Raw genomic sequence first — 53859 nt, 5'->3', positions numbered from 1 at the left:
TGCTTCTTCCTTGAAGCGTTCGAAATCGAAGGATTCGTTTGTCTTCATTGTGTCTTTAAGTTAAACTAATTTACTTATTTTTTCCCTTAATCAAATTAAGAGATGACACAGTTTGGTTTACAGTCTCAAGACTATTAGTCGCTGGCTTTCCATTATTCTCCATTTCAGCATTTGACGCAGAGTGTCCACCTTAAGTCACATGCTTTGGATGCATACTTATAATGTACGTCTCAATTTTTTTTGATCAAAAAGATACCAAAAAAATGTACAAATCTGAGATGGATTTCAATCTAAAAAATTATTCTAGTTTTGCGATTTGATGGGCATCGTTGCCTTTTTCAACAAAGTAACCAGGCGCTATTTTATTCACGAATGTAAAAACGCTGTTGGAACAGCCAACGTGGTCAAAATCGACCAGCCTCTTAAATAGTTCCTGATATACTGTAAAATTGGACTTTACCGTCGTTTTTAAATGAACAAGATCGTCACGTAACGCAATCATTTCTGTTATTTTGTAATATTCAATTTGATTAGTTTTGTAAAAGTCTATATCCTTCAATTGGATCATAAGCTCTCTTAATTTTGTACCAATAGGTAACCATTCTAATCTAGCTTTCCCCTTTTTACCATCAATTTCCAGTTCTGTATCATCGGGAATTTGCTGATTTAGAAAGCCCTCAATAGTTTTACTCAAAAGGGTTACTCCTTCAGATGTTTCCTGAAAGTAGTCGACAAAGGCGTCAAACTTTTGCTGAGCCGATGGAAAGCCGTCCATATTTAGAACTTGATCACGAAAAGGTAAAGATTTATCTAGGTGGTCATTAGCGGACTTATAGTAGATGCAGATCGGATTCGGTTCAGGGAAATTGATGAACATTCTCTTGTTCGCCGAAGCCTTAAAACTAGTGTTTACAAAGCGCCCACCTCCCATGGAAGTCGCCATTATTCCACCTGCCTTTTCAACCTCCCTAGCTGCAATTTGCAGAATATCCTGTATTTGTTGCGGAGTAATATTTTTTTTCGTTAGGTCCCATTCTTTAATATTAGCGACCTGAAGACCCAACGTATCAAAGTCAGTAAGAGGGCGAACGACTATTATCTTAAATTTACTCATAATACAAATTTTACGATTGGTATTTTGGATAGATATTATTTCGCTAGTTAAGACTTACTTCTAGTTTTTAACAGAATTGATTCACTTTCTTATCTATCGGTATTCTGGCAATTAGAAATCTATCTCATCTTGAGAAAACATAGGCTGTTATAATAGCTCTATCTGAGCGAGTGTATAGGTCTCAGTCACCAAATCTTATATAAATGTATCCAGGAAAGTTCCCGACATTTACAGGACATTTTAGATTGAACCCTAATGGCAAACAGCTGGAAGCAAGAACTGATTGAAGCATTGCAAGGAAATGATCTTGTGCAAGCTCAAAAAACAACGGCATCAAACATCCCAAAGAAATTATACAAACATTTTTCAATATCCGACAATACCTTTGACACATTGGAAAAAGGGGCGGTTTGGCTTTCTGATCCATCTTCTTTCAACGACCCTTACGACTCAGCCACTTCGTTGATATCCGAAACCATGAAATCCGGATGGGAAGAAGAAATGGACATCACATCGAAACAGCTTAGTGCGATCAATACAGCTAAGGAAATTTTCGAAATGGCCAAACATCAAGACGACCTAAAACAGATCCGGAGAGCTTTAAGGGTTTGCTGTTTTAGTGAGCTTAATAATTCGATTTTGATGTGGTCACACTATGCAGATGAACACAAAGGGATCTGTGTCGAATACGATCTCACAAGCCTTGTGAGTACAACGCTGCCTCCAAAATGGTTCTTGTACCCAATGATTTATTCAGAAACGCTATTCGATGTAAACCCGTACATAAACGAAACAAACATACACCCGCTGTCTTTGATGCTATGTTCACTCTACAAATCCGATGAATGGAGCTATGAAAAAGAATGGAGATTAATCACTGCACCAGTTATTATGCCGAAAGCCGGGCATATGCAAATCCCACAGCCAACCGCTATATATCTGGGCAGCAGAATTAAGACAGAACACAGACAAACCTTAAAAGAATTTGCATTCCGGAAAGAAATTAAGCTGTTTAAGACAGATTTTGATCCTTTGAAATTTAGAATGCACTTTTCAGAAATTACCGCTAGCGGCATCTAAGCAATATTAATGTTAACGCAGAAATTCTTCTGGAACAGGTATTTTCTCCAAAAGCTCGCTCATTTCTTCCGCCCTACGCAAAAATGTATCTGGCATCACGAATGGATTACCTGCGACATACGCTTTGTTAGGATTCTTAGATCCTCTTTTTGCACGTTTGATAACAGGCTCTTCTTCATGAACATAAAAAGAAATCTTACCAACTTCAAAAAAAGTTGGTTTGGTTATTGGACTAAGATAATATGCTTTCCCAACCTCAAATTGTGAGGGGTTGTTTTTTTTCTCTTTTGCCTTTTCTATTGTTGTATTAGCCATATGATTACCTGTCAACTTGGAACTCAATATAATCATCTTTTCAAATTTAACAAAAAACCGTCATAATTAGTGCCCTTTTGAAAAGGTTCCCATCTTCCTTCCCAAGCTGGCCAATTTCCATAGAAGTTACCCTTTTCATCTTTGTCGGCAATGAGAGCGTATATATTATGCTTTTCTGATAGAAATTCGTAATTGTTATTGATCCCAATTTGATATCTTCTAGTTCTTACACGTAACTCCCCTGGTTCTGCAGATCCTGTTGCAAAGATATTGCTGTCAGGATATTTTTGTAAAAACTCTAAGGTTTTCTGCGCAACCGTAGCCAAAATCTTATCTGAATCACCATTTTTTAATTCAATTTTGTCATCAATCTTGTTAGTTTTCTCGTCCCATACACCAAACGCAAGATTATAGGATCTCGGTCTACGAAGTGGCTGGAGAGCCATTAGCATATTATAAGTTTTATCACCCTCGCTATAAAACTGAAACGCATTGTAATCTTTATACTGTGTATCGTAACTCTCAAAATTCATAAAATGATATTGGCGGTTTCTACAAATCTATGGAAAGAGCTACAAAATCCTAGTATACTTCATTGGAAGACCTGTTATAGTAGCGAGAACAGCAGTGACAAGGATTGGCACTATGGGTGGGTTACTGGTGATGTGTCGTTTGAGTTCATAGGGACGTCCTGACAATGCCAATGGATAAGCCAATGCTGACAGCTCTCGCAGCTGCACGGCAATCTGGTGCTATCAGCAAAAGACCTTCTTTATCAATATGCAGGCCGGGAACTAATCAGCGAAGGCTTTACATTCGAGGACGACTACTGTTTGGACTGACCCTCCTAGCTCCAAATGATGAGACATCTAAGGAAATTGAATATTAATATACAAAGCTGAAATTTTTACCGTCTTCTGATACATTCTTTACACCCAGAATTTCTTGAAATTTTTCCGAATGATTTTCGTTTCTCATCGTCAAAAGGGCGCAAAGTGAATGCTTGATCATATGAGTGGCAAGGAGAATCATTTCCATTTTCTCCACGGGAGACTTCTGAACGATATAAGGTATCAGGCTAAAATGGTCATACTTAGAATAAAAGCTATACAAGTTTTCGTACCACTGGATGTTAGGTTTACCTTCAAGTGTCTTAAGGATGTTTTTTATCTTCATAGATTCTATGGCGTCCAGATTATCAGGATTAAAAAATTTTGCAACATCCCTAAAAGGGGTAAACCAAAGAAAGGGAGAAAAACCGTCACGATTTATGTGTAGGTTTTTTCTCCCTGGATAATTCGGTATACTCAATTCTAAGCTCACTCTGATGCTGATCAAGAGGATCTGCTGTCCGAAATGCTATATGACGATCATATACAGTATTGAACTTTACTTACGAAAATAAATACAACGTTCTGCTTGCAATTTGCCTGCATCTTTCATCATATATTCAGGTTTAAATTAAAGTTAGAATCAAAAGTCCGCCTTGCATCTTCAGATGAATTAAATGGTTATACTACTTAATTTTCATAGTCAAAACTGTACCTTCTTTAATCTCGTCAGTTCCTCTTGAAATAAGGGTATCTCCTTCCGCTAATTCTCCGAACACTTCCATCTGGTCGTTTACATTGATCCCAGTACGTACATCAGTCCACTGAGTCTTACCGTCTTTCACCTGGATCACAAACCGTCTTTCCAGATTGGTGACCACTGCCGATGTGGGAACGAAAAAAGTGGGTGCAGGTCTGCTAAATTTAATATTCGCGTTGGCAAACATCCCCGATTTTAGCTGATTCCCTTTGTTTGGATATAGGAATTCCCAGGTTTCGGTTCGATTTGCCAAATTCAATGCGCCTGATTTCCGTGATAACTTTGCCTCAAACAGCCTACCGGGATACGCATCGACGGAAAAACTCACCGATGCATTTTCAGGACTAGCTGCTGAGTAAGCTTCGGGAATGGGTAGCCGTAAACGAAGTGAGCTGTTATTTTCAATGAGCAGCATCGGCTTGGCATTTGCGGGTCCAACCAGCGTTCCAGGATCAACATTACGCTGTGTAACAGTGCCGGAATAAGGTGCGCGTATGGTCAAATAATCATTCAATTGCCCTGCGGCGTTTAACCTGGATTGGACGGATACATAAGCGGCACTGTCTGCCAGCATTTGTGTTTTAAATCGCTCGATTTCACCCTGCGAAACCGTGCCTTCTACCTTAGCAGCCTGGACAATCCTTTTGTAAGCATCCTGGCTTCCTAGGAATTTCGATCTGGCCGATTCCAGGTCGGCATTGACCTGTGCGTAGTTGGTGATCATTTCCGGCGCATCAAGCGTGACCAGGACCTGCCCTTTTTGTACACGATCGCCTATGTCCACCTTAATGCTTTTAACATACCCGGTTACCTTGGCTGTGACTTCTACCCGTTCCAGTGGGATCAACTCTCCCGGGAAGGAAACCTGTTTGTCGAAACTTTCCTTTTTAAGGATAAAAGCAGCCGTAGAGTCTTGCTTGGGTTTTGTTTCCTGCTGCTTTTCGGGTTTATTCTTACAGGCTGAAAACAGTGAGACTGCAAGACTGAAAATCATTAGTACGGGGATCTTTCTCATATATTGACAGCGTTTGCCGTTAGTTTTTAAAGGTTTGGATTCTGGGATCCCGTTGGCGATTCAGGATCCAGGGATGGGTTTTTATATGGATCCCTTCCGTTTATCAGGGCATAAATCAGGGGTAAGAAAATCAAAGTACTGATTGTCGAGAAGATCAGTCCGCCAATCACTGCTATGCCAAGAGGCGCACTTTGTTCGCCGCCTTCGCCAAGTCCAAGCGACATGGGGACCATTCCCGCAATCATGGCCAGGCTTGTCATAAGGATCGGCCGGAGCCGGTTGCCGGCAGCTAGTATGGAGAAGTTTGACCCAAAGTCTGTCCTCCGGTTAAACTCGGCGTTGGTGATATACAAAATGGCATTGGCTACTGCTACACCCACGGCCATAATGGTACCCATGTAAGATTGTATGTTCAATGTCTGACCGGTTATTAATAGCAACAGGGCACTGCCCGCAACAACTGCGGGCACGATGGACAGAATGGTAAGTGATATTTTGAAAGATTGAAAATTGACAGTCAGCATCAGGAAAATGACTACGATGGCAATTAATAGCCCCGATTGCAGTTCGCTCATTGTCTGGCTCAATAGCTCGGCCTGTCCCCTTAATGTGATCTTTACTCCAGCGGGCAGCTCACCGAGCGCGGCAATTGCATGATTAACTTCTTTAAAAGTCGATCCCAGATCCTGGTCGAAAATGTTGGCTGTGATGGTAATGAACCGCTGTTGATTGATACGGTCATATTCTCCGGGGGAAGTGGTTTTCTGGATCATAGCCACATCGCGCAGGTAGACCGGTGAGCCCACGTTGCCTGAAACCGGCACCATTTCCAGCTTGTCGCGGCTGTTCATGGTATACTGCGGATACTCAACCTGGACCTGATAAGCGGTACCTGAGCTTTTGTCCAGCCAGTAATTAGGTTGTGTAAAACGGCTGGAAGAAGTCGCGGCCACAGTTGATTTACTGATCTGGTCAACGCTCAGCCCTAGCTGCCCAGCCTTTACCCGGTCGATATTGATCTTCATACCAGGATAATTCAATGGCGTGGCAATTTGCACATCCCTTAAAAAAGTAACCTTTTTTAAATTCGCTTCCAGTTCAGAAGCGATCTTGCTTGACTGGGCGAGATTCTTACCTAATACAGCAATTTCGACCGGATTATTTGACCCCAGGTTGATCACCTGTTCGGCCAGGTTTCCAGGTTCAAAGGTGATTGATGCTCCCCTTATATGCTCCGAAACTGATTTTCTAAGTTCTTCCTTGAAGGCTTCGATGGCAATCCCGGATCCTTCCTTGAGATTGATTTTGATGACCGCCTCATGCGGGCCACTCGTCCACAGATGGATCAGGTTCACCGGGTAGCTCGAAGGCTGCGTTCCTACAAAGGCTGAGCTGATCTCTACCTGGTTGTCGGTGATTTTGTTGGCCAGGGAAAGCAATTCTTGCGTTGCTTCCTCGGTCCTTTCCAGCCGGGTGCCCGTGGGCAGCTTCAATCGTACCTGGGCTTGGCCCATATCGGATTTGGGAAATACTTCTGTTCCTATTGTAAAAAAACAGAATATAACCAGCAGCACGGAAACCACAACGAATGCGGGTGCAACAAAAGCCTTGTAGGTGATCCAGCCACTAATTTTCGATGAATACGATTCTTTGAACCTTTCAAAGCGTCTGGGCTTGTCATCCCTTACGTTATCCCGTTCTTTCATCAGCCAGTTGGCAAAAACAGGGACTAATGTCTGTGACAAGAGAAAGGATGCTATCATGGCAAGACCCACAGCAAGCGACAATGGCAAGAACATCGAGCCTGGAACGCCCGTCATAAAAAAGGCTGGTACAAAAACAGCCAGAATGCATAGCAGGATCAGTAGCTTGGGCAGTGCGATTTCCCGGCATGCGTCCAGGATCGCCTGCCTTTTGGATTTGCCCATCTCCTGATGGTGGTGAATGTTTTCTATTGTTACCGTCGTTTCATCGACCAGGATACCAATGGCCAAGGCCAGCCCCCCAAGGGTCATGGTATTAATTGTTTGTCCAAACAAGTTCAGGCAAATTACTGCCGACAGCAGCGAGAGCGGGATGGTGATCACAACGATAAAAGCGCCCCTGGCATCACCCAGGAAAAGCAGTACCATTAGCCCGGTGAGCAATGCGCCTAACACACCTTCTGTAATAAGCGTTTTGATCGAGTTGATTACATAACCCGATTGGTCAAACTCGTAACTTACCTGGATATCCTCAGGTACTGCTGCACGCATATCGGGCAGTGCGGCTTTTACCCTCTGTACCACATCCCACGTGGACGCATCGGCCCGTTTGGTTACCGGGATATAGACCGATCGCTTGCCATTGATCAAGGCATATCCGGTTGTCACATCAGCACCCAGCTCTACATTGGCAATGTCGCGGATGTAAACCGAAGGGCCGCTTCCGATTTTGAGTGGCAAGCTTTCAAGTTCTTTAATATTTTCGACCACAGCATTCTGGGAGGTGATCAGCGTTTCGTTGCCCACCCGGATGTTTCCTGCCGGGGTAATACTGTTGGCCTTTGCCAGGGCCTGTACAATCTCATCTGGCGAAAAATTATAGTTCCTTAGTTTATCAGGGTTGATCTTGATAATTACTGTTTTCTGGTTGCCACCAAATGGCGGCGGCGCTGATACGCCCGGCAAAGTTGAAAACATGGGACGCACTTTAAATAAAGCCAGATCCTGTATTTCGCCCAGCGACCGGGTTTCTGACCGGAACACCAGCTGTCCAACCGGAACGCTGCCCGCATCGAATCGGGTAATGAAAGGCGGGACGGTGCCCGGTGGCATGAAAGCTCTTGAACGGTTGACGTAACCAACCACTTCCCCCATTGCCTGGCTCATGTCCGTGCCTTCATTAAACTGGATCTTAATCAGCGATGCTCCCTGCACAGACCTGGACTCCACAAACTTGACACCGGTCACATATAGGAAATGGTATTCATAATAGGAAGTAACGAACCCTTCCACCTGCTCTGGCGAAAGGCCACCATAAGGCTGGGCGACATAGATCGTCGGCACACCCATTTTCGGGAAAATATCAATTTTCATCGACCGGATCGTTAGCCAGGAAAAGAACACGATGCCGATGAAAGCAACGATAATTGCGATCGGGTTTTGAAGGGCCAGTTTTATTAGTCGTATCATACTTTGCCTTATTTAACCTGATTAATAAATAGGTTCAGATCACCCTGAACCGCTGCTTTAAAGAGAAGTGCTTTCCAAACACCCATAAAAGCCAGTTTGTAGTCCGTCTCGGCTTTTACCAAAGCATACTGTGCCTGAAAGAGGTCAGACAAATTCGCCAGACCAGACTTATAGCGGGATTGCACAGCTTGATAAGAAAACTGTGCGGATTCTAGATATAGGGGGCTTTCCCTGGCTACGGCCAGTGCGCTGGACAACGTAGTATCTGCTAGTTCCTGCTGCTTTTTTAATTGCAGGGCAATACCTTCCATTTTCTGTTGGCCTGAATTAATGACGAAATCCTGTTGCTGCAACTGTGGCCTGAGGCGAGCAAAAGCAAGAAGCGGTACACTGAGCTGAAAACCGACACCATAATTGAACCGCTGAAAACCCAGGCCATCCGTTGACTTTACGGTGCCGTCATAGGAAATGCCGGACCCCCTGGCGTAGGTAGTACCCCAGACCCCCAAGGTTGGCATCATCATTTTGGCGAGCACATTTTTCCGGGCCATATTCATTTCATTATTGGCCTGGTAAAGCCTCATAAGCGGATGTTGGAGTGAATCCGGGTCAAAGGTATTTTCAGGTAACTGAGCAAAAATCAATGTATCGGCAAAACGGCTTTTTACATCGCCAACCAGTAATTCGGATAACCCGATGCGCGCCTGTGCTTGTTTGTTATTGTGGTTAAGAAGTTCCACTTTGGCCCTTGACACTTCGGCTTTGAGTAGCGGGGAATCTACCCCAGGGCGGATACCACTTTCAACCAGCGACTGAACATTCAGCAGATTTGATTCCAGTCTTTTCAAGTTGTTGTCATAGACTTTTGCCAGCTCATCCAGCGTCAATACTTCCAGGTAAGCATTGACAACTTTAATCTTATGTTGGAAGATTTCGTTGGCGGCGTCCGCACCCGCATATTTCGCCCCGGCTTTTGCAAGATCAACCTGCGATTGTCGCCGGCCAAATGTAATGGGTTGCCAGTTGAGCAAAAGACTTGTTGCACTGCCGAACACACCCCCATATTGATTACTAGTGGACGGAGGCCCGCTGATAGGAAGAAGTTGGCCAGGATAGGACATCCCGGTGATGTTATTATATGTTGAATAATTGAGCTGATAGGCCGCGTCCAGTGTAGGCATAAACGATGACTTACTTACATCGACCGCCTTTTGCGCAGCCAGGGCATCCAATTTCTTTGATTTTAAAAGCGGGTAGCTGTTTTCAGCCATTTGCAGTAGTTCTGTCAATGCAGCAGGTTGTTGTGCCTGGGCGTTTACTGTCAACAGCATCAGCAAACCTTGCAGCAGAAAAGACTTTGTTTTGTTACAGCTCATTTTTTCATTTCCGGTATCGGTCCAATTCATAGAATTTTGTATTATATCAGCCCTGCGCCAAGTGCGAGGGAAACCACAATCAGCATGAATGCCACTAGCGTTTGGATGAATTTCATAGTGACCTTTTTGAGTAGCTTATTTCCAAGATAGGCCCCTGCAATGGCCGAAAGTGTTGCGGCTACCAGCAATGTGATATTCTGATGCACGCCTGCTTTGGTAAACCTGGTTGCATAAACAGAAAGCCTGGTAAAATCCACAAAAGTCGATACGACGACCGCCGTGGCAACGAATGCTTCTTTGGAGAGTCCTGCGTTTATCAAAAACGCGCTCCTTAGCGCTCCTTGGTTTCCGGACAATCCGCCGAAAAAGCCGCTTAGTGCGCCGCCGAGTGCCAGCTTATCCTTACCGAACCGTAACCGGCTGAAATAGGGCAGCAGGTCCATGACGGCAAATAGGATCAGCAACAAAGAAATGATCAGTTTGACCGGATATACCTCAAAGGCCTTGCCTGCAAGCTCATAAGAAAAAAGTGGTGCTGTATCGGTGATCCGGAGCAGCAGATAAGCGCCTGCAAAAGCAGCGATTACCGCAGGGATGCCAAAGCGCAGCAACACGTGCCTGTCAGCTTTGCCCCCTACGAGGATCAGCTTGAAGACGTTATTGAAAAAGTGAACAATGCCTGTAAGCGCAATGGCCAAATCCACTGGAAAGAAAACCATGAATACTGGCGTCAGGATGGTACCTAACCCAAAACCCGAAAAAAAGGTAAGGATGGAGACCAGAAAAGCTGCAACGGACAGGATAAGTATTTCCATCAACGGGCGGTTAAGTTATGATCCACCGACCATTTGCCACCGCCTTCAATGATCAGGAATATGCTCCCAAGCAGCATGGCCCAGTCTGTCCGGCTACCGTGCATCATTTCCCAGAACCCATCATTAGCCAACACTTCTGATTTCGTCGTTGCGAAGGCTACCAGCATGATGATCAGTAATGGAATCGACGCCAGCCTTGTCAAAAAGCCTATCAGCACCAATAACCCACAAACAATTTCAAAGCTTCCAACAAAGGGCCCTAGCGATTCAGGGGCTGGCAGCCCGATCTTAGCAAACCTGCCGCTGCCAAGTGAGTCAGCAAACAGAAACTTTTGAACCCCTTCGGATAGGAAAACCACACCAACCATTAAACGTATGATCAATATTGTCTTGGAATGACCGGTCTGGATGATTTTTTGAAACATAGGATTTGCTATCATTGAGGATAGCAAATTTCGTACAATCCAAAAAGGGAAGTGTGGTATATTTGAAAATAGAATGGTATATACTAAACATGCAACCGGAAATTAGTCGGTGTTTGCCCCGAATGGCGCTTGAAATACTTGACAAAGTGGGAGTTGTCCTTAAAATCCAGCAATGTCGCCATCTCGGAGACGGTCATGTCCGTGTATACCAGCAGACGTTTGGCCTCGTTAATTATGAAATCAGCCAGTACCTGTGCGGCAGATTGACCGGATGATTTCCGGCAGGCTGCATTCAGATTCTGCGGGCTGGTATGAAGATGCGCGGCATAAAAGGCCACGTTATTTTTAAGCAATTTATCCTGTGTGAGCAGTTGCTGAAATTCCTGAAAAAGACTATCCTTCTTGCTCCTGACTAGGGACTGCGGTTTTCCGGTTTGTAAAATTTTAGCCAGTAATACTTTGAGCAGCCCTTCAATCACGGGTGTATTATTATTTTGTTCCGGCTTATACTCGTCAGTCAGCATTTGAAACAATTGCTGTACGATGCCAGCTTCTGGCAGATGGATGCTTGGCAAACCGCTGATACTGGCAAGCAGCTCTTTCAGTTGTTTATCCAGACTATTGTCAACAAATTCTTTTTTAAGGATCAGGACGAATCCTTCGGGTTCATTTTCCAGTTCCCAATGGTGCACCTGCTCTTTGCGGACAATGTAAACGATTGGGGTGATGACAGGGTATTTTACTGAGTCAATGGCATGAAAGCCCTTTCCCGCTGATAAGAAAATGATCTCAAAATAACTGTTGTGCTTGTGTGGTGTGGTTTTACGTATATCTTTTTTGAACGGAGCAATTTTGATGCTCTTCTGGTGAATTTTGTCTTTGATTTTTAGCTCTGTTGACATATAGAAAAGGAAAAAAAGTCACGACTATAACATAGCATTTTAATTTGTTGTAAGTCTGAAATATTGATATCTAAGGCGCTAGGTTCAGATCCATAATCGAGCCTAAATCAAATGTTTTATAATCCTTACCATCGGAGAAGTCGTATTCCCCCACAAGGTTAATATGTGCCCAGCTGTGGGTAGAAGTTGCAAGAATTTTTTTCAACAGGATTTGCCTGTCATGCTCGGACCCAGCTGCTACTAGTTTTTCAGATAACAACAACAGATTATAAGTGTTCACCGTATTTGCTATCAGCCTTTTACAACCTTCTGCCGTCAATTGCTCTTTACGGGTAGCCCAGATCAATTCCTGGTTATTGCCTACGGTGATAGCTTTTGAAAAATTATTGCTGCTCTCAATTTTTGAAAGTGATCCAGACACGGATTTCCGGATTAACTCATCATCCATATATTGATAGATGTATGCTGTTTTGTAGAGCCTGCCCAAATCTTTGAGGGCTTTATAAAGCGGATGTTGTTTCGAATATGAATTAAGGCGTTTGAACAATGTGGATGCCTTGGAATATCCCAACTTTATGGTACAGACAAGTCTTAAAATTTCATCCCAATGATTTTCCAGGTGAACCAAGTTAATTTTAAGACCGGGAACAATTTTATAATTCATTTCACGGTAAGTCCGGGCTTCGTCAATTGAATAAAGCTGCTGGTGATGAAACCTGGCGAACCTGGGGCGAAATTCAATCCCAAGAAGGCCAGTCACGGCAAATACCGGTTCACTAAAACCATGGGTGTCTGTTGAATGCACATTGGGAATGAGCACTTCATTGTGGGTCAAACCATCCAGGACATAATGTGATTCCGGTTCTGCTGCGCTGAATACCGTGGAATAAAATAACTGCCCGGCTTCGTCCAAAAAGGAATACATGGTAACACCCCTGCCATTTCCGAAGTACTTAAAAGAAGGAGAAGCCACTAGCGAAGCAACGGATACATCGAACTTTTGACCGTCACTGGACGTATGAACAAAGTCTGCATCCTTTCTAAAATGTTCGGTAAGAGGTAAAGAGTTGCTAAATGCAAGTACTTTGTCATTTGCCTGTATTACAGTCTCTGGCGAAAAATATTGGAGTGCCGTTGTTTCTAATGAATTGGTCTTGATACCCTTGGACATGTAAGAGAATTTACGGATTCCAATGTTACATCCGAACCCAAGAATTGCAGCAAAAAACAACTTCTCTTCCGGACGTTTAGGGATGTGGTCAATACCGCTATGGGTAAACGAGGAAATAAAGTCGCTTGTATTTTGTACAGTTGAAAGAACATCTGCTAACGGAATAACATATTCCTGGGGATAAAGCGATTCCAGATCCGTGACTTCTTCCAAACGTTTATCTTTCATCAGGTGCCAGCCACCGGTAGGATCAAAGTATACCTGTTTGTTGTTGCCTTTTTCTATACGCTCGTTTGTTAATTTTATCTGGGCATTTAGCTTTTCATTTATCCTGAATAGGGTCTTCCGGGAATCTGCAAAAGCTGTTAAGCCAGCTTGTTCTATGAGTTTTTGCTTTTCTTTGTTCCAAACCGAAGCCGGTATTTGATACTCATCAAAACTTCGGTAATCATAAGATGAATCGATTGGAAGTACTCCGGATTTAATGCTATCCCTGATTTCCTGAAACAGGAATACTTTATATAAACCTGTACGTAGTTTCCCTTCCGTAGTTAATACCCGCTGCTGCTCTTCCATCCCTAAAAAATTAGTTGGTACAGCTGCGCGTGAAATAATAGAACCATTCTTTTCCTGGTAGTACCGGACCGCTTCAAGAATATTTTTTCCTGACGAAGTCGAACTAGGGATCAATGCTTTTACGATATCACTAACTTTACCATTTAATTTCGATGCATTTTTTTCAAGCATCTGATAGAAATCTTCCCGGTCATTTATTTTTTGGTTGGCTTCTTTTAGTGCTTTAAGGCGCTGCTGGTCTTCCTGTAACAATTTTTGAGATAACCGCTTGTTTTTAAATAGCTGCTGGATCAATGTTACCTTGGCCAACGGCTCTATGGTAGTGTCAGCAATAATTTGTTCAATGGCACCCAAAATATCAATATGCGTACTGCTCCGCTGGGCAACACTGCTAACCAGTTGCGCGGTCTGCATCCTGTTTTCATAAAGCTGCTGCTTAACCAGGTTCTCACAACCATTAACATAATTGGTGACCGCACTATTCAAAGTCAGGATAAGTGCATCTCCTAACATATAATACTGATGGATAATAAAGGAAATCAGAAGAAGATAACGATTTGTGCTACGTGTAGCTATTTGCGTTACCTGGTTATTGATAACGTATTCCGCATAAAATTGAACAGTGGTATCAGATAATTTTAAGCGCTTGACAATCGGTAATAACTGCAAATACATATTCTTTAAGCTTTCAAAGTTGGTTACTCGCTCACGGATCTGCTTTGTTTCCATGGATTGAGAAATCCGTTTAAAGAATGTAATCTCATAGCGTTTTACTTTCAAATGCTTCCTGCTATCCTGTTGATAAGAAGTGTGTTCAACAAGAAGCTGCTCTAAAAGCAAAATATCGGCGGTTGTCAGGTACTTATTTAAAATAGACTCTAAATTTTGCTCGAAACGAGCAAGAGATTTGTCCAAAATCGTTTTCAGGCTTTGGTATGTTGGAATTTCGATATGATGTGATTGGAGAAAGTCTACCATCCCTTCGAAAATCAGGTGCGGCCTGGTCTGTACATGTGCCAGTCTGTGTGTTTCTTCGGCCAACGCTTCAACCGAAGATTTTTCAAAAGCTGCGAAGCCAAAATATCCAAGAATGTCCTCCCGGTGCCTGAGTGAAGTCCGTCCCCCGTAATCGGTCATCTGTACAGCGTTGACATCAACAGAAATTCGTGCCGCTACAAAGTCCACGTCACTTTGGTGAAAACGGTTCGATCCAAAAAACCGACTTACAACCCGGAAGTATCCAACCTGCAAAAGAAAGCCAACTTTATTGGATGGTGTCTGCAAAGCCTTGACATATTCTTCTGCCCACTCAGGAGCTTCTAAGAAAATCATTTTCTGGTCGACACTCAAAACAGGTGGATTGTCAAATCGTTGCCGGGCTTCGGAAGTCAGGTATTCTTTTCTTGGCATGAGACGATTGTGTGTATAATAAAACGTTGCTCAGAATGTACAAACCTGCCATACTCATTGAAACCAAAAGTATGGCTAAATATCAGACGTATTTTATCAATTTAGTAAAATAAACTTGTATACCAATCTAAGTACATTAAATTTGATTAACTAGATGGATTAAAGTAGACAAAAAGTGAAAATTGGATATGCACGGGTATCGACCCAGGACCAGAATTTAGAAATGCAGCTGGATGCCTTGCAAAAGGCTGGCTGTGAGAAAATATTTCAGGAAAAAGCATCCGGAATAAAATCCGACAGGCCGCAGTTGGCTGCCATGCAACTGATCCTTCGTGAAGGGGATGTTATCTATATTTACAAATTGGATCGTTTAGGGCGTTCTTTAAAACACCTACTCGAAATGACCTCCGATCTTGAAAAGCGGGGAATCGGCCTGGTCTCTATTAACGATTCCATCGATACGACTACTGCCCAGGGCAGACTCATCTTTAATATTTTTGCTTCTTTAGCAGAATTTGAAAGAGACTTGATCAGGGAACGGACAAAATCTGGTTTGGAAGCCGCCCGTGCACGTGGCCGAAAAGGTGGACGCACCCGTGGCCTGTCTAAAGAAGCTGAAAAAAAAGCCATGCTTGCCCAAACCTTATATAATGAACGGAAATTAGGGGTGAACGAAATTGCTGCAGATCTTGAAATCTCGAAAATGACACTTTATAAGTATCTACGGCACCGCGGTGTCCAAATTAATAGTAAGACCTGAATTTGTATCGTACATCAAGCAACATAAATGGACTTTAAAATTCGTGAATTGCTGATTCAGTAAGCTTTTCTAAGGTTATCTGCAAATGCATCTGGTAGCAAGCTACGCTCTATTGCCTGAGCCGCTTTCTCAACATCATAATTCAACCGCAAGAATTCGACCTGTATCGCATCCGGACTTGTAACAGTAGCTGACTGGTTTATTGTAAGCATCACATAACATGCCCTTGAATCACCATCCTTGGGTTTGCCAACGGAGCCAGTATTGATCAGGTGATGATAATGGTCATTACCGTCTTTCCCAGAACTAATGATCCGGTGGTAAGGCTTATGTGAATGGCCAAAGCAAAGGATATTGGCACTAAATTCTGTAACCAAATCCAGCATATATTGCTCAGGCAGTTCTTCCAAAAGGTATTCGTTGATACTACGGGGACTGCCATGTACCAGAAGCATATTTAGCTTGTCATCATTGAGCATAAATTCAAGTTTTAAATGTCTGGGAAGTGTCAGAAGGTATTCCCGTTCTTTATTGCCAACAAGCTTATAAGCATACTCACTGCTTTGATCCGTGCTGCACACACCCTCTGATGGCAGAATTTTAGAGACTTTCAGGTCATGGTTTCCCGCAATGGTGGCAATCCTTCTTTTACGAATATGTCCGATTACCTGGTTTGGCCATACGTTATACCCGATTAAATCGCCCAGACAATATACCGCATCAGGCTTTTTCTTTTTCAGGTCTTCCAGAACTGCTTCAAATGCGGGCAAATTGGCATGAATGTCTGAGAAAAGGGCAATCTTCATAAATTGGAAGTTTCAGTTTTATAATATTTATCACGCAGCCAAAAAGCGACATTGACCAGGGCAATCAATGCCGGCACTTCCACCAGTGGGCCGATCACACCGACAAATGCCTGACCGGAATTGATCCCAAATACGCCGATTGCCACGGCAATAGCGAGTTCAAAATTGTTACCTGCTGCTGTAAAAGCTATGGATGCATTTTGTGCATAATCTGCTCCCAGGGATTTAGCCAGAAAAAAGCTGACCAAAAACATAATAGCAAAGTAGATCACCAACGGCACTGCAATCAAAAGCACATCACTCGGAAGCTGAACAATCAGCTCGCCTTTCAAGCTGAACATCAGCATGATCGTAGCTAAAAGCGCAACCAAAGTAACAGGTGATATCATGTGGATAAATTTTTTCTCATACCAGTCTTCCCCTTTCAAAGTAGTCAGCCCAAAACGGCTGATCATTCCGGCAGCAAAAGGAATCCCCAGGTAAATGCCTACACTAGCTGCAATCTCTGCTATGGTAATATCTACGGCCAGTCCTTTCAGTCCAACTAATGGGGGAAGTACTGTAATAAAGAACCAGGCATAAAAGCTATAAAGCAAAACTTGAAACACGCTATTTAATGCAACAAGGCCGGCCGCATATTCACGGCTTCCTTCTGCCAGTTCATTCCAGACCAGGACCATGGCAATGCACCGGGCAAGACCGATCAGGATCAGCCCGATCATATAGTCAGGATGGTTTGGTAGAAACACAACAGCCAAAATAAACATCAGTACCGGCCCGATAATCCAGTTTAGTACCAGGGAAACACTCATCACTTTGGTATTGCGGAACACTTCCCCCATTTTATTGTATTTCACTTTGGCCAGTGGCGGGTACATCATCAGGATCAAGCCGATCGCGAGCGGTATGTTCGTCGTTCCACTGGAAAAAGTATTAATATAGTCAGGTATGGAAGGAACAAAATTCCCTAAACCCACCCCAATGGTCATGGCCAGAAAAATCCATAATGTTAAGAAACGGTCCAAAAAGCCTAGCTTCTTACGACTAGCGACCGACGCTCCAGCCGCAGGAGCACAGTTATTAGCTGACATAATTGTTAGTTAAAGATTTTCGTTAACAAAATTTTCTGAGTACGTTTTGATCATTTCGCGTACCGTACGAAACTGCTCAATTATTTGCTGCTCACTGCCGGTAGCTTTACCTGGATCCGGAAAGTTTTGATGGAATTTCTTTGCATTTGTAGGAAAATACGGACAGCGCTCTTTGGCGTTGTCGCATACAGTGATCACGTAATCAAAATCAATGTCCTTGTACTCATCAATATTGTTTGATGTGTGGACTGAGATATCAATCCCATCTTCTGCCATAATGGAAATGGCTTTTGGGTTGACGCCATGGGTTTCAACCCCTGCACTATATACGATGGCTTTATTACCTGCAAATTTTCTGAGGTAGCCTTCGGCTATCTGGCTCCGGCAACTGTTACCCGTGCAAAGCACTAATACTTTTTTCATTGAAATGTTTAATTGATACCTGTTACTTTACTTCTTCTTTCCAAAAGGTTGACACTACGCCATACCCCTTTCATCTTTCCGATATTTTCGCGGTACCCGATCACGCGGAAACCATTCTTTTCGTGAAGGGTCATGCTGGCGACATTCTCTGAAAAAATACCGGCTTGCAACGTCCAATACCCGCTTTGCTCACTTTCATCAATCAGGTGCTTCAAGAGCAGGTCTCCTATTTTTTGCCCCCTGAAATTGCTACCGATATAAACACTTACTTCGGCAACACCAGCATACACGCACCGGCCTGAAACCGGGGTCAATGCTGCCCAACCAGCAATTTCACCCAAATCCTTAATTGCTACATACCTAAGGCCGGAAACATGCGACGCGTCCCATACTTCCCACTCAGGTGGGCTAGTTTCCAAAGTAGCATCACCGGTAGCAATACCCTGGGCATAAATTTCACGGACTGCTGGCCAGTCCTTAGGCTCTAATGGTCGTACCGTGATCATATATGTCTGATTTGAAAATGACTAACAGCATCCACCACCTAATGTACAGGAGGAAGAATTTTCTGCCCCAACCAGTTCAAGTTCCTTTGTTTCTTCCTGGATTGTCCCAGTTTCCACTGCGGCAGTTTCCACTGCGGCAGCAGAAACGGTTATTGACTCCGCTTTGATAGGACCACAACAAGATGAAACAGCGTCTGGCTTAGCAGTGCCACAGCTACTATTCCTTGTCAGTGCTTTACATTGTGTAAAATCGGGTACCAGATTTACCGTAAAAATGTCTCCTTTTGTCAAAAACTCACTTGGGTACATCTGCCTGGTATCGAATTTAGAATTGCCAAACTCAATTTTGACTATGCCAAGCGGATTGAGTGGCAGTGATTTTTCTACTAAATTAACAATTGACAGTGCTTTGCTTACTTTCATAGAACGTTCGGTGTCCGTCACCGACGGTTCCCAAAGCTGCACGATGATTTCCGTCCAGCTGTTCATCACACCGCCACAGTCCACAGAGACGATCGGGGCTTGTTTGATTTCGGTGATATGGTATGATGCATCAACAAATTGTCCTTCGGCATATTGAAATTGAAGTACCCTATCCGGATTCTCTAAAAGGGTACTTTTGAAGGACTGCCAGTTCATTGGATTCGAATCATTCATTGCTATATTTCGATTATTTGAAGATGAAAAAATTCTGGTAATATTAATTGCAACACGCTGCTGATACCGGTGTTTCAAATAAGTCACCAAAAATAGCTTTTGCTTCTTGCCATACCGTTTCATTGATGCAGTAACAAACCCGTGGCGGGTTGATTTCGCCGTGGATGATGCCAATCTGTTTCAATTCTTTCAAATGTTGTGAAACCGTTGCTTGGGCAAGTGGCAAAACTTCTACCAGGTCACCGCAAACGCATGAGTTCACTTTTAATAAATGCTGGATAATCGCAACCCTTGCCGGATGCGCCAGCGCTTTGGCTAAATCAGCGATACGGTTCTGCCTATCCGTAAAAACTTGTGTTTTTGTAACTCCCATGTGCCAAAGTTAAAATTCATTTTGTTCATTGCAATAATACGATAGATTATATTTTCGCTCTTTGATTCATGATAACCGACAACCAGATTAAAGCCATCCGGATTTTACTTTGGCTGAGAATCGAATGTAGCCTATAATGCCAGAAGAAAAACCCTACGCAAAAGTCGTGACGGTTTTTCTCCCTTTCTTTAGTTTACCCCCTAAAATGGTTTCTTACTTGGTCTGGGACATCTTTGCCCTGTGGTCTAATAAAGGATTCAGAGGCAATTGCACTGATTAGCTTGTCATCGTTACACCATGCCATGATATAAAGACAATCCAGCACACAGCTGCGTAGTAGTATTCCGATTGACGATTCCATAGTCATGAATCTATCTAAGCCCAGATCCGCAATCGCCTGAATGGTTAGGCATTGCCCTCCAACACGATATACAAATGTCTGCACTCCGATTGCATCTAAAACATCTATATCCATATTGGCCGTCTTATAATCCGCTGGTGGTTTGAAATATCTTAAACAGTTCGTTTCATAGAATTTTGTTGTTTCTGCTATTTTTTTGAGATCATCGAGTATAAGATCGAAAGACCTGTTTAGAACAATTTTATGAAGCCATTGAAGCAAAGATCTCCATTCTTCTTCATTTGATACCGCTGCCTTTACAATGGCAAAGTCAAAGTTATCAATTATACATATGTACGGTGGTGCATCAATTTTTACTACAAAGACTGTTTTGTTTTCCAAGGAAAAAATACGACCAGCAACCTTGATATTTATTAATTTTCCAAGATCTTCCTCGATCCGTTTTATAATACTACTATCATCCATCTTACACTTGGGAGAGGGTTAAAACTTAAAAATAGTATTTTGTGAACGAAAAGAGAAGACTTTATTAAAATATCAAAATTCACCCTATTTAACATAATCTTATTTATACAACAATTGTATAATTGTATTTTTTATATCAAAATACCCATAATTTATCTTAAATCTATAAATAAAATAAGCTTTTTATTTACGATAATATTCGTATTTAAATAGCAATTCTATTTATATATTATTGGATTGTGATTACTGAAGAAAGTTTTTTCTGAATAGAGGAATACTTACAGTAGAACGTAAGCTTTTGCAACATCCTAATGCTTTTTTTCTGGAAAATAATTGACCTGTTTTAAGAAACCAAATATCTGTAACCCGAAATGATTTACTTTTCATTGATAGCGTAGACATAGCCGACACCTTTGTGCCCGTCGGCCAATTCGTAACGTGCCAGTATACGCCGATATCCTTCACCTTCAAATTGATCAAGAGATTCCCAGTGTTTTGTCAGCTCGTCTGAGAATAATATTTGAGCTGCAATATCCATCTTTTGTTCGGGATCTGGAACCGGAACAAATCCATCATATCCCATTTTAGATCCCCATCCCTTGCTTTCCAATCTGCCCCCTTTGATGACAGCTGATTTCCATTCTCCTTTTATGTGTTCAACTTTTGAATGATTTGGCTTTCCAGGAGCAAGTGTGCCGTATATAATAAAGACGTTCTGCGGAACATAAGTCTTTATTAAACTTTGCTCGGAGTCAGAAAGTGATAATTCTGTCATTGTCTCAACAGTCACATCGGTTAACTGTTTTTGATTGAGCTGATCAATCATACGGTCAAGTTCACTGTCGTTCATGTTATTTATAATAATTGTTTAGTTGTGCTATTCAAATTCATTAACGTGCGATCTTTAAAGCTACTACCACGCAGATTCTCTTCCACTTTACCTAAATCAGTCAGGAAATCTGGGCAGTCCTTCATGATGTCTTGCACCGTTTCTTCAAATGCTGCCCAATAGGCTTCCAAACGTGGTAAAGTAACCAGCGCCAATTCCGTCAAAGTGATAATCTGCTTACGAGAATCAACTGTGTCAGTTTTTGTTTCCACATAACCTTTTGATTTCATGTTGTTAACAATTTTGATGATGGCCGGATGGGATAGCTGCAACTGATCTGAAATATCGGTAAGAGACAACGCTCCCTGCCTTTTGAGTATTAGAAACACCAGGTGCCAATTCGGCTCTATATCTGCCCCCACTGTTTTGTAAAAATCTTTGGTGCTATACAGCAGGGCATCACTTAATCTTTTTAGCCTACTTGTAAAGCCGGCATTCTTCAGCTCAATCAAAAAATCCATACAAATCACAAAATATAACTGGTTATACAAATATATAACCAGTTATATTAATTCACAAATCTTTGTCAGATGTTGTCATTGAAAATGGAAGAAAATTAATTTCTTACCGCAAGTGACCCTTGGTCTAATAAAAATAAGTTTCTATTTAGGGTTAAATTAAAAGAAGGTCGTGACGGATTTCCCTTTCTTTTAATTTAACCCATCCTTGGGATTTACCTGCTTCTCCAAAGTCTTTTTAACTGCCTTCTTTGAAACAGTTTTGGCTTTTTCCTTCGGCTCCTTCCCGTATATGTTCTCGCTGGTAGCTGCGATCTCTTCCAGATCCTGGCCAGAAATCACGGATTTGTCTTCCAGGGTAATGTCTTCTTTTGCGGCATACTCGTCGCCCAGCTTAATGAGCAGCCAGGCATTCTCCCCCCCTTCCATGCGCTTTTACCAAAGCGAACTGGCCTTGCAATTTTTGCCCGCTCATGACAAACTTGATCTTGCCGGAATGTAACTGGTGCAAAAGACTTCTTTCATTTCCCTTCTTATCTTTTGCAGGTTCTTCTGCCGGCATGTAAATGCCTTCATCTCAGACCATCACTGTGCCCCCTCCGTACTCCCCTTGTGGTATGATTCCTTCGAAAGTCCGATAGTCGTATGGGTGGTCTTCAACCATCATTGCCAAACGTTTTACTTCCGGATCCATGGATGGGCCTTTGGGTACTGCCCAGCTTTTAAGCACGCCTTCCATTTCCAGACGGAAATCATAATGTAGATGGGAAGCAGCATGTTTTTGGATTACAAAGCGCAATATATTTTTGTCAGGCTTGCCCCCAAATGGTTCGGGGGTTTTGCTTTTGGAACGTTTTTCTTTGTATTTAACCAGGCTCATCGTTTTGGGAAGGATAAGTATGTAAAGATCAGATAAGGTGAAGCAAATCACATCAAAGCGCGTGCCAGCTCATAGGTATGAATTTTTACTATAAAGATGATATCAACCAAACCATCACGAGATATGGCAGATGACAAAACCAAACAGGGACCGGCCGACAGCAGCCGTATCAATCTGAATGAAGATTATGAAGTTGCCTATTGGACCGAAGCCTTGGGTATTACCAAGGAAAAATTAAGCGAAGCAGTCAAAGAAGCAGGGAGTTCTGCCAAGGCTGTCAGGGAGTATTTAGGAAAAAAATGATTTACATACAGCTTATTCCCATGTATGAAGCGCAAGGGAGTAAGCTGTATATTAGCTGAGTCATCCTGCTTGTAGTCAACAGTCATGAAAGTCTTTTTCTTTCCCGAAAGCCACAACGCCGCCAATCATCCAAGACTGTTATCGATGCCGACAGGGTAATTTTGCAGTAATAATTTCCCGAATATGTGTCATTTTAGTCTTAAAACAACTCCGGTATGTTATTTCAAGCTGACGACTTTGAGGTAGAATTTGAAGGTATGAAGGTTGCTATCAAAGTCATGAATTTAGCAGGTAGAACCGTTTTTCAGTTGACTTTCCCAGACGGACGAAAGCCATTGATTATCAGCAGATCCAAAGTATTTGACGGTCACAAAGTTTGGATGTCTATTCCGGAAGGAAGGCAATCAGAAGCAATTCCAATTGGCGCGAAAATTGTTGAGCATTTTCAAAACACTAAATCCCAGTAATCATGTGCTATTACAACGGTCAAAAAGTGACCAAAGCTGAATTTATACAATTAATGCAGCTGGAAAAGGCTGTCAAAAACTATGAATTTTTAAATCGAAACGTTACGCATGCCTTCGAATTTGGGAAGATCGCTGTCTTAAAACCACGTTACACGCGCGATAATTTTGATATCGTTCAGATGGAATGGAGTTTCTTGCCAAAATATGTAAAGAACCGAGACCAGACTGAAAAATTCAGGAGAGGTTATAAGAAAAAAGATGGGACCTGGCAAAAAGGATACGACACGCAGAATGCCAAGGGCGAAGAACTTTTGTTCCCTGACAAAATTTACCGGGAGGCGGCTTTGGAACGTAGATGCCTTATCTTGTCCTCTGGCTTTTACGAATGGAGGCATGAGTACGGAGTCAATAAACGTACTGGCGAAAAGAAAAAAACAGCCGATAAATACCCTCATTATATTGGGGTAAAAGACCAACCCTACTTTTATGTAGCAGGAATCTGGCAATCCTGGACCGATCAGGATACTGGTGAAACAGTTGACACCGTGAGCCTGGTGACCACCAAGGCTAATGCGATGATGGCAAAGATTCACAATTCCAAATTGAGAATGCCTACAATACTGCCCGACAATCTAGCATGGGAGTGGATGATGGATGACCTACCGGAAGAGCGAATCACCGAGCTTGCAACTTTCCAGCTTCCCGAAAATTTAATGGAAGCATGTACAGTCCACAAAGACTTCTTGAAAGCCGAAGATCCAACCGTCCCGTTCATATACGAAGAGTTGGTAGCTTTGGACACTCCTACTCCACCGGCACAGGCATCTCTCTTTTAAATTGAACAGTTGCTATTTTAGTGATATAGCTGCTCCCTTTCCGGAGCAGCTATACTTGATCAATATTCACTTGGCAGTAAGATCACGTTATCTGCAACATAGATTTTGATCTCTTCCATCGGAAAATCGGTGTAACTGATTTGTTTGGTGAAGACTATCTGATAGTTACCATTATCACAAGTAAGTGTTGCAGTGGATTGTTCTAAATCTACATTAAGTGTCCAAACTTGAAATTCTTCTCTTTTGACAAGTGGATGGGCTTGTTGAAAAGCAATTTCATCAATAAGCCAATAGGCCCGGCTTTTTCTGCGACATACTTGACACCATCTGTATATAAGAAATTTTGCACTAATGTGTGTCGGTACCACTTTTCGGTACCTGTAAATTCTGCAAGATCCGATTTTGACAATTTTTCAGTTTTCATAATTCTGATGTTTACTTGCCCTCCACCGTGGAGAACGATGCAAACAGGCCTTAAGCAAACTGCCTGGAAAGGCAACACCAACACGGGAGCGAAGCGAATGGAGCGGGCAGCGTGATTGACGTCCAGGCTGCTTTGGGCAACTTGTGTCGTTTCTCACAGGTGGATGGCTATATATCACATCTTTTGAAATGCATTGGTAAACCTTCGGGCATCCCAGAAATTACAGTTAAACGTATCAATCCGTATTTTACAGTAATTTGTATTGGTGTACCACTAAAATGTAATTTGAAAGTCTAGAAAAAAGGCTTCTTTCAGAACCAAATGGGAGGAGAATTTTAAGGCGGCGAGAGTACATAAAAACCACCGTATAATTCAGACAGTAAATTTCATAGACGAAATCTATTACCTGGTAGTAACCACTGTTTGACTGCATCAGCAAGTCGAGAAACTTCTTCTAAAAACGAATTCCAAATCATCGATGTAATTTCTGGAATGAAAATCCTGATCATCAAAGATGAACCCAAACTTGCTGCCGACATTGCCTATCTATCCGCACAGGATTACTTGTGCTAATACGCCAGTAGATGGGCGCAGGCAAAGGAATAAGTCAGCTGTACCGCTATGAATGTATCTTATTGGCTTGATGTTTCCAGGTGGCAATGGCTCGATATTCTTGACATTCTCAAAGAAGAAGGTCAGCAGGATACTCGGTCATTCGGCGTGGGAGTTTTGCAAATAAGAACAATGTGCTGCAGAATGAGCTTAAAGTAGATTTGTCATCAAGGGTCGTAACCGTCAATGGGACATTAGTCTCATTAACCCGCAAGGAGCTGGACCTGCGATTGTTTTTTTATCAGCAATAAAAACCGTGTGATCTGGAAAAGTGCATTGGCGAAGCATTTGTCGGGCGACATTGCCGATATATTCGATAACCACGATTTTTTTTACGCGCACGTAAAAAAACCCAAAAAAAGTTGACCGAGGCTGGGTACGGTAATTATCTTACCGCCAAACGGAGCATGCATAATGCCTCTTTTCACAGAAACATTGCTCAGATGACTACTAGCTGGTAGGTTCGCGTATATTCATTTGTACTGCCTACAATGGGCATTCGATTTATCAATATTCACAATACTTTAATAACACAAGCTTGCGAAAGTAGCTGTAAGACAATATCTTCGTTAAATTCTCAACGTTTATATCTTATCCTCCTTCACTTTATAATTATTGATTGGTTAGTAAATTAAGCCCTTTGACCAGCTTACCTATTATCATTTTTGTTTTCGGTAGGCTGGCAAAGGCACCAAATATTACAAGCCCATTCTTCCCTTACCATGCGTACTTTGAAGTTGTATGGCCCCTTCTAATTCCATACCACCACCGAACCACAATTTACCTATGGCAACCGTTGGTTTACAGCAGTCACAAATCTCTTATTAAATCACCTTATAGATCAATTATATTACCCCAGTGTAGCCCATCATTCTTTGAAAGGAATATATTACCCATCCGGTTATCAAGCAGGGGGAGTTTGGACTAGGTATATATACCTAAGATATTATATAGAAGACTGGATCATTCCAGAGAAATTTGATCGCTAGCCGAATATTCTCTTAATTTGAATGAACACTCCAACTGCGTCATAAATAAATATGATCAACATTATTCTTCAATATAAATCTGATCCGGAATCAGTGTATCAAACCTGGTTTATTAATAATGAAGAACGTTTAAAGGCATTCCGTTCCATCCGGCGAGGTGTACAGCAAATTGTAGTAGACATCAAACAAGGCAAGTTCCCCAACGATTTCCGGGGATCTTCACTTGAATTTGTACTGAACTGTATTACCGAGCAAAAGCAAGTTTTTGAAGGCGCCGCACATCCTTTTTATTGGAAGCCTAAACTTAGGATACCTGATATCTATGAAAATCAAGCCCATAAAAAGGCATTTGGCCAGTTTCTTGAAAACTGCCTGAACGCAAGTAAAGAAGAACAACTGATTAGAGAGATTATCCGGTTAGATGAATTGAAAATAAAGGGATTAGGTCCTTCTGTTGCTAATATTTTATATTTTCTACATCCTACACTGATACCTCCCTTTAATACTGCCATTCTTAACGGGTTTAATTATTTGTATAAAGATAAAAAGAAGCTGGGGTCGTGGTCTGAATACCTAAAAATCCGCGAGGTTATACTAAAAGCAAATAAGGAGTACTGTCATGAATTGTCAACAGACTTAGGAGCATTTTCAGGACTATTATTTGAGATTGGTACCCAGAAAATGATCTTGGGTATGGATGGGTATTTATCCATCGAAGAACGTCAAAGACTCGAAAAACTGATAGAAAAACGGCAATCTCAGCTTCAGGCAGAACGGCAGGATGAGAACTTACATACGGAAATGCAGTACCACCTTCTTAAAATTGGGCAAGCTTTAGGTTACGATGCTTTCCCTGCTACTAATGATCAATCAAGAAGCTTTGATGGCCACAAGTTCTCATTTTTATGTCAGGCTAACTTTCCCCAAATAAAATGTGATGCAGAAACGCGAAATACTATTAAATTAATTGATGTGCTCTGGTTTGCAAAGGGAACAGGCAATGTACTAGCGGCATTTGAAGTTGAAAAAAGTACTTCTATTTACTCGGGTATCCTAAGGTTAACAGATTTATCTTTTAGTATAGCCAATGGTGATGAAACATTTTTCTTAATCGTACCAGACCACCGTGAAAAAGATGTGTGTCTTCAATTATCGCGCCCTTCTGTCAAAAGCAATAATGTTTTGATTAAATACATTTTGTTTTCTGATCTAAGAAAACACTGCGACTCTATTTGTAAATTCGGTGACAATCACCAGATCATGAGCAAGATTGCAAAAAATGCCCCGTCACATACTGTTGAATAAGTATATAACGGGGAGTCACTAAAGAAACAGGTTTTTATCTAGTACCAGATTTTTTGGGCTTGTGTTTTTTCATGTCCATGTCCATCTTACCCATTGTTCCATCCATATAGACCCCTTCTCCTTCTTTAAGCGGCTTATTAGTACCGTCTTTCATCATTACCGTGCCATCTTTCATAATCATCGTCCCGTTTTTCAACGTCATATCTTCGGTCATCGCAGTCATCTCACCGCCTTTCATGACCATCATCTTTCCATCGTGCATCATCACACAATCTTTCATAGATGCATGCATCTTGTCCATTTTTTTTTCTTTATCCTGTGCATATACACTAACGGATAAAAGAATTGCTACCGCAAAGGCAAGTAATTGTTTCATTGTTCTCGGTGGTTAAAATTTATAATGGATATTGCTCAATAAGTATGCCACTGAATTCTGGACATTGAAATTTACAATACAATGGGTTTCACCAAGATCTGTCCATCACGTTCGAAAACACAAAGTGAGGTTTTTTTATCAACCATCATAGCAAGCTTGGGATATTGGCCATTCCCTATCGAAACGGTCTTCTGCCCATTAGGGCTGCGAAATTGAATAGCCCCATCCTTTTGCCAGGCAATTGCAGGCCCCTTGCCGGTTTGCAAAATTACTGGGGTACGACCAGCACCCAGTTTTATTTCCGGCTTCCCGGGCTCGGCTACATAGACTTCCAGTTGGCGCCTCCAGACTGTGGTAACTTTCCCATTTTCATCCGCTGCCAGGTCTCCGCCATCCATAGGACAGCCATCAATCATAAAGTCCCCTGTTCCAAGTTTCTGGGCTGTGCTAAAATGCTTGCCATTATCCTTGGAGCTGATCAGGTACATGTTCCGGGCTCCATCGAGCTTGTTCCGGAACATAACATGCATACTGCCACTTTGATCAAAAGAAACAGTAGGCTTACAGCAGTCACAAATACCTTTTTGCTCTCCCTGATAGATCAATTGATTTTTCTCCCAAGTTAATCCACCATCTCTGGAAAGCGATCCATATAGATTATTGTTTCCTAGCCGTGAATCCAGCCACACGGTATACACATCGTTACCTTTACCTGCACTTAGGCCAGAGAGTGCTTCTTTGGCAGTTGAATCCGTATCAGTAACCTTCACAGGGGCAGACCATTGATTATCTGCATTGGTAAGCCGCATCGAAAACAAATCACCATTGTGGTCACCAACTGTAACAACTGTATATTCTGCTGTTGTAACAATTTGCGGCCCGCGGCCCATACCCAGGCCCATTTTCGAGAAGTTGCCTAGCAGGTCAGGTTTGGAAAAGGATTTTCCCCCATCATTTGAGGATACAAAATATAAGTCCCTGTGATCACCATTTTTGACCCCATATACAATCCGGACCGTTCCACTTTGATCAATAGCGATCTCAGGTTGGCTACCCGTACCTAAATTATATTCAGCATCCGCAGGCCGGGGCAGATCTGCTTGAAAAGCCAGAAAGATGGGAAGGGCAATCAATAGGCCAAGTTTTGCCAAAAATATGTTCATGGTTGATAATTTGAAAATGGAGCCGTTTTTTACAACATTTGTAATATAAATAGTAAGATGCATTACCTTAATTTTTACTAACTTAATATGGTTGTTTACGGTAACAATGCTCATTGCTCATCAATCCAAAAATTATGTAAGTCTGATCCATAATTATATAATTAGATAAGGTATTTTTTTCTAATATTTGCGTTTTAAGTCAATCATGAAAAAGCTTACTGTACTTTTCCTGACCCTTCTTTACCTTGGTACTGCAACCGGTGTTACCTTACACCTGCACTACTGTATGGGGGAAGTGATCAACTGGGAAGTTACAAAGGCAGACCAGGGCCACTGTGAAAATTGTGGGATGGATAAAAACAAATCCACCAAAAACGGGTGTTGTAAAGACGAGTTCAAAAAAGTAAAGACAGACGATTCTCGCAAACTGACAGAAAATACTTTCAGTAATCCACTGCTTTCTGTGGCAGTCTTAAATGAAGGGGTAACATATGATTTCTCAGCAGCCTCTTACCCGAATGTTTTAAAGACGAGCAATCAAAGTAATGCTCCTCCCCGAAGTAAACCAGTCCCGGTTTATATTCTGCACTGTAGTTACCTGATTTAAAATTTCGTATCCCTTCTATGCCAGGCAAATGTACTTGCCCGGCTCTTTGTGCTATACTCCTATCAGCACTGATCAATCTTTCTTTCAATTACTAACATACAAAATCTATGCTACGCATTAGCTATGGCGCATTTCTGCTGCTTGCCATTACTTTATTTTCCGCTTGCCGTAAACATGTCATGGACGATATGCCTATGGAAAAAAATATTGACTATCCTGCTGCTTATGTGGTTAATGGAGAAGATGCAACGGTTTCTGTGATCCGGTTATCGGATCAAACAGTTTCCGAAACTTTGGATCTGATGACTGGTTCAGCAGAAATGGTTATGTGGCCACACCACATCTATCATCTTCAGAGTTTAGGAGAGCACAGGTTAACTGTTGCAGTTCCTGGAATGGATTTAAGTGAAGGGCATGCGGGAGCAATGGCCGGAATGAAAGGGAAAGTTCTTGTCTTGGATGCTGTAAAAGGTACAGTTATAAAAGATTTGGAAGTACCTGTCATGAATCACAACGCCGTTTATTCTCCTGATGGCAAAGAGATATGGACTTCTCAAATGGATATGGCAGGTAAAGTGCTTGTCTATGATGCTGCTACCTACACTTTGAAAAATACAATCGCTGTGGGTATGGAGCCCGCCGAAGTAACATTTTCTGCGGATGGGACGAAGGTCTATGTGGCAAACGGAGGCGATGACAATGTCTCGGTGATCAGTCCGGCAACAAAGGCCATTATTAAAACCATTGATGTTGGTGACAATCCAGTTGCTGCCTGGGTAGGATATGATGGAAAGATGTACGTGGACAATGAAGATGGTAAGTCAGTAAGTGTTATCAATGTTGCCTCTGATAAAGTAGTCCAGACCATCCCACTTGGATTTATGCCTGGCAGCGTTGCGCATAACCTTACTAAAAAAGAATTGTGGGTAACTGATCCGGAAAACGGTAAAGTACACTATTGGACCTGGGATGATGCCATGCAAGACTGGATGCATGGAGGTGTCTTGCAGGCGGCAGCCGGCGCACATGCCATTGGCTTTACAACAGATGGCAATACTGCATATGTAACCAATCAAATGGCGCAAAGTGTATCGGTTATTAACGTCTCTAATCACACTAAAATCAAAGACATTATCGTCGGTAAAAAGCCAAACGGTATTGTGCTTAAACAATGATTGTAAACATTTATTTACCCCTAATATTTACCTGAATCATGAAAACCATTCACGTTAAGAACATATTGCTCTTGATCATATTGATGATCCCTACGGTCCTATTTGCACAAGCCAATTATAAACAGCCCTTCAACATTGCCAAAGATGGCATGATCACTGATGCAGCAGGGACTACCATTGGCTCGGTTACGAAGGAAAATATTGTGAAGGACCACAAAGGCCACAAAATAGCATTCGTCGATGGAGAGGGCAGCCTGATTGATGCCCATACCAATAAGAAAATGGGGCGGATGGGTAAAGATGGTAAGACCTATTACAATGCAAATGGTGAAATATACCTGACTGTGAAAGACAAAGGTGAAACCTGTGAAATTTACGACGCATCTGGTAAGAAGATCGGGGATGTCCATTCCAGTTACAAGGGTATGGCCTGCGGGCTGCATTGTTTTGAAAATGGCCTGGATGCCAACATGCAAAAGAAACCTGTCTCGGCAACTGCCTATGTATGCCCGATGCACCCGGAGATCACCGGAAAAGAAGGGGATAGCTGCTCAAAATGTCATATGAAGCTGGTCAAAAAATAGGTCAAATAATTCACTTTAACAGATTATCCCAATGAAATCAATAAGCAAAGTATTCTTTTTGCTGACATGCATGTTACTGCTGACAGGTTCATCACTATTTGCCCATAACGGGAAAAAGCACGGTAAAGCTAAGATGGACTCGGCCCAGGCGGTTGCGCCTGCTAGCCAGCACCAGCATGGCGGCCATGATAGTACAGCCATGCAAGCGGCTATGAGCCCCGATGGCAATCATCAGCATGGTCTTAGTGAGTTCCCCACACTACACCCCCTGGTCGTACACTTTCCCATTGTCCTATTAATCATTGCAGCCCTTCTTCAATGGGTTGGATTGTTGGTATACAAAAAAGAAATAACCATCGTTGCCTGGGCACTCTTACTATTGGGCTTTATCGGTGCTTACGCATCATCCACCTGGTTTCATGCCCACACATCCCAGCTGGCACCGGCGATTCAAGCCGTTCTTGAAGAGCATGAAAAGTATGCGTCTTACACACAATGGCTGTCAGGGATAGCGCTCCTGGTACAGTCTGTTAATTTGTTTTTCCTGAAAAGAAATGTTTGGGTTAATGCTTCCATGGCTATCGTCATGAGTGCGGCCGCATTCTTTGTTGCCTATACGGGGCATCATGGTGCGGAACTGGTCCATAAGCATGGCGTTGGGGCAAAAGGTTATTTACTGGAACAACATCATCATTAATAAATATTAGGACCTGCTAAGGGTAGGTTACAGAATTAAGTATGGTACATCGTATTATAGAATGGTCATTACAGAACCGGTTCATTGTACTGGTCTTATCGGCAGCACTGCTTATATGGGGCGCGTTTGCCATTAAGAAGAACCCTATTGATGCCATTCCGGATTTATCCGAAAACCAGGTAATTGTTTTTACCGAGTGGATGGGCCGGGGCCCCCAGTTAATTGAAGACCAGATTACTTACCCTTTGGTTACCAATCTTCAGGGGCTTCCCAAAATCAAATATGTACGGGGTACTTCCATGTTTGGGATGAGTTTCATTTACGTTATTTTTAATGATGACGTGGACGTATATTGGGCGCGTGAGCGGGTTCTTGAAAGATTAAGTACTGTATCCCGCTCATTGCCCACCGGCGTCAGCCCACAACTTGGCCCTGACGGAACAGGGGTCGGACATATACTCTGGTATACACTGGATGCACCCGAAATGGACTTGGGGGAACAAAGGGCTTTGCAGGACTGGTATATCAAGTTTGCTTTGCAGAATGTGGAAGGGGTCAGTGAAATCGCCTCTTTTGGTGGTTTTCAAAAACAGTATCAAATTACCGTAGATCCAAATAAGCTGCTTTACTACCGCTTATCGGTACCGGAGGTAATAGGTGCGATCCGCTCGAATAATAATGAATCAGGCGGAAGAAAATTCGAGTTAAGTGACATTGGCTATATTATCAAGACGTCGGGCTATCTTCAATCCATTGAAGAAATTGAGAATATACCGGTCAAAAACCAGGCCAGTATCCCCATCAGAGTTTCAGATATAGCTTCCGTGCAGATGACAGGCGAAACCCGGCTTGGTATTTTTGATCAGGATGGGGAAGGTGAACGGGTTGGCGGTATTGTGGTCATGCGCTATGGTGAAAATGCGGCTGCTGTTATTGAAAAAGTAAAGGCAAAAATGAGCGAAGCTGCCAAGGGGTTTCCCAAGGGCGTTAAATTCGATATCGTCTACGACCGGGGAGAGCTGATCCAGGAGTCCGTTGATTCTATCAAGCACACATTAATTGAAGAAATGATCGTGGTCTCACTGGTAGTGATCATCTTTCTTTTTCACTGGCGCAGTGCACTAAGTATTATCATCCAGATTCCCATTACCCTTGCCGCCAGCTTCATTTTACTGAATGCCTTTAGTATCTCATCCAACATTATGTCCTTAACCGGTATCGCCCTTGCTATCGGCGTAATCGTTGATAACGGCATTATTATGAGTGAAAATGCCTATAAGCATCTTTCTCAGCGGTATGAAGAGTGGCAGGAACAGCAGAAAACGACATAATTATGAAATGGTTTAAGAAAAGAAAAGATAAGCAGCCCGATTGGATTACAGAATCCGAACGCCTGGCCATTATTGAAAAATCAAGCAAACAGGTATCCCGGGGAGTGTTCTTTGCGACAGTCATTATTATTACATCTTTTCTTCCTGTATTTATGCTCACGGGACAGGAAGGTAAGCTGTTTCACCCTTTGGCCTATACGAAAACTTTCATTTTGATCGTGGACGCGTTGCTTGTCATTACGCTGGCCCCGGTGTTGATATCCTTTATCATGAAAGGTAAGTTCCGCCCCGATCACGCCAATCCAGTTAACAGAGTTCTCGAACGTGTTTATGAGCCCGTCATCAGGGGGGTTTTAAAATGGCGCAAGACTACATTGGCCGTCAACATTATTGCGCTTTTGGTCACTATACCATTACTGGCCAGTCTTGGGTCTGAGTTCATGCCACCGCTGGATGAGCAAAGCATCCTTTTCATGCCTGTAACGCTGCCGGACATATCGAATTCAGAAGCAAAACGGATCCTGCAGGTACAGGACAAAATCATTAAATCAGTTCCTGAGGTCGATAAGGTATTGGGAAAAGCCGGAAGGGCAAGTACTGCGACAGACAATTCTCCGATCAGCATGATTGAGACGATCATCAAATTGAAACCAAAGTCCGAGTGGCGGGCCGGGATTACAAAAAAAGATATTATTACCGAGCTTGATGCTAAACTTCAGATACCGGGCGTGATTAACGGTTGGACCCAGCCAATTGTCAACCGGATCAACATGCTTTCGACCGGGATCCGTACTGATGTAGGTGTTAAAGTGTATGGCCAGAATTTGGATACCATCGCCAATGTGTCTGAAAGGGTTAAAAGAACGCTCGAAGGCACCGCAGGTATAAGTGATCTTTATGTAGAACCCGTGACAGGTGGAAAGTATTTGTCTATCAACCCAAGAAGAGAAGATTTAAGCCGTTATGGGCTTAATGTCGATGATGTAAACCAAGCCGTAGAATTTGCATTGGGGGGGGCACCGATAGGAAACACCATTGAGGGCAGAAAGCGGTTTTCAATCAGCGTCAGGCTTGCCCAGAATTACCGAAACAGCGTAGAAACCATCAAGAGGTTACCATTGATGTCTGCATCTATGGGTGAAGTACCCCTATCAGCGGTGGCTGATGTGGTATTTGAAAACGGTCCTCCGATGATAGCCTCCGAAAACGCCATGCTGCGTGGCGCAGTATTGTTCAATGTTCGCGGCCGTGATCTGGGCGGAACCGTCCAGGAAGCCATCGAAAAGATCAGTAAATCAAATGGCGTGCTTCCACCGGGTTATTACCTGGAATGGAGCGGACAGTATGAAAACCTGATACGCGGTAAGCAGACGCTTCTGTGGATTGCTCCGGTCGTGCTGCTAATTATTTTCTTTTCACTGTATTTCGCTTTTCATTCCCTACGCGAAGCGTTTTTAAGCCTGATCACTGTACCCTTTGCTTTGATCGGTGGGGCATATATGATCTATTTCTGGGGCGTTAACCTCTCGGTTGCAGTGGCTGTGGGTTTTATTGCTTTGTTTGGTATTGCCGTTGAAACCGGTATCGTCATGGTCATCTATCTGAATGATGCCATGCAGCAGCTGGTCACTAAAAAGGGGAATTCTGCTGAATCAATTACTGGTGATGACCTGCGCGAGTACGTAATCCATGGGGCAGTAAAACGTCTGCGGCCCAAGTTAATGACCGTGTGCGTTTCGCTGTTTGGATTGGTACCGGTACTTTGGGCCAACGGCGTAGGAACGGATGTGATGCAGCCCATTGTACTACCGATGATCGGAGGCGTGCTTACATCATCTACGCACATCCTGTTGGTAACACCACTGATTTTTTTAATGACAAAGGAGTATGAGCTACGTAAATACGGAAAATTACAAATCCATGATACACAGCATTAAATATGTAAAATGGTTAGTGCTGTTTTTGCTGCCGCTCACAAGTTGGGCACAGAAGCCGGTGTTTACACTGGATACTATTTTACAACGGATTGATAACAACAACCTGATGCTGCAGTCCTATGGACTTAAAGCGGACAGTTACAAACACAGTGGTGATGCAGCCACGGCCTGGATGCCACCTATGGTAGGTTTGGGGACTTTCATGACCCCTTATCCTAATCAAATGATCATGGAATCCCGCGACAAAGGAAACCTGATGCTGCAGATCGAGCAGGATATACCTAATCTGGCAAAGCTCAGTGCGAAAAGAAAATACATCGCTTCCCAGGGCAATGTGGAAAGGGCCAACCGTGATATTACCCTCAATACGTATAAGGCACAGGCAAAACGACTTTATTTTAACTGGCTCATTGCCCGTCAGCGTGTAAGCGTGCTTGAAGAGAATGAGAAAATTATGGTCATGATGAAGAAGATTGAAGAAGTCAGGTATCCCTATAACCAGTCACAACTCGGAGGGGTTTTCCGGGCTGAATCGAAAATCCTGGAAAACCAGAATATGATCCGTATGCAGGAAGGCGCTATCGGGAAGGCGAAAGGATGGCTTAATAGCCTGATGAATGTAGTTGGCAATCAAGATTTCGAAATTGACACTACATATAAACCCTCCTTCCAGCCAGCCATGTACTACGATACCGCTACGCTGGCTGACGTGCGAATGGATGTTTTTAAAATGAATGAAAGTATCCGGTCCATGCAACTCAATATCGAAAGCATGAAACAGCAGAAAAAACCGGATTTTAAGATCCGCTTTGACCATATGTACCCACTCGACGCCATGATGCCTAATGCTTACAGCGTGATGGGGATGCTTAGTATCCCTATTGCACCTTGGTCATCTAAAATGTACAAATCCGATATCAAGGGCATGCAGTTGAACATCCAGGGAATGCAAAAGGAACGTTCTGCGATGCTGGTGGAAACCCAGGGCATGCTTTATGGGATGCAGTCAGAGATCGAGTCCATGCAGACCAGGGTCAGCACCATGCAGGAAAAAATAATCCCGGCCCTTCAAAAAGCGATGGACGCTTACTTTGCCAATTATCAGGAGAATAAAGCCCAGTTGCCTGTTGTAATAGATGCCTGGGAAGCTTTGACGATGATGCAAATGAATGTGCTGGACGAGAAATTGAAACTCTATGAAATGATTGTGGATTATGAAAAAGAACTATATCGTTAGCCAGCTAATAGTGCTGTTACTGGCTACTGTTTTTTTAAGTGCCTGTGACAGTAAAACCCAAAAAGATGGGCATACGGCTCATGGGCAATCAGAGCAGTATACCTGCCCGATGCATCCGCAGGTAATTAGCAGCAAACCAGGCAAGTGCCCGATCTGTGGCATGGACCTGGTAGCAAAGGAGGCAAATAATGAACTGATCGTTGATACCAGCTTCAATGCACTGTTAAAGCCGGTGAATGCCCAGGTGATTGCCGCCATCCCACTGACCAATGCCGAAAGCGGCATGCGGATTTTTTCAGCGCAGGCACAAGGGGTTGTAACTTATGACAGCCGAAGCCAGGTCTCACTATCATCCAGAGTGGGTGGCCGTATTGAAAAGCTGCTGATCAAATATAACTACCAGCCTGTTAGGAAAGGACAGTTGGTGATGGAGGTTTATTCACCAGATTTGGCATCAGCTCAAAGGGAACTTTTAATGCTTAGTAACGATGAAGGCAGCCGGGATTTACTATCGAAAGCAAAACAGCGCCTGCTGCTGCTGGGAATGGCCCCGGGGCAAATTGAAGACATCATCAAGTCAGGAAATATCCTCTATAAGGTACCCGTATATAGTCCTGCCAATGGATACATCCTGGAACAATCTGCTAGCTTGCCTGCGGCAAGCGCGCCTATGCCGACACCTTCCGGCAGTGATGGCGCGGCAATGGATGGGATGGCTGGCAGTTCCGCTGCATCAGCAGCTCCTACTAGGCCATCGGCAGCGGTTTCGCCCGTCCTTTTGCGTGCCGGGCAATATGTTACAGCCGGACAAACCCTGTTTACTATTTATACCTCCCAAGGCCTGATTGCTGAATTCGCGTTATCATCAGCTATATCTTCCCGCATCAAATCAGGACAAAAGTTGCTCTTTTATGCGGGCAATGACAAAGAAACTATCGTCAGTGGCCAGATTGGCCTGATCCAACCGGTCCTTCGAAGCGGCGAGAGTTTCACCTTGGCCAGGGTTTATTTTCCGGGAAAAAACCTAACGCCAGGCCAACTGCTGACAGCAAACATTCCCATTGTTTTTCAAAATGGGCTATGGCTGGATAAAAAGGCGGTCTGGCAGACTGGCAGCAAATCTATTGTATTTAAGCGGCAGGGTAAAGTGCTGGTACCCATGAAAGTTAAAGCCGGGGCGGTTGTAGATGGGATGGTGCAAATACTATCTGATATCCAGGATTGGAAAGTAGCATCCAATGCGTCGTATTTGATAGACAGTGAGAGCTTTATTAAGGATAACAGTCTTGTTGAAAATTAAAATATGAAAAGAATCACATTTTTGAGGCTCGCCACTTTGGCATCTTTTACTCCTGGGATGCTTCTGATTGCTTGTCAAGATGATAAAAAGAAAAAGGCCGCAGAAGCCGGGCAGAAGACTTATACCTGTCCTATGCATCCACAAATAGTTCAGGACAAACCGGGTAGTTGTCCTATATGTGGTATGGACCTGGTCATCTTTGATAAAAGTAGTAAGGATGCCTCTATCACACTAGGTGAAAGTCAAATAGCATTGGCCAATATTACTACCATGGCAATGGGCAGCGGCCTTTTGTCGAATTCCAAAAGGCTCAATGGCCGGCTTGCTGTGAACCCTGACCAAACTGCTGTTGTATCCAGCCGCGTGGCAGGGCGTATTCAGGTGTTATATATCAAAGAAACCGGTGTACCAGTAAGGAAAGGACAGGCGCTTTATAAAATATACTCTGAACAGCTTTCCGCATTGCAGCAGGAATATTTGTTGGCATATGCCCAAATAAAACAGTTCCCTTCTGACACCCGATTTGAAGCCATCGAAAAGGCCGCCCGTCAAAAACTACGTTTATATGATCAAAGTGAAGAAGATATACAAAGCTTAACAGTAAGCCAGAAGCAGGAGCCATACATTACTTACCGGGCACCGATCAGCGGCACAGTATCTGAGCTCTCGGTAACAGAAGGTCAATATGTAAACGAGGGGAGCGCGATACTACGCCTTGAAGACTACTCTTCTTTATGGGTTGAAGCCGATATTTATCCGGCAGAAGCGGCCAGCATCCGAACAGGGCAAAAGGTACAGGTGCAAGTTACAGGCTGGGAAGATAAACCCCAGCCAATGCGCATCGACTTTATTGTTCCGGCAATTCAGAGTGGCAGCCAGCTGATGCAGGTCCGCGGAACGGTTCCAAATCCAGGCAGCCGGTGGCAGCCAGGATTACAAGCTAATTTGATATTACCGGTTACCGGAACGATTAATGCTATGACTTTACCTGTCGATGCAGTGATCCGTGACCCAAAAGGCGCGCATGTATGGATTGAAACGAAGCCTGGTACATTTCTGGCGCGAATGGTCTCTACCGGAATCCAAAATGCTGACCTAGTCGAAATAAAGGAAGGTATTTCCAAGGACGAGAAAGTGGTCGTTACAGGTGCTTATCTTTTATATAGTGAATATGTATTAAAAAAGGGATCTGATCCCATGGCGCTGCATTAACATGAATAACCAGTTTTTAACCATAAATTTTAGTAAGATGAAAAAAGTAACCAAATGGGCTCTGCCGGTGGCAATGATAGTATTTCTTTCAGCCTGCGGCAGCAAAAATGAAGAAGACAACACCAGTTCCCATCAGGATTCAACGGCCCATGAGCACCATGAAGGCATGGATATGGGTGGTAAAGAAACAAGTAAGGTCGTATTAAAAGATGATAAGCTTAATGCAGTTTACCAGCATTATATCCATTTGACCACGGCTTTAATCAATTCAGACACAGCAGAAGCAAAAATTGCCGCCAGTGCCATAGAAGCTGGTCTAGGCCAGGTTCCACAAGGATCCCAGGCCGCTAAAACAGCTTCTGAAATCACAGAGGCCAAAGACATTGAATCCCAGCGAACATTATATTCTGCGCTAAGTGATAAGTTTATACCCTTGGTTAAAAAAGCCGGGTTGAACAGCGGCGAACTGTATGTTGATTTTTGCCCAATGGCAAACAAGGATAAAGGCGGTTATTGGCTATCTGCCCAAAAAGAGATTAAAAATCCATACATGGGGGATAAAATGATTTCCTGCGGAGAGGTAAAGGAGACAATAAATTAACAGTGATATGTATTGGTTCAGGGCATGCCCTGAACCAATTTAACAACATTTAAAAACACTTCTGATGAAACTAGCCACTATACTACTACTATTATTGCTGCCCGCTGGGGAAGTTTTCGCGCAGCACCAACATGGTGCTGTATCAACCGTACCAACACCTGCTAAAAAACCATTTTTAGAAAACTCAAAAGGGGGCAAGGTCGAATACCACCTATATGTAAATGACACATTAGCCAACATCAGTGGGAAAAAAAATGTCTCGGCGCTTGCTATGAATGGTCAGATCCCTGCACCGACCTTAAATTTTACAGAGGGTGACACTGCCGTCATCCATGTCCATAATCTGATGCGCCATGAAACTTCAATCCATTGGCATGGCCTTCTTTTGCCCAACAAGGAGGATGGTGTACCTTATCTGACAACCGCCCCGGTAGAGCCAGGCGGACAGTACACATTTACCTTTCCCCTTATTCAAAGCGGGACGTTTTGGTATCATTCCCATACCATGCTCCAGGAGCAAAGCGGATTGTATGGTTCGATCGTGATTCAACCTAGAAAAAAAACTTATGAAGTAGACAAGGAATTTGTGCTCTTGTTGTCGGACTGGACAGATGAGAATCCTATGCGTGTACTGAATGCGTTGAAAAGGAATGATCCGGCTAGTGAGTGGTATTCTATTAAAAAAGGGTATGCCCAGAGCCTTGATAAGTTAATACAGCACAAAGGATTGGGCAACAGGCTCAAGAATGGCTGGAAACGTATGCCGCCCATGGACCTGTCTGATGTTTATTATGCAGCATTTCTGGCAAATGGAAAACGCAAAGAAAGCATTCCGGATTTAAAACCTGGTGATAAAGTTCGGTTACGTGTCATTAACGGTTCAGCTTCGACCTATTTCTATCTGCATGGCGGGGCAGGAAAACTGGAATTAATCTCATCTGATGGGATCGACGTAAAGCCAATCAAAATAGATCGGTTGCTGATGGGGATCGCTGAAACTTATGATTTTCTGTTGACTGTACCAAAGAATAAAACCATGGAGTTTAGGGCAACTGCCCAAGACGTCTCCGGATTTGCTTCTTTATATCTTGGGAAAGGAGATACGCTTTCTGCCGCACCCATTCCCAGGCCAAACGTATGGAATATGGATGAGATGATGATGAGCATGGCTGTTAATTTCCCGGATAGAATGAACCATTCAGCAATGGGCATGGGTAAAATGGACCATAGTAAAATGAACATGGAACCTTCCGAGAAAAAGCAGCCCGCTGCCAAACCGGAAAAGGGGCACGAAGGCATGGACATGGACAAAATGGACCATAGCAAAATGAACATGGAACCCTCCCAGAAAAAGCAGCCCGCTGCCAAACCGGAAAAAGGGAATGAAGGCATGGACATGGGCAAAATGGACCATAGCAAAATGAACATGGAGCCATCCCAAAAGAAGCAGCCTGCTGCCAAACCTGAAAAAGGGAATGAAGATATGGACATGAGTAAAATGGACCATAGCAAAATGAACATGGAGCCATCCCAAAAGAAGCAGCCTGCCGACAAACCTGAAAAAGGGCATGAAGGTATGGACATGAGTAAAATGGACCATAGCAAAATGAACATGGATGGGATGCAGATGGGTAAAACCGACTCGCTGACTATATTCAATTATGATTTATTGAGCTCGAAACAGAAAACAACCTTTGACAGCTCAAAGCCTGTCAGGACTGTCCATTTAAAGCTGACTGGGAGTATGTTCCGTTATGTGTGGTCTATAAATAACAAAGTACTTTCCCAAGCGGATAAGATTAGTATTAAAAAAGGAGAAGTTGTCAGGTTTGAGCTCGAAAATACCACGATGATGAACCACCCTATGCACTTGCATGGTCATTATTTTAGGGTGCTCAATAAGAATGGTGATTTCTCTCCCTTAAAACACACCTTGGACGTTCCTCCAATGACAAGCATTACGATAGAGTTCGATGCAACGGAAGAAAAAGATTGGTTTTTTCATTGCCACATACTTTATCATATGATGAGTGGAATGGCCCGCGTGGTAACATATGAGGGAAGTAGCCGTGATACTTCTCTGTCCAGATACCCTCTCAAAAATTTATTAAAGGAGGACAAGATGTGGTTTTTTTACGGCAGCATTGCAGCTAAATCGCATATGGCGGAAGCGAAGGCGAATTTTATTAATAGAAGTAGTGCTATCCGCTTTGAAGGGAATTATAACTATGGCTCTCAATATGAGGCCAATATCAGTTATGAGAGGTACATCGGAGACTGGCTGCGCCCCTATATTGGCTTTGGTGCTGTGAAACAACGGTACTACAATATATTCAACGGGGAGCAAACCTTCGAGCAGGATTTTGACTTGCCAGTGATTGGAGTTCGGTATACCCTCCCATTTTTCATCGATGCGGATCTGCGTGTAAACTCAAAAGGCCGTGTAAGGTTTGCACTGGAAGGGGAAGAATGGCTGCTGCCCAAACTTTTTTTTAACTGGCGTATTAACACAGATAAAGAATACCATCTGGACCTGGAATATATGCTTGGTAAATACATTTCCTTATCAGGGGGCTATGATTCCAGGTACAAACTGGGTGGGGGCTTATTAGTAAGGTTCTAATACGGTGATTTCTTAACAATGTGCCTGGATTTTCCTTTACGTTGGAATCCTGGCAGCGATAACAAGGTTAACGGGCAGACCAAAGATGTTGCTGCGGCTGCCCGCTCTAAGTGCGTTTAAGGCTCCTGTTTTTAAACAAAATCAAATCAATGGAAAATCACCACCACCACGAGCATCATCCCAAAAAGCCAGCGGAAACCATGCCTTCTATGACTGGATCTTCCCATGAGCACTACGCACCCACTGCGCAAGCTGATGAGCATAGTGACCATGACAAGCATGCAGGACATCACACCGAAGATTTTTTAAAGCGCTTCTGGATTTGTCTGGTCATCACAGTGCCGATCCTTTTACTATCGCATATGATCCAGCAGTGGGCAGGATTTAACTGGACGTTTGCAGGTGATCAATATGTGCTTTTAGCACTAAGTACTATTATATACTTTTATGGAGGCTGGCCGTTTCTTACGGGCCTTGTCAGGGAGCTAAAAAGCAAGAACCTGGGGATGATGACCCTGGTGGCGGTTGCTATTACTACCGCCTATGTGTATAGCGTTGCTGTGGTTTTTGGACTGGAAGGAATGGACTTTTTTTGGGAGCTTGCTACTCTGATTGATATCATGCTGATCGGGCATTGGCTGGAAATGAAATCGCAGATGGCAGCTTCGCAGGCCTTAGAATCGCTGGTTGCTTTGCTTCCTTCAATGGTCCATGTTGAAAAAGATCATCAGGTAACTGACATCCCATTAAAAGACCTTCGCAGCGGTGATATATTGCTTGTCAAACCCGGCGAAAAGGTCCCGGCCGATGGATTGATCCTGGAAGGTAGTTCTTATGTGAACGAAAGCATGCTCACCGGGGAGAGCGTGCCCGTCCAAAAGCAGAAAGACGATAAAGTTATTGGCGGAGCAATCAACGGCGATGGTGTTTTGAAAGTCCATGTTACCGGTGCAGGCAATGAGAGTTACCTGCAAAAAGTAATTGATATGGTCAAGACAGCACAGGGAGCTAAATCAAATACACAGAATTTAGCCGATAAGGTGGCGGGATGGTTAACGCTGGTTTCAATTACTGTCGGGGTCGTTACTTTCATAGTCTGGTACACAAGTGGGCAGAGTTTGGCATTTGCTTTGGAAAGAATGGTTACGGTCATGGTCACATCCTGTCCGCATGCGTTAGGGGTTGCCATCCCATTGGTCATTGCTATTTCGACTACCCTATCTGCAACGCATGGTCTTTTGATACGCAACCGTACTGCTTTTGAAAATGCCCGTAACCTTACCACGATCATTTTCGATAAAACAGGCACATTGACCAAAGGCTCCCATGAAATACAACAAATTATACCAATTGACGAGCTGTTATCAACAGATCAGATTTTGCAGTATGCTGCCGCAGTACAACAGAACTCGGAGCATCATATCGCTCATGGGGTCATCAGAAGCTTAAAAGAAAAAGGCTTGCAGCTCTGGGTGTCAACCGATTTCAATTATATGCAGGGCATTGGTGTGACCGGTACCGTAGATGGCAAGAAAGTGGTAGCAGCCGGACCTAATTATTTCAAGCAGGAAAACAAGCCGGTGCCCACTATTCCCGACCAGGTTGACCAGGCGACCGACACGGTGAACTTCATACTTGTTGATGGCAAACTGGTTGGCTTGATCACCTTCGCCGATAGCATCCGCGAAAATGCAGCCCAAGCTATCGCTGAACTGAAAAAGATGAACATTAAAACCTTTCTTCTTACAGGGGACAATGAGAAAATTGCGGAAGCAGTCAGCGCGAAGCTGAATATGGATGGATACCTGGCAAATGTGCTGCCCCATGAAAAGCAAGACAAGGTCAAAGAGTTCCAAAATAAAGGTGAGATTGTTGCCATGACCGGAGATGGGGTAAATGATGCACCTGCACTCGCGCAGGCAGATGTTGGCATTGCCGTTGGTTCAGGGACTGATGTGGCAGCTGAAACCGCTGATATCATCCTGGTAAACAGTGACCCAATGGATGTGGTGCAAATGATCACGTTCGGCAGGGCCACTTACAGGAAAATGGTACAAAACCTGGCTTGGGCAATTGGCTATAACGTCGTGGCCATTCCGTTAGCTGCGGGCGTTCTGTACCCTACTTTTATGTTGAGCCCGGCGATGGGCGCAGTTCTGATGAGCGCGTCCACGATTGTTGTTGCCATTAATGCAAAACTGCTTAGGGTAAATTAACTAGCTCAATGATGAAAAATCAGCATTTTGATAAAATAATTAAAAGTAGGTTGGAGTCTTTCCAGCCTGCTTACCAGCGCAGGGATTGGCTTGATTTAAATGACCGGCTGGATAGACATGAAAATAAAAGGCCCTGCTCGTCCCACACCATGTACCGCAATAAACGGAAGCGGTCAAAGCGAGATTAGTAGCATCATCAGTAATTTGCTATAACAACTCTCTTCTCAAAAAGTTAAATTCTAAAAACTATGCACATCTCGTAGTTAATTGTGTAATAAAATTTTGTGTGCTCGGACTTAGTTTTGTATAAACACTACAAGACGATGGAAGCACTCATTTCAGAAAAAACAAGCGCTAAAAAGGCTTCAAAAACTACATATATAAAGAAGACTTTTCCAGTCCTGGGTATGACTTGCGCAGCGTGCGCTGTAAGTGTGGAAAGCATACTTAAATCAGCCAAAGGGGTCCACGATGCCGGCGTAAATTATGCGAATCAAACAGCTTGGGCTGAATATGATCAGGCCATTAAGCCAGTTGACTTACAGAATCTAATCCGTTCTGTGGGCTATGATCTGATTGTTGATTCCGAGGATCCGCAGCAAGAGCAGCAAGATGCTCAGCTTAGGCACTATAAGCAGTTAAAAAAACGTACATTCTGGGCTGCCCTCCTTTCTTTCCCGATTGTCATAATTGGAATGTTTTTCATGGACACAATGCCTTACGGGAATTGGATCATGATGGCATTGTCAGCGCCCGTTGTATTTTACCTGGGACGCAGCTTTTTTATTAATGCCTTTAAACAGGCTAAATATGGTAAAGCCAACATGGATACGCTCGTTGCTTTAAGTACCGGGATTGCATTTGTGTTTAGTGCATTTAACACCATCTATCCTGAGTTCTGGCATAACAGGGGTTTGCATGCTCACGTATATTTTGAAGCAGCAGCTGTTGTCATTGCTTTTATCTCCCTGGGCAAACTCTTAGAAGAAAAAGCAAAGTCAAATACTTCTTCTGCCATAAAGAAATTGATAGGCTTGCAGCCTAAAACAGTCAGGGCTATTATCAATGGTGTAGAGCAGGAAATACCAATAGCGGCAGTAAAGGCTAATGATATCTTACTGGTCAGACCTGGTGAAAAAATCCCGGTTGATGGCGTTGTAACAGATGGAAGATCATTTGTGGATGAGAGCATGATCAGCGGGGAGCCTGTGCCTGTGGAAAAAAGTCAGGGAGAACAAGTCTTTGCCGGGACAATCAATCAAAAGGGTAGTTTTCAATTTAAAGCCCAAAAAGTAGGAGGTGATACGATCCTTGCCCAGATCATCAAGATGGTGCAAGAAGCCCAGGGAAGTAAAGCGCCAGTTCAGAAGCTTGTGGATAAAATAGCCGGTATTTTCGTGCCTGTCGTGATCGGCATTGCTGCGCTGACATTTTTAACCTGGATGCTGGTTGGATCAGAAAACGCTTTTACACATGCACTACTCACTTCTGTAACGGTGCTGGTCATCGCATGCCCTTGCGCACTTGGACTTGCAACGCCTACCGCAATCATGGTAGGTATTGGAAAGGGCGCAGAAAATAACATCCTGATTAAAGATGCCGAAAGCCTGGAATTAGGCCATAAAGTAAATGCGGTTATCCTGGACAAAACAGGGACGATTACTGAGGGCAAACCCGTTGTAACGGACATTTCCTGGACTGGAAATAGTGGTGATCCAAGGTTATACAAGCAAATCCTGCTCGCTATGGAAGCTCAATCTGAGCACCCGTTGGCAGAAGCGGTGGTGGCAAGTCTCAAAGATGAAAATGCCAAGGCGCTGCGTCTGGATAAATTTGAAAGTATAACCGGTTTAGGAGTAAGCTCGTCTTATCAGGGAGCCCAATACTATATCGGCAACCGGAAACTGATGGAGTTGAATAAGATCAGCATAAACAATCAGCTTTCCCTCGAAGCAGAAGGATGGCAGCAGCAGGCCAAAACAGTGATTTTCTTCGCAGACTCCCGACACGTAATGGCAATCATTGCCATAGCCGATAAAATCAAACTTACTTCCCGCCAGGCCATTGAAACGCTACAAAACCGGGGTATCCAGGTTTATATGCTTACCGGTGACAATACACAAACCGCAGCTGCGGTAGCAGAGCAAGTAGGTTTGAAACACTATAAAGCAGATGTGATGCCTTCGCAAAAAGCAGAATTCGTAAAACAGCTGCAAGCAGAAGGAAAAATTGTGGCTATGGTTGGCGACGGGATCAATGACAGTCATGCCTTGGCGCAGGCAGATGTTAGCATTGCGATGGGTAAAGGATCAGACATTGCTATGGACGTAGCAAAAATGACGTTAATCACTTCGGATCTGAACATGGTACCCAAAGCATTAAAGCTTTCTGCTAAAACAGTCAAGACTATAAAACAGAACCTTTTCTGGGCTTTTATCTACAATCTGATTGGTATTCCTGTCGCAGCTGGGCTTTTATACCCTGTCAACGGCTTCTTACTGGATCCCATGATTGCAGGGGCAGCAATGGCACTGAGCTCCGTTTCGGTTGTAAGCAATAGTTTGAGGTTGAAAACAGCAAAGATTTAGTATCAATAAACAAAGTTCAAGAAAAGTTCAAGAGTAGAATTACACATAATTTCAAATAAACAAATCAATGGAAACTCTAAAATTTAAAACCAATATCAAATGCGGTGGATGTGTGGCACAAGTTACACCTGGCTTAAACGAAAGCGCAGGGACGGGTAACTGGGAAGTGGATATTAATAATCCAGAAAAGATTTTAACGGTAACTGTCGACGGAAATGAGGACAATATCATCTCCGCAGTAAAAGGGGCGGGCTTTGCCATCGAGAAGGTTAATTAGGGTTCTTTTTTGGGGTGCCATCATTGTGCTAATGGCATAGTTTTTTAAGATAATTTGTCTGATTATCAGGCAAATTATTCTTTTATTAAACGACAACCCATGAAGACAACCTTCAAAATGTTAGGACTTGCGGTAGTAATGGCTTTGGCCACAGCATGTTCTGACGATAATGACGATGATAAAATCACAATTCAGGCGCACGACCAAAACCAGATGATGACGGTGATGCATGATATGATGGCCGAAATGGATATGATGAAGGTCACCCAGGATCCTGATATCGATTATGCAAGTATGATGAAAATGCACCATATGGGTGCAATTGAAATGGCCAAGTTAGAGCTGCAATCAGGAAGTAACGCTGAGATGAAAGCTATGGCCCAAGCCATTATTGATGCTCAACAAAAGGAGATTGCTACCTTGGATTCATTTCTAAGTACTGCTACGCCAACAACCATGAATATGGAGTTCCATATGAAAATGATGGAAGGAATGGAGCGTATGGAGAAACAATCTGATCTTCAGGTTATTAATGGCAATATCGATCAGGATTTTGCTACGTTGATGATTGGGCATCACCAAAGCGCGACAGAAATGGCCCAAATGCAATTGTTGATGGGAAAAAGCACTCAGCTAAAAACCTTATCAACTATGATTATCGAAGAGCAAAATAAAGAAATTGAAGCATTTCAAGCATTTTTACTAGCTAATAGAAGTAATTAATCTCTTATTAAAACATAAAAATTATGGCACATCAACAATTCAAACACTGCATTGATGCCTGCGTGGCATGTGCTATCGCATGCAGCCACTGTGCAACTGAGTGTTTAAAAGAAGAGCACGTAGGACATATGGTAAAGTGCATCCAACTTGACCTGGAGTGCGCAGCCATTTGCCGAAGCGCAGCCGAAGTGATGAGCCTTGGCAGCAGTTTCAGCGCTCACCTTTGCCGTGTTTGTGCAGATGCGTGTAATGCATGTGCACAAGAATGTGAAAAGCACGCAGAAATGGGCATGGATCATTGCCGCGAGTGCGCAGAAGCTTGTCGTAAATGTGCCCAGGTGTGCGAAGAAATGGCAACCTCGGTTTAACTAGAATTCCAGAAAATAATTTTAAAGGGTAATCACTATGGTTACCCTTTTTTTATTTGCAACTTGAAGTGAACAATATGACTATAAGCAATTGAATATGTGATTATTATCATGCTTTTTATTTGTTACGCCAAATAAATTTACTAAAATTTTAAAAATGACAATCAAATGAAAAAGAACCAATTTATCTTCCTTTTGGCATTTCTGTTTTTTGCAATTGGAAATGTATATTCACAAAATTACAAACAGCCAATACCCTCAATTGATGCGCAGGGTAAAGTCACTGATGCAAAAGGAAAGCACATTGGCTGGGTTACCAGCGACGGAATTATAAAAGATGCTGCCGGAGTTAAAATTGCCCACATCGATGATAAGGGAAATGCTGTTGATGCAACGGGAAAAAATCTTGGTAAAGCCTCAAAAAACGGCACCTATCTGTATCATGTTAAAAGCGGGGCGAGTGACAGTTTAACAGTATCTGTTCCCATGAATGGGATTTGTGAAGTCAAAGATAAAAATGGCAAAACAGTTCTTCTTCTTCATGAAAATTACAAGCAATATGGAGCCTGCGCTATGCACTGTCTTCAGATGAAAAGCGAGCACAAGGATATGAAAATGAAGTGACGATGGTGTTATCCGTACTTTGTGGAAGTGTGGGATAACATTTTAGCTCCAAAAGAGAGGTAATCAGTTTTCCACCTTACAAAGATGATTAATCATCAATAAAACACAACATTATGAACATATCAGTTTTAAATAACCTAAAAAGAACTTTGGTTTCAGGTAATAAACCTCCTACAAAGTATAAGAGTACGCCAAGAATGATTGGCTTTCTCATCATCTTATTTGCACCTTTTTTCATCGCCAGCTGCAATAGTACTGATAGTACAGGTAATGCTAAAACGACAGACTCTGCCGCCCAAACAAATGTGAAAAGTGATGATGATACAGGCGTAGATACAATTTATAGAGGAATGGAAATGGTAAAAGCCGGCAACGATATGGTAAATAAGGGCGAAAGAGCCAATGACAGAACGATGACTAGTAGTGGGATAGCACTAATGGACAAAGGGATAGAAATGGTAAAAGCCGGGCGGAGTTCCATTAATAGTCCTGAACACGAAAATGAAGACATGGATCATAAGATGCCAATGGGTGATAGTATAAAAAAGACAGCAGGAAAAGATATGGATATGAGCGACAACGGAATGATTATGATTCATCAGGGATTAGATGTGGCAAAGTCTGGCAAAATGATGACCCAGCATGCACAAAAAAACAAGGATAAGCCGATGATGCAAACCGGTATGGTTATGATCGATAAAGGGATGGACATGATTACCATGGGTAAAGAAATGATGGGAAAAGTAAGCGGTGCCATGGTCGATAAACCCATGGCTGATGATATGGATATGATGGATAAAGGCATGGATATGATGGATATGGGCAAAGCTATGACAGGCAAGGCTATGGGGCCAGCAGATAAGCCCATGATGGATGATGAGATGGATAAAGGTATGGATATGATGGACAAAGGTATGGACATGATGGGGATGGGTGCAGATAAGATGAAAAAAGACAAAAAACCAATGCCCATGATGGATGATATGTAATAATTGATATGATATAAATATTTGATTATGAAATTGTCCTCTTTTGTGAATTCTATTGCTTTTGTGGTTACAATTTCAATAATAGCATTTGCAGCTATTGCTCAAACTCCTGATGAGCATGCAAGCCACCATCCCGACAAAGCAACAGCTGATACCAGTGCTTCAAAAAATAAGATGGCAACTGCAAAAGATGCAGGCGCTGCAATGAAGGATACAGGTGCTGGTAATATGGCTGGTGGTATGGGAGATGGCATGGGCGATATGATGAAGGGAATGGGCAAGCCTACCAATAAGGAAATGTATCCCGTGCTGATGCAGGCAAATGAGCTAACTCCGGAAAAACGCAGAGAAATAAACCAGTTAGCAAATAAGCAAATTACCGAAGGCAATGCCATGCTGAATGTAGGTTTAAAGCAACTTTCAGGTGCCACCCGTTTGCAAGATTTGCAAGCTATGAAAGAAGCAAACCAACAAATACGCCGCGGGCAAATAATAATGGAAAGCGGCCTGGAAGGCCAACGGTCATTAGCAGAAAATATTGACCCCCGCCTTACCGCTTTACAATGGTTTAACCGGGAAATGAATCTTAAGACCATCGAAAATGCAAAGAAGCACAGTTTTATGGGGCTTTCCTGGTTTCATTATATTACCATGTTTTTGCTCACTGCGTTTGCAGTAACGATGGTTTGGATGTATTTCCATAAAATGAAACGTGCCAATGAGCTTGTTGAAAAATTATCTGGCAATTCAAAAAACAATGTACCACCACCAGGTTCTGATAAATCAGGTGCAGCACCTCCCTCAGACAAACCTGGCGCTAATACAGCTATTCCCCCTGATAAAGCCGGAGCAACACCTGCTGTAAATCCTGCTAATGCACCATCAAAACCAAATTCATGGACAGGAACTTTACTCGTTGCAGAAATTTTTGTAGAAACCCCGAATGTAAAAACCTACCGCCTTACAGATCCAGCAGGTAAAAAGCTTCCCTTTAATTTTTTTCCTGGTCAATTTATTACAGTAACTATTAATCCAGCGGGTGTACCTGTAAAACGTTCGTACACGATTGCTTCCTCACCTACACATACAGAGTATTGCGAAATAACGGTGAAGCACGAAGAAAAGGGAACTGTTTCCCATTATATGCACAATGAAGTTCATATTGGAGAGTTAATGCAGTTTACTGCCCCTTCTGGCAAATTTACTTTTACAGAAACGCATGCGGACAGTGCCGTATTCATTGGGGGTGGCGTAGGATTAACGCCAATGATGAGTGCTGTGCGTTATTTGACAGACCACTCCTGGAAAGGTGAAATTTATTTTTTCTTGACTTGTAAGAATGAAAGCAGTATAATTTTCCGTGAAGAATTATTGTACCTACAAAAACGCTACCCTAATCTACATGTGTTTTTTGTACTTAGCCAACAACAAGGCGCGGCCGGGGTTGACTTTATTCCCGGTCATATCACGAAAGAAATAATAGCGGAACGGGTGCCCGACATTGCAACCCGCATGATTCACATTTGCGGGCCAAAGCCCATGATGGATGCGGTAAAGCTAATGATGGATTCGTTAAAAGTGCCGAAGGAAAATGTCATGCTAGAGATCTTTGCAGGCCCGCCTGTAACTAAAACTACGCCACAGTCAGTCTTGCCCCCTGTAAGACCATTAGAAGAAAATCAAGCAGGACAAGCAGTTGCCACACCTGGAGAAGAAGAAACGGCAATTCAAGAAAATGAGAACCCTGTTTTGCCTCAGGAAGGCACAGGTGGGGTGGTCACTTTTACAAAATCAAATAAGACAGCAATACTTACGGCGGATAAATCAATACTCGAAGCCTCGGAAGATGCCGGCATAAACATTGATTATTCCTGCCGCGTCGGAACATGCGGTGTGTGTAAAATAACATTGATTTCAGGTAAAGTAACCATGGATATAAAAGATGCGTTGACAGAGGATGAGAAGGCACAAAATATAATTTTGGCTTGTCAAGCAAAGGCTACTGAAGCTGTGTCAGTTGATGCTTAAATTTTTACGAAGGGAATACATAAATGAAACGGGAACGCACCATTATGGTCTCAATGCTTATACTACAACTTATTTTGTGGTTAGGCTTTCTGGTGCATCAGTCTCCACGGTTTGCAGGTAGCCTTACCGGTGGTATATTGGCAATTACTGCTGCATTGCTGATGATTGTGCCCCCGCTTTTATATTCCGCCACCAAACGACTACCTTATATTAAAGAAAAAATTACAAAGCACATTTCGACCGGCGTGTTACTTAACTGGCATGTTTATACAAGCATTGTTGGAGCCATTTTTGCTATAATCCACACGGGCCACCGCTTCGAAAGCAATCTGGGTATATGGCTCACCGCAATAATGATGCTTACGGTATTATGTGGTTTTATAGGCAGGTATTTTCTTACTTATTCATCAAAAGAAATTAATGAAAAACAAGCTGAACTAAATCTTTTGGCTACACAATACAACCAATTGATTAGTGAGATAAGTAAGCAATCAGAAGCGACGCATGTTGTTGACAGCAATTTGATAGGCCGAGCTTTTAACAGCTTTGTCGGTACCGGAAGTATTGCAAGGGACCCGAAATCTCTGCTATCGCACCAAGCATTATATTTAGCTGAGTCGATTGCCGACCTTGAATATGCCATCAAAACACACGAATTGCTAAAACGGAGAACAGCCAGATGGTTGAAAATCCATATCATAACTTCTTCTATATTTTACATTTTGCTTATACTGCACATTTGGTCAGCCATTTATTTTGGGTTAAGATATCTTAGATGAAAAAAATACTAGGCATACTTATCCTTATATTTTACATAGCGGTAGTTTCTCACTACGGCAGTTTCAATTTTGCAGAAAAAAATAGCTGGCAATCACAAGCAAGTCCCGGCAAATTGTCTTCTGCCCATGAAACACTTTCGGCCAATTGTGCAACCTGCCACACACCAACAATGGGTGTCGACAATGCAAAATGTATTTCCTGCCATGGCGATAACGAGGTATTACTAGATCGGCAGCCCACTGCTTTTCATGGTGTAATCGGCAATTGCTCCTCCTGCCATATTGAACACCAGGGCTTAGACGCAAATTTGCGGGTAATGGACCATAAGGCGTTGGCCGTTATTGGTGAAAAAATAATTGGCAATGGACAAAAATTTTTTCAATTAGATAAGTCAATCATACCGGCTGACCACCCGCTCGTTTCAGATCAAATTGCAAAACTAAATTGTGCGACCTGCCACGGCACAAAAGATAAGCATCTTGGTTTGATGGGCGATAACTGTGCATCCTGCCATGCTGCTACCCAGTGGACAATTCCTGAGTTCCAACACCCATCGGTACTTTCTATTAATTGTTCCCAATGCCACCAAGCCCCGCCCAGCCACTATATGATGCACTTCGAAATGGTTTCTAAAAAAGTTGCCGCTCGGAGCAATGAGACAGGAAATGGTTGTTGCGAAGCTGTTTTAGTCAATCAATGTTATTCTTGTTGGATATTCCGGAGTATGTTGGTTCTTCCCCAATTTTGGTGGTATGTATGTGCATTGTAAATTACCATTTAGGCGTTCAGACTTATCATGGATGCCACTTGTCTGATTTTTCCTTCTTCCGCTGAAACATTTAAGGTAACAGCCCTT

General features: G+C 42.9%; 51 protein-coding genes and 1 pseudogene. 27 read left to right on the top strand and 25 right to left on the bottom strand.

All coding sequences use genetic code 11. The features are described from left to right. Positions 1-298 precede the first annotated feature (298 nt). Positions 299-1114 (bottom strand): hypothetical protein, encoded by an 816-nt coding sequence (locus tag FEM33_RS11360; RefSeq protein ID WP_139012145.1) that lies wholly within the window; start codon positions 1112-1114, stop codon positions 299-301. Positions 1115-1369: 255 nt separating this feature from the next. On the opposite strand from FEM33_RS11360, the gene FEM33_RS11355 reads away from it, so the two are divergent. Beyond that, positions 1370-2194, top strand: a complete 825-nt coding sequence (locus FEM33_RS11355; RefSeq protein WP_139012144.1) for a DUF2971 domain-containing protein — start codon at positions 1370-1372, stop codon at positions 2192-2194. A 12-nt stretch (positions 2195-2206) separates the two neighbouring features. Here FEM33_RS11355 and FEM33_RS11350 read toward each other — a convergent pair whose 3' ends face one another. The 10 genes from FEM33_RS11350 to FEM33_RS11305 all read right to left on the bottom strand — a co-directional run bounded on the left by FEM33_RS11350 (position 2207) and on the right by FEM33_RS11305 (position 14962). After that, a complete protein-coding gene (locus FEM33_RS11350; protein WP_139012143.1) occupies positions 2207-2509 on the bottom strand; it encodes a hypothetical protein in 303 nt (100 codons plus the stop codon). A 32-nt stretch (positions 2510-2541) separates the two neighbouring features. After that, the gene (locus FEM33_RS11345) at positions 2542-3042 is read right to left on the bottom strand and encodes a DUF6934 family protein (protein WP_139012142.1); all 501 of its coding nucleotides are present in this window, start codon (positions 3040-3042) and stop codon (positions 2542-2544) included. A gap of 352 nt (positions 3043-3394) precedes the next feature. After that, positions 3395-3832 (bottom strand): hypothetical protein, encoded by a 438-nt coding sequence (locus FEM33_RS11340; protein ID WP_139012141.1) that lies wholly within the window; start codon positions 3830-3832, stop codon positions 3395-3397. Positions 3833-4025: 193 nt separating this feature from the next. Further along, the gene (locus FEM33_RS11335; protein WP_139012140.1) at positions 4026-5114 is read right to left on the bottom strand and encodes an efflux RND transporter periplasmic adaptor subunit; all 1089 of its coding nucleotides are present in this window, start codon (positions 5112-5114) and stop codon (positions 4026-4028) included. A gap of 26 nt (positions 5115-5140) precedes the next feature. Next, positions 5141-8287 (bottom strand): efflux RND transporter permease subunit, encoded by a 3147-nt coding sequence (locus FEM33_RS11330; RefSeq protein ID WP_201747733.1) that lies wholly within the window; start codon positions 8285-8287, stop codon positions 5141-5143. 8 nt (positions 8288-8295) lie between these two features. Further along, the gene (locus FEM33_RS11325) at positions 8296-9693 is read right to left on the bottom strand and encodes a TolC family protein (protein WP_139012139.1); all 1398 of its coding nucleotides are present in this window, start codon (positions 9691-9693) and stop codon (positions 8296-8298) included. An 11-nt stretch (positions 9694-9704) separates the two neighbouring features. Beyond that, positions 9705-10478 (bottom strand): sulfite exporter TauE/SafE family protein, encoded by a 774-nt coding sequence (locus FEM33_RS11320; RefSeq protein ID WP_139012138.1) that lies wholly within the window; start codon positions 10476-10478, stop codon positions 9705-9707. Beyond that, a complete protein-coding gene (locus FEM33_RS11315; protein ID WP_139012137.1) occupies positions 10478-10903 on the bottom strand; it encodes a DoxX family protein in 426 nt (141 codons plus the stop codon). The genes FEM33_RS11320 and FEM33_RS11315 overlap by 1 nt, the downstream gene beginning before the upstream one ends. A gap of 83 nt (positions 10904-10986) precedes the next feature. After that, entirely contained in the window at positions 10987-11805 is an 819-nt protein-coding gene (locus FEM33_RS11310) for an AraC family transcriptional regulator (protein WP_139012136.1), read from the bottom strand. A 70-nt stretch (positions 11806-11875) separates the two neighbouring features. Continuing rightward, positions 11876-14962, bottom strand: coding sequence for a Tn3 family transposase (locus FEM33_RS11305; protein ID WP_139012135.1), 3087 nt, complete (start codon positions 14960-14962; stop codon positions 11876-11878). A 175-nt stretch (positions 14963-15137) separates the two neighbouring features. On the opposite strand from FEM33_RS11305, the gene FEM33_RS11300 reads away from it, so the two are divergent. Beyond that, positions 15138-15722 carry a recombinase family protein gene (locus tag FEM33_RS11300; RefSeq protein ID WP_139012134.1) on the top strand — a complete coding sequence of 195 codons (585 nt, stop codon included), beginning with the start codon at positions 15138-15140 and terminating at the stop codon, positions 15720-15722. A 56-nt stretch (positions 15723-15778) separates the two neighbouring features. Here FEM33_RS11300 and FEM33_RS11295 read toward each other — a convergent pair whose 3' ends face one another. From FEM33_RS11295 to FEM33_RS26705, 11 genes are all read right to left on the bottom strand, one after another. Continuing rightward, the gene (locus FEM33_RS11295) at positions 15779-16528 is read right to left on the bottom strand and encodes a metallophosphoesterase family protein (RefSeq protein ID WP_139012133.1); all 750 of its coding nucleotides are present in this window, start codon (positions 16526-16528) and stop codon (positions 15779-15781) included. After that, positions 16525-17619, bottom strand: a complete 1095-nt coding sequence (gene arsB / locus FEM33_RS11290) for an ACR3 family arsenite efflux transporter (protein WP_139012132.1) — start codon at positions 17617-17619, stop codon at positions 16525-16527. Before arsB ends, FEM33_RS11295 begins: the two co-directional genes overlap by 4 nt. A 9-nt stretch (positions 17620-17628) precedes the next feature. Then, positions 17629-18042: an arsenate reductase ArsC gene (locus tag FEM33_RS11285; RefSeq protein WP_139012131.1), complete on the bottom strand. Its 414-nt coding sequence runs from the start codon at positions 18040-18042 to the stop codon at positions 17629-17631. An 8-nt stretch (positions 18043-18050) separates the two neighbouring features. Then, positions 18051-18548: a GNAT family N-acetyltransferase gene (locus tag FEM33_RS11280; protein ID WP_139012130.1), complete on the bottom strand. Its 498-nt coding sequence runs from the start codon at positions 18546-18548 to the stop codon at positions 18051-18053. Positions 18549-18569: 21 nt separating this feature from the next. Continuing rightward, positions 18570-19205, bottom strand: coding sequence for a DUF6428 family protein (locus FEM33_RS11275; protein WP_139012129.1), 636 nt, complete (start codon positions 19203-19205; stop codon positions 18570-18572). 43 nt (positions 19206-19248) lie between these two features. Continuing rightward, entirely contained in the window at positions 19249-19578 is a 330-nt protein-coding gene (locus FEM33_RS11270; protein ID WP_139012128.1) for an ArsR/SmtB family transcription factor, read from the bottom strand. Between the two features lie 193 nt (positions 19579-19771). Next, positions 19772-20404 carry a hypothetical protein gene (locus tag FEM33_RS11265; RefSeq protein WP_139012127.1) on the bottom strand — a complete coding sequence of 211 codons (633 nt, stop codon included), beginning with the start codon at positions 20402-20404 and terminating at the stop codon, positions 19772-19774. A 376-nt stretch (positions 20405-20780) separates the two neighbouring features. Next, positions 20781-21254, bottom strand: coding sequence for a gamma-glutamylcyclotransferase family protein (locus tag FEM33_RS11260; RefSeq protein WP_229214200.1), 474 nt, complete (start codon positions 21252-21254; stop codon positions 20781-20783). Positions 21255-21259: 5 nt separating this feature from the next. Further along, positions 21260-21754, bottom strand: a complete 495-nt coding sequence (locus FEM33_RS11255) for a MarR family winged helix-turn-helix transcriptional regulator (RefSeq protein ID WP_139012126.1) — start codon at positions 21752-21754, stop codon at positions 21260-21262. Positions 21755-21943: 189 nt separating this feature from the next. Beyond that, positions 21944-22180 carry a hypothetical protein gene (locus tag FEM33_RS26710; RefSeq protein WP_229214199.1) on the bottom strand — a complete coding sequence of 79 codons (237 nt, stop codon included), beginning with the start codon at positions 22178-22180 and terminating at the stop codon, positions 21944-21946. A 148-nt stretch (positions 22181-22328) separates the two neighbouring features. After that, positions 22329-22631 (bottom strand): DNA polymerase ligase N-terminal domain-containing protein, encoded by a 303-nt coding sequence (locus tag FEM33_RS26705; protein WP_229214198.1) that lies wholly within the window; start codon positions 22629-22631, stop codon positions 22329-22331. Between the two features lie 123 nt (positions 22632-22754). On the opposite strand from FEM33_RS26705, the gene FEM33_RS11245 reads away from it, so the two are divergent. The 3 genes from FEM33_RS11245 (at position 22755) to FEM33_RS11235 (ending at position 24237) form a co-directional block, all read left to right on the top strand. After that, positions 22755-22934: a DUF3606 domain-containing protein gene (locus tag FEM33_RS11245; protein WP_139012125.1), complete on the top strand. Its 180-nt coding sequence runs from the start codon at positions 22755-22757 to the stop codon at positions 22932-22934. A 215-nt stretch (positions 22935-23149) separates the two neighbouring features. After that, positions 23150-23401: a hypothetical protein gene (locus tag FEM33_RS11240; RefSeq protein ID WP_139012124.1), complete on the top strand. Its 252-nt coding sequence runs from the start codon at positions 23150-23152 to the stop codon at positions 23399-23401. Between the two features lie 2 nt (positions 23402-23403). Further along, on the top strand, positions 23404-24237 hold the full coding sequence (locus tag FEM33_RS11235) for an SOS response-associated peptidase (protein ID WP_139012123.1): 834 nt from the start codon (positions 23404-23406) through the stop codon (positions 24235-24237). Between the two features lie 59 nt (positions 24238-24296). On the opposite strand, the pseudogene FEM33_RS27160 reads toward FEM33_RS11235, so the two are convergent. Beyond that, positions 24297-24661 (bottom strand): annotated as a pseudogene (locus FEM33_RS27160) (DUF6876 family protein). 1652 nt (positions 24662-26313) lie between these two features. On the opposite strand from FEM33_RS27160, the gene FEM33_RS11220 reads away from it, so the two are divergent. Further along, positions 26314-27567 carry a type II restriction enzyme NmeDI-related protein gene (locus tag FEM33_RS11220; protein ID WP_139012121.1) on the top strand — a complete coding sequence of 418 codons (1254 nt, stop codon included), beginning with the start codon at positions 26314-26316 and terminating at the stop codon, positions 27565-27567. Positions 27568-27601: 34 nt separating this feature from the next. Here the strand turns inward: FEM33_RS11220 and FEM33_RS11215 are convergent, their stop codons facing one another. Together FEM33_RS11215 and FEM33_RS11210 are read right to left on the bottom strand one after the other, a co-directional pair. Beyond that, positions 27602-27943, bottom strand: a complete 342-nt coding sequence (locus tag FEM33_RS11215) for a DUF6799 domain-containing protein (RefSeq protein ID WP_139012120.1) — start codon at positions 27941-27943, stop codon at positions 27602-27604. Between the two features lie 71 nt (positions 27944-28014). Beyond that, positions 28015-29220, bottom strand: a complete 1206-nt coding sequence (locus tag FEM33_RS11210) for a sialidase family protein (protein WP_139012119.1) — start codon at positions 29218-29220, stop codon at positions 28015-28017. Positions 29221-29311: 91 nt separating this feature from the next. Here FEM33_RS11210 and FEM33_RS11205 point away from each other — a divergent pair, with 91 nt between their 5' ends. The 21 genes from FEM33_RS11205 to FEM33_RS11100 all read left to right on the top strand — a co-directional run bounded on the left by FEM33_RS11205 (position 29312) and on the right by FEM33_RS11100 (position 53772). Beyond that, entirely contained in the window at positions 29312-29713 is a 402-nt protein-coding gene (locus FEM33_RS11205) for an HYC_CC_PP family protein (RefSeq protein ID WP_139012118.1), read from the top strand. Positions 29714-29820: 107 nt separating this feature from the next. Beyond that, positions 29821-30888 carry a YncE family protein gene (locus tag FEM33_RS11200; RefSeq protein ID WP_139012117.1) on the top strand — a complete coding sequence of 356 codons (1068 nt, stop codon included), beginning with the start codon at positions 29821-29823 and terminating at the stop codon, positions 30886-30888. 38 nt (positions 30889-30926) lie between these two features. Then, complete coding sequence (locus FEM33_RS11195) at positions 30927-31472, top strand: heavy metal-binding domain-containing protein (RefSeq protein WP_310588823.1); 546 nt, start codon at positions 30927-30929, stop codon at positions 31470-31472. A gap of 31 nt (positions 31473-31503) precedes the next feature. Then, positions 31504-32169: a DUF2231 domain-containing protein gene (locus FEM33_RS11185; protein WP_139012116.1), complete on the top strand. Its 666-nt coding sequence runs from the start codon at positions 31504-31506 to the stop codon at positions 32167-32169. Positions 32170-32210: 41 nt separating this feature from the next. Beyond that, a complete protein-coding gene (locus FEM33_RS11180; RefSeq protein ID WP_139012115.1) occupies positions 32211-33500 on the top strand; it encodes an efflux RND transporter permease subunit in 1290 nt (429 codons plus the stop codon). 2 nt (positions 33501-33502) lie between these two features. Beyond that, complete coding sequence (locus FEM33_RS11175; RefSeq protein ID WP_139012114.1) at positions 33503-35437, top strand: efflux RND transporter permease subunit; 1935 nt, start codon at positions 33503-33505, stop codon at positions 35435-35437. After that, a complete protein-coding gene (locus tag FEM33_RS11170; RefSeq protein WP_201747732.1) occupies positions 35421-36674 on the top strand; it encodes a TolC family protein in 1254 nt (417 codons plus the stop codon). Before FEM33_RS11175 ends, FEM33_RS11170 begins: the two co-directional genes overlap by 17 nt. Continuing rightward, a complete protein-coding gene (locus FEM33_RS11165) occupies positions 36652-37974 on the top strand; it encodes a heavy metal-binding domain-containing protein (RefSeq protein ID WP_139012112.1) in 1323 nt (440 codons plus the stop codon). The genes FEM33_RS11170 and FEM33_RS11165 overlap by 23 nt, the downstream gene beginning before the upstream one ends. A gap of 3 nt (positions 37975-37977) precedes the next feature. Further along, on the top strand, positions 37978-39186 hold the full coding sequence (locus FEM33_RS11160) for an efflux RND transporter periplasmic adaptor subunit (RefSeq protein ID WP_139012111.1): 1209 nt from the start codon (positions 37978-37980) through the stop codon (positions 39184-39186). Positions 39187-39223: 37 nt separating this feature from the next. Continuing rightward, on the top strand, positions 39224-39787 hold the full coding sequence (locus tag FEM33_RS11155; protein ID WP_161597105.1) for a DUF3347 domain-containing protein: 564 nt from the start codon (positions 39224-39226) through the stop codon (positions 39785-39787). Positions 39788-39851: 64 nt separating this feature from the next. Then, positions 39852-42410: a multicopper oxidase domain-containing protein gene (locus FEM33_RS11150; RefSeq protein WP_139012109.1), complete on the top strand. Its 2559-nt coding sequence runs from the start codon at positions 39852-39854 to the stop codon at positions 42408-42410. 149 nt (positions 42411-42559) lie between these two features. Then, positions 42560-44626, top strand: a complete 2067-nt coding sequence (locus FEM33_RS11145) for a copper-translocating P-type ATPase (protein ID WP_139012108.1) — start codon at positions 42560-42562, stop codon at positions 44624-44626. A gap of 323 nt (positions 44627-44949) precedes the next feature. Beyond that, a complete protein-coding gene (locus FEM33_RS11140) occupies positions 44950-47214 on the top strand; it encodes a heavy metal translocating P-type ATPase (RefSeq protein ID WP_139012107.1) in 2265 nt (754 codons plus the stop codon). A 67-nt stretch (positions 47215-47281) separates the two neighbouring features. Beyond that, the gene (locus tag FEM33_RS11135) at positions 47282-47491 is read left to right on the top strand and encodes a heavy-metal-associated domain-containing protein (protein WP_131962164.1); all 210 of its coding nucleotides are present in this window, start codon (positions 47282-47284) and stop codon (positions 47489-47491) included. Between the two features lie 99 nt (positions 47492-47590). Continuing rightward, positions 47591-48214, top strand: a complete 624-nt coding sequence (locus tag FEM33_RS11130) for a DUF305 domain-containing protein (protein WP_139012106.1) — start codon at positions 47591-47593, stop codon at positions 48212-48214. 23 nt (positions 48215-48237) lie between these two features. Further along, the gene (locus FEM33_RS11125) at positions 48238-48582 is read left to right on the top strand and encodes a four-helix bundle copper-binding protein (protein ID WP_139012105.1); all 345 of its coding nucleotides are present in this window, start codon (positions 48238-48240) and stop codon (positions 48580-48582) included. Between the two features lie 168 nt (positions 48583-48750). Then, positions 48751-49206 carry a DUF3659 domain-containing protein gene (locus tag FEM33_RS11120; RefSeq protein ID WP_139012104.1) on the top strand — a complete coding sequence of 152 codons (456 nt, stop codon included), beginning with the start codon at positions 48751-48753 and terminating at the stop codon, positions 49204-49206. Positions 49207-49319: 113 nt separating this feature from the next. Next, on the top strand, positions 49320-50195 hold the full coding sequence (locus FEM33_RS11115) for a hypothetical protein (RefSeq protein ID WP_139012103.1): 876 nt from the start codon (positions 49320-49322) through the stop codon (positions 50193-50195). Between the two features lie 27 nt (positions 50196-50222). Then, the gene (locus tag FEM33_RS11110; RefSeq protein ID WP_139012102.1) at positions 50223-52223 is read left to right on the top strand and encodes a 2Fe-2S iron-sulfur cluster-binding protein; all 2001 of its coding nucleotides are present in this window, start codon (positions 50223-50225) and stop codon (positions 52221-52223) included. A 23-nt stretch (positions 52224-52246) separates the two neighbouring features. After that, a complete protein-coding gene (locus tag FEM33_RS11105; protein ID WP_139012101.1) occupies positions 52247-53002 on the top strand; it encodes a hypothetical protein in 756 nt (251 codons plus the stop codon). Then, positions 52999-53772, top strand: coding sequence for a cytochrome c3 family protein (locus FEM33_RS11100; protein ID WP_139012100.1), 774 nt, complete (start codon positions 52999-53001; stop codon positions 53770-53772). Before FEM33_RS11105 ends, FEM33_RS11100 begins: the two co-directional genes overlap by 4 nt. Positions 53773-53859: the final 87 nt, after the last annotated feature.

Source organism: Dyadobacter flavalbus (assembly GCF_006149045.1).
Classification (GTDB): Bacteria; Bacteroidota; Bacteroidia; order Cytophagales; family Spirosomataceae; genus Dyadobacter; species Dyadobacter flavalbus.
This window is presented reverse-complemented; position numbering and strand designations above follow the sequence as displayed.

Excerpts from the sequence above, each read along its gene's own strand:
- FEM33_RS11360 (WP_139012145.1), bottom strand. The coding sequence starts at position 1,114 with ATGAGTAAATTTAAGATAATAGTCGTTCGCCCTCTTACTGACTTTGAT.
- FEM33_RS11355 (WP_139012144.1), top strand. The coding sequence starts at position 1,370 with ATGGCAAACAGCTGGAAGCAAGAACTGATTGAAGCATTGCAAGGAAAT.
- FEM33_RS11350 (WP_139012143.1), bottom strand. The coding sequence starts at position 2,509 with ATGGCTAATACAACAATAGAAAAGGCAAAAGAGAAAAAAAACAACCCC.
- FEM33_RS11345 (WP_139012142.1), bottom strand. The coding sequence starts at position 3,042 with ATGAATTTTGAGAGTTACGATACACAGTATAAAGATTACAATGCGTTT.
- FEM33_RS11335 (WP_139012140.1), bottom strand. The coding sequence starts at position 5,114 with ATGAGAAAGATCCCCGTACTAATGATTTTCAGTCTTGCAGTCTCACTG.
- FEM33_RS11330 (WP_201747733.1), bottom strand. The coding sequence starts at position 8,287 with ATGATACGACTAATAAAACTGGCCCTTCAAAACCCGATCGCAATTATC.
- FEM33_RS11325 (WP_139012139.1), bottom strand. The coding sequence starts at position 9,693 with ATGAATTGGACCGATACCGGAAATGAAAAAATGAGCTGTAACAAAACA.
- FEM33_RS11320 (WP_139012138.1), bottom strand. The coding sequence starts at position 10,478 with ATGGAAATACTTATCCTGTCCGTTGCAGCTTTTCTGGTCTCCATCCTT.
- FEM33_RS11315 (WP_139012137.1), bottom strand. The coding sequence starts at position 10,903 with ATGTTTCAAAAAATCATCCAGACCGGTCATTCCAAGACAATATTGATC.
- FEM33_RS11310 (WP_139012136.1), bottom strand. The coding sequence starts at position 11,805 with ATGTCAACAGAGCTAAAAATCAAAGACAAAATTCACCAGAAGAGCATC.
- FEM33_RS11305 (WP_139012135.1), bottom strand. The coding sequence starts at position 14,962 with ATGCCAAGAAAAGAATACCTGACTTCCGAAGCCCGGCAACGATTTGAC.
- FEM33_RS11295 (WP_139012133.1), bottom strand. The coding sequence starts at position 16,528 with ATGAAGATTGCCCTTTTCTCAGACATTCATGCCAATTTGCCCGCATTT.
- arsB (WP_139012132.1), bottom strand. The coding sequence starts at position 17,619 with ATGTCAGCTAATAACTGTGCTCCTGCGGCTGGAGCGTCGGTCGCTAGT.
- FEM33_RS11285 (WP_139012131.1), bottom strand. The coding sequence starts at position 18,042 with ATGAAAAAAGTATTAGTGCTTTGCACGGGTAACAGTTGCCGGAGCCAG.
- FEM33_RS11280 (WP_139012130.1), bottom strand. The coding sequence starts at position 18,548 with ATGATCACGGTACGACCATTAGAGCCTAAGGACTGGCCAGCAGTCCGT.
- FEM33_RS11275 (WP_139012129.1), bottom strand. The coding sequence starts at position 19,205 with ATGAATGATTCGAATCCAATGAACTGGCAGTCCTTCAAAAGTACCCTT.
- FEM33_RS11270 (WP_139012128.1), bottom strand. The coding sequence starts at position 19,578 with ATGGGAGTTACAAAAACACAAGTTTTTACGGATAGGCAGAACCGTATC.
- FEM33_RS11265 (WP_139012127.1), bottom strand. The coding sequence starts at position 20,404 with ATGGATGATAGTAGTATTATAAAACGGATCGAGGAAGATCTTGGAAAA.
- FEM33_RS11260 (WP_229214200.1), bottom strand. The coding sequence starts at position 21,254 with ATGAACGACAGTGAACTTGACCGTATGATTGATCAGCTCAATCAAAAA.
- FEM33_RS11255 (WP_139012126.1), bottom strand. The coding sequence starts at position 21,754 with ATGGATTTTTTGATTGAGCTGAAGAATGCCGGCTTTACAAGTAGGCTA.
- FEM33_RS26710 (WP_229214199.1), bottom strand. The coding sequence starts at position 22,180 with ATGGAAGGGGGGGAGAATGCCTGGCTGCTCATTAAGCTGGGCGACGAG.
- FEM33_RS26705 (WP_229214198.1), bottom strand. The coding sequence starts at position 22,631 with ATGAGCCTGGTTAAATACAAAGAAAAACGTTCCAAAAGCAAAACCCCC.
- FEM33_RS11245 (WP_139012125.1), top strand. The coding sequence starts at position 22,755 with ATGGCAGATGACAAAACCAAACAGGGACCGGCCGACAGCAGCCGTATC.
- FEM33_RS11240 (WP_139012124.1), top strand. The coding sequence starts at position 23,150 with ATGTTATTTCAAGCTGACGACTTTGAGGTAGAATTTGAAGGTATGAAG.
- FEM33_RS11235 (WP_139012123.1), top strand. The coding sequence starts at position 23,404 with ATGTGCTATTACAACGGTCAAAAAGTGACCAAAGCTGAATTTATACAA.
- FEM33_RS11220 (WP_139012121.1), top strand. The coding sequence starts at position 26,314 with ATGATCAACATTATTCTTCAATATAAATCTGATCCGGAATCAGTGTAT.
- FEM33_RS11215 (WP_139012120.1), bottom strand. The coding sequence starts at position 27,943 with ATGAAACAATTACTTGCCTTTGCGGTAGCAATTCTTTTATCCGTTAGT.
- FEM33_RS11210 (WP_139012119.1), bottom strand. The coding sequence starts at position 29,220 with ATGAGCATTGTTACCGTAAACAACCATATTAAGTTAGTAAAAATTAAG.
- FEM33_RS11205 (WP_139012118.1), top strand. The coding sequence starts at position 29,312 with ATGAAAAAGCTTACTGTACTTTTCCTGACCCTTCTTTACCTTGGTACT.
- FEM33_RS11200 (WP_139012117.1), top strand. The coding sequence starts at position 29,821 with ATGCTACGCATTAGCTATGGCGCATTTCTGCTGCTTGCCATTACTTTA.
- FEM33_RS11195 (WP_310588823.1), top strand. The coding sequence starts at position 30,927 with ATGAAAACCATTCACGTTAAGAACATATTGCTCTTGATCATATTGATG.
- FEM33_RS11185 (WP_139012116.1), top strand. The coding sequence starts at position 31,504 with ATGAAATCAATAAGCAAAGTATTCTTTTTGCTGACATGCATGTTACTG.
- FEM33_RS11180 (WP_139012115.1), top strand. The coding sequence starts at position 32,211 with ATGGTACATCGTATTATAGAATGGTCATTACAGAACCGGTTCATTGTA.
- FEM33_RS11175 (WP_139012114.1), top strand. The coding sequence starts at position 33,503 with ATGAAATGGTTTAAGAAAAGAAAAGATAAGCAGCCCGATTGGATTACA.
- FEM33_RS11170 (WP_201747732.1), top strand. The coding sequence starts at position 35,421 with ATGATACACAGCATTAAATATGTAAAATGGTTAGTGCTGTTTTTGCTG.
- FEM33_RS11165 (WP_139012112.1), top strand. The coding sequence starts at position 36,652 with ATGAAAAAGAACTATATCGTTAGCCAGCTAATAGTGCTGTTACTGGCT.
- FEM33_RS11160 (WP_139012111.1), top strand. The coding sequence starts at position 37,978 with ATGAAAAGAATCACATTTTTGAGGCTCGCCACTTTGGCATCTTTTACT.
- FEM33_RS11155 (WP_161597105.1), top strand. The coding sequence starts at position 39,224 with ATGAAAAAAGTAACCAAATGGGCTCTGCCGGTGGCAATGATAGTATTT.
- FEM33_RS11150 (WP_139012109.1), top strand. The coding sequence starts at position 39,852 with ATGAAACTAGCCACTATACTACTACTATTATTGCTGCCCGCTGGGGAA.
- FEM33_RS11145 (WP_139012108.1), top strand. The coding sequence starts at position 42,560 with ATGGAAAATCACCACCACCACGAGCATCATCCCAAAAAGCCAGCGGAA.
- FEM33_RS11140 (WP_139012107.1), top strand. The coding sequence starts at position 44,950 with ATGGAAGCACTCATTTCAGAAAAAACAAGCGCTAAAAAGGCTTCAAAA.
- FEM33_RS11135 (WP_131962164.1), top strand. The coding sequence starts at position 47,282 with ATGGAAACTCTAAAATTTAAAACCAATATCAAATGCGGTGGATGTGTG.
- FEM33_RS11130 (WP_139012106.1), top strand. The coding sequence starts at position 47,591 with ATGAAGACAACCTTCAAAATGTTAGGACTTGCGGTAGTAATGGCTTTG.
- FEM33_RS11125 (WP_139012105.1), top strand. The coding sequence starts at position 48,238 with ATGGCACATCAACAATTCAAACACTGCATTGATGCCTGCGTGGCATGT.
- FEM33_RS11120 (WP_139012104.1), top strand. The coding sequence starts at position 48,751 with ATGAAAAAGAACCAATTTATCTTCCTTTTGGCATTTCTGTTTTTTGCA.
- FEM33_RS11115 (WP_139012103.1), top strand. The coding sequence starts at position 49,320 with ATGAACATATCAGTTTTAAATAACCTAAAAAGAACTTTGGTTTCAGGT.
- FEM33_RS11110 (WP_139012102.1), top strand. The coding sequence starts at position 50,223 with ATGAAATTGTCCTCTTTTGTGAATTCTATTGCTTTTGTGGTTACAATT.
- FEM33_RS11105 (WP_139012101.1), top strand. The coding sequence starts at position 52,247 with ATGAAACGGGAACGCACCATTATGGTCTCAATGCTTATACTACAACTT.
- FEM33_RS11100 (WP_139012100.1), top strand. The coding sequence starts at position 52,999 with ATGAAAAAAATACTAGGCATACTTATCCTTATATTTTACATAGCGGTA.